Origin of the sequence: Streptomyces longisporoflavus (genome assembly GCF_014649775.1) — a bacterium.
Classification (GTDB): Bacteria; Actinomycetota; Actinomycetes; order Streptomycetales; family Streptomycetaceae; genus Streptomyces; species Streptomyces longisporoflavus.
This window is the reverse complement of the sequence record NZ_BMTR01000017.1, coordinates 115343-171863: the sequence shown is the minus strand read 5'-3', so window position 1 is coordinate 171863 and position 56521 is coordinate 115343. Positions and strand designations below refer to the sequence as shown.

The following is a 56521-nucleotide window of genomic DNA, read 5'->3' as shown; positions in this document are numbered from 1 at the left end:
GAGAAACGCGTCCGTGAACTCCTCGCCCTGGTCGGACTCCGGGACAGCGACGCCCACCGCTACCCGGGCGAGTTCTCCGGCGGACAGCGCCAGCGCATCGGCATCGCCCGCGCGCTGGCCCTGGACCCCGACCTCATCGTGTGCGACGAACCCGTCTCGGCACTCGACCTGTCCGTACAGGCGCAGGTCCTCAACGTCCTGTCGGAACTCCGCGAACGCCTCGGTGTCGCGTACGTCTTCATCTCCCACGACCTGTCCGTGGTGCGCTACATCGCCGACCGGGTGACGGTGATGTACCTCGGCAAGGTCATCGAGCACGGGGACACCGAGGAGGTCTTCGACCGCCCCCAGCACCCCTACACCTCGGCGCTGATGTCGGCGGCCCCGGTCCTTGACGCCTCCCGCACCACCGCCGACCGGGAGATCCAGCTCCAGGGCGAAATCCCTTCCCCCTTCGACATCCCGTCGGGCTGCCGCTTCCGCACCCGCTGCCCGCACGCCGAGAACCTCTGCACCACCGAGCCCCCGCCCCTGGCCACCCGCGGAACGACGGCCGCGTCCGGCACCCACACGGCGCTGTGCCACTTTCCGCTGGGGGTGGCGGGCGAGTCCGCGGGGATGTGAGCTGCCTGGCGTGCGTGAGTGTGGCGCTCAGCCCTTGGCGTACGTGCCCGGCGTATGCCCGAGCGTGCGGCGGAAGGTGTCGATGAACGCGCTGGCCGATGACCAGCCGCACAGGTGCGCCACCGCGGTGACGGGGGTGTCGTCGGCCAGCAGGATCAGAGCGTGGTGGAGGCGTAACTGCGTGCGCCACTGCGGGAAAGTCATGCCGAGGTCGCCGCGGAACAGCCGGGACAGGGTGCGGTCGCTCGCACCCACCTCGCGGCCCAGTTCGGCGAGGGTGCGGCTGTCCGCCGGGTCGGCGCGCAGGATGTCGCACAGCGTTCGCAGCAGGGGTGACTTCGGGGTGGGCAGGTGCAGCGGCTGCCGGGGCGAGGCCCGGAGCTGGTCGAGCAACACCGCGCGCAGGCGCGCCCGTTCGGGGCTCTCGCCCGCGGTCGGGTGGGTGTAGGCGACGATCAGTTCGCGTAGCAGCGGGCCCACGGCCAATACGGTCGGTGACTGAAGGGCGAGCGGGTTCTCCGTCGCCGGCAGGCCCACCAGATGCAGTCGGAGTCGGCCGTGGGCCTGATGGGCGTGCACGGTGCCGGCCGGGATCCAGAGGGCGCGGGTGCCTGGGGCGACCCAGGAGCCGGCGCTGGTGGTGACGGCGACGACGCCGCGGCCGGCGTAGACGATCTGGTGGTCGTCGTGGCGGTGGGTGTCGATCGCGGCGCCGGGTGCCAGTAACTGGGTGCGCGTCGGGGCGACCGGAAGGTGGCGGACCATCGTCATTGGTCGGCAGATTATCGGAAGTGCGACACCCTCACCGGCGCCGACCATGACGGGGTGCGAAGGAATACGTCCATCACCCTGTTGTCCGCCGGGCACGCCTGCGTCGACCTGTACCAGGGCGCCGTCGCGTCCCTGGTGCCGTTCTTCGTCGCCGAGCGCGCCTACAGTTACGCCGCCGTCTCGGGCATCGTGCTCGCCGCCTCCCTGTTGTCGTCGGTCGCCCAACCGGTCTTCGGCGTCCTGACCGACCGCTGGGCGATGCCGTGGTTGCTCCCGGTCAGCACGCTGCTCGGCGGTCTGGGCATCGCGTTGAGCGGGCTGAGCGGTTCGTACGCGCTGACCCTGGTGTTCGTTGCGGTGTCCGGGCTCGGCGTGGCCGCCTATCACCCCGAGTCGGCGCGGGTCGCCCGGCTTGCGAGTCGGGGCAGCCACAGCGGCATGGGGTGGTTCTCGCTCGGCGGCAACCTCGGCTTCGCGGCGGCCCCGCTCGTGGTCACCGCCGTCGTGGCCGCGGGGGGCCTGCGCCTCACACCGTTGCTGGTGCTTCCGGCGCTCGTCGGGGCCGTGTTGTGCCTGCCCGTACTGCGCGCGCTGGAGCGGCAGAAGGCCGCCGGGGCCCGTACCGAAGTGGCGGTCGGCGCGGATGACCGGGCGTCGTTCGTGAAACTGTCGCTGGCCGTGGTGTGCCGGTCGATCGTCTTCGTCGGCCTGAGTACCTTCCTCTCGCTGTTCGCGACGGAGCGCATGGGCGGCGGTACGGCGGCGGGGACCGCGGCGCTCTTCGTGCTTTACCTGGGCGGCGCGGTGGGTTCCGTGCTCGGCGGCACGCTCGCGCACCGGTGGGACCGGGTCACCGTCGCGCGCCGGGCGTATCTGATCGCGGCCGGATCGGTCGCGGGCGTGGTCTTCGTGCCCGGCCCCGCGATGTATCTGTTCGTGGCGCTGACCTCGGCCGGTCTGTACGTCCCGTTCTCACTCCAAGTGACGCTCGGACAGGACTACTTGCCCTCCCGCATCGGCACCGCCAGCGGGATCACGCTCGGTCTGACCGTCAGCATCGGCGGCCTGGCGAGCCCCTTGATCGGGAGCATCGCCGACGCGACATCCCTGCGGACCGCGCTGGCGCCCCTGGTCCTGATGCCCGTACTGAGCTGGCTGCTGTTCCGCACCCTGCCCGAACCGGCCGTACCGGTCCCGCCCGAACCGCCCGTACCCGCCCGGCCCGATCAGCGCTGACCGGCGGCGGCCCGGATCACTCGTCGGCGACCTTGTGCACGGCGGTGTCCTCGGGGTCCAGCCGTCGGCCGTCCGCGGACAGCACTTCGAGTGTGCGCAGCTGCCGGCCATGCCGGCGGTCGACCAGCTGTGAGTGCGGCTCGCCGGGCGCGAAGAAGTTCTGCTCGCCCCACTGACGCAGTGCCACGATGACGGGGAAGAGCGCCTCGCCCTTCGGGGTCAGCACGTACTCGCGGTAGGCGCTGCCGTCCGACGCGGGAACGGATTCGAGGACGCCGCCGGCGACGAGGCTGCGCAGTCGCGCGGTGAGGATGTTCTTCGCCACGCCCAGGCTGCGCTGGAACTCCCCGAAGCGGCGGCTTCCGTCGAAGGCGTCCCGCACGATCAGCAGGGACCACCAGTCGCCGATCGCGTCCACCGAGCGGGCGACGGGACATTCGCTGTCGTCGAAGCGCGTTCTGGTCACCATGGGTCCGGGCCCTTCGCTCTCACGTTGGTTGCAACATGCTACCAAGCGGGCTAGCGTCACCCTCGCTTGTTGGTAGCAAGATGAAACCAGATCGGGGAGGGGTGGGGACGGGTGCTGATGCCCGGGAACAGCGGAGACTGCGGCGGCAGCGGGGAGGGTGGCCCGTTCGTCCTGACCCGCGGCGTCCTCGCGCTCTTCGCCCTCGCCTGCGGGGCCGCGGTCGCCAACGTCTACTTCTCCCAACCGCTCCTGGTGACCATGGGGCACGACCTCGGCATGAGCCCGGCACTCGTCGGCAGCGTGGTCACCCTCACGCAGGTCGGTTACGGCCTCGGCCTCTTCTTCCTCGTACCGCTCGGCGACGTGGCCGACCGCAGGCGGCTCATCGTGGCCCAACTGCTGCTACTGGTGGTGACGTTGGCCGTGGTAGCCACTGCGCACACGGCGGTGATGCTGCTCGCGGGCATGGCCGCGACGGGACTTCTCGCCGTCGTCACGCAGACATTGGTGGCCTTCGCGGCGTCACTGGCCCGGCCCGCCGAACGCGGACGCGTCGTCGGTCTGGTGACCAGCGGCGTGGTCATCGGCATCCTGCTCGCCCGCACCGCGTCCGGCCTCATGGCCGACCTCGCGGGCTGGCGCTCCGTCTACCTCGCATCGGCGTCGCTCACCGCGCTGCTCGCCTTGGTCCTGTACCGCGTACTCCCGCGTCCCAGTGGCACTTCGTCGGCCACCCTGAACTACGGACAGCTCCTGCGCTCCACGATCACCCTGTTCGCGCGCGAACGCCTGCTGCGCCACCGCGCGTTGACCGGGCTACTGATCTTCGCCGCTTTCAGCACCCTGTGGAGCAGCGTCGCGCTGCCGCTCAGCGAGGCCCCGTACTCCCTCTCCCACAGCGCGATCGGGGCGCTGGGCCTCATCGGCGTCGTCGGAGCCATGGCCGCCACCGTGGCGGGCCGTCTGAACGATCGCGGACTCTCGCGGCGGACCACCGGCATCGCGTTGGCGCTGCTCGTAGCCTCATGGCTGCCATTGGCCTTCACCCGCAGCTCGCTCTGGGCCCTGGCCGCCGGGGTGATCCTCCTTGACCTCGCCGTGCAGGCGGTCCATGTCACCAACCAGACCTTGATCTACGAGCTTCACCCGGACGCGGGCAGCCGGTTGATCGGCGGATACATGGTCTTCTACTCGATCGGCAGTGCCACCGGCGCCATCGCCGCGACCACCCTCTATGAGCTGGCGGGCTGGGGCGCCGTGTGCGCACTGGGTGCCGTATTCAGCTGCACGGGGCTATTGCTGTGGGTGTTCTCCGGTCATAACTATTCAGGCGTCGACGCTTATTACGGAAAGGGTTCGCTTTGCCGGAATGCGTAACGGATTCAGCGATCGGGTAACGAACCACGTTTTCGTGCGAGATCCATCAACGGAGTGGCAGTGCACTGGTACCGACGGGCCGCACGGACCGTCGTCACCCGGGCGCCGAAGCAGCGCCCCCAGTGCAAGGGATGATTTTCCATGTCAGAGCTGTCAGGGCTGTCAGGGCTGTCAGAGCCCACGACGCGAGCACGCCGGAGTCGGAGCCGGAACGTCGCTCGTGCAGCATGCGTGGCCGCGGTGCTTTTCCTGGTCATGCTCGGTGGCGCCGCTGTTTCGCAAGCCGCCGACACGCATGTCGCCGACCCTCCCGAACATCGCACCGTAATGGCTCAGGAGGCCCCGTCGGACGAGACGGTCGAAGAAATCAAGCAATTCATAGCCGATATCGTTCACGATTTCGCAGAAACCATCAAGCCCAGTGTCACTGTGCACTTCGCCGTAACTGTGGCCTTTACAGCGGTCGGTGGATACGGTCTTTTCAAGATCGTGTTCAGGCCCCGCCGTCGCAGCGTCCATGACCACCGCGACGGTTACCAGCCCCACTGCCACGCGTGCCACGACCTTCACTACGGCTCGCACCGGACCCGGCGGTGAGGCGTGGCCTCACCAGCCCGTGAACAGCAGGTGGTTCAGCAGCAGTGCGAGTACGGCCTGTGCGGTGAGCCAGTGGCGTCGCGCCGCCCCGGGCAGGAGTGCCGTCGCCGCCGAAAGGAAAGTGGTGAACGGCAGCCAGATGCGTTCGGTCTCCGCCTTGCTCATGCCGGAGAGATCGGCGGCCAGCAAGGCGAGGAGCGCGGCCAGGACGAGTGCGGTCAGACGGTCGGCAGGTGTGGTCCGGCCGGTGTACAGGCGGCCGAACGTGGCGGGGGCGGACGCCGCCGTCCTGCGCAGGGCGGCCACCGTCGCCGGACCGACGACCAGCACCGTGCAGGCGAGATTGGCCCAGACGAAATAGCCGTACGGTCTGATGCCGCCCGCACCCTGGTGGTAGCGCTCGACCAGCAGGTGGTACGCCTCCCACCAGTTGAAGCCAGCGAGGGTGAAGATCAGCGGGACGACGGCCGCTCCCGCCAGGAGGAGAGGAAGCGGGCGAAGGCTGCGGGTGATCAGCAGGACGGCGGCGACGACAAGGGCGAACAGCGTCAGGCCGTACGAGAGGTAGCAGACGAGTCCGAACAGCAGGCCCGAGCCGAGGGCCGCTGCCGCCGGGGAGCGGACCGTACGCGTCGCCGCCAGCGCGAGCAGCGCGATCGTCCACGCCGTGACGGCGGCGAAGTAGCCGTCCGCGGAGGCGCCGACCCAGATCGCGGCCGGGGTCAGGACGAGGAAGGGCGCCGCCCGGCGAGCGGTCGCCTCGTCGGCCAGAGCGCGCAGGGTGATCAATACGGCCGCCACGGCGGTGCTGCCCGCGGTGACGCAGAAGGCCCCGGCCCAGGCGCCGCCGCCGAGGCCGACGCGGTCGAGGAGGACGAACGTGAGGGCGGCGCCGGGCGGATGACCCGCCGTGTGGGCGGGCCAGGGGTCGGGGGAGTCGATCAGGATGTGCCGGGTGAAGTCCCGCAGCGTCGCGGGGATGTCCTCGAAGCGGTCGACGACCTGGAGATACTCGTACTTGGTGGTGAGCCGCTGTGCCACGCCCCGGTACATGCCGTCGACGAGGGCGAGCGACCAGATCCAGGCCATGGAGGCGGTCCACGCGGCGAGGAGAAGGGGCCGCCAGGAGAGCCGGGCGGCGAGGGCGGGACCGTACGCGATCACGGCGACGGCGACCGCGAGCGCGGCGGGTGTGCCGGGGCCGACGTGCGGGTCCCACCGGGCGTAAAGCGGCGGCCAGTTGAGGTGCAGGGTGCCGTCCGTGTGCTCGATGAAGGTGCCGACGGCTACGGCCGCGGTGACGAGTAGCGCCGCGATACCGGCCGCGGCGAGGTCACGGCGGTGGCCGGTGCGCTCTGTGGTGCTCACGTCTGCACGTTAGGCGCGGTGGGAACCAGTGATCGGATTCCGAGGGCCGACGTCAGAGTTTCGTCATGAGTTGCGGGCCCGTCGGAAGGCAGGGCCCGGCATACGGTCGATCCATGCCCCGCACACCACATGTGACCTCCCCTGTCGATCCCGGGTTCTGGCGCAGTCCGCTGCGCGGGCCGTGGCTCACCTCGGTTCTCGGTGCCGTCCTGCTGGTCGGCATCACGGTCCTGTTCGTGACGGGCCTGCTGTCCTACGCGGCGTACAACCCGAACCTCTCGCCCGTCAACGACAAGACCCCGGACAAGGGCCTCCTCGGCTTCTATCTGTTCGACTGGCCGACCGACCCGCACTGGCTCTACCGCCTCAACCAGGGACTGCACGTCACGGTCGGCATCACGCTGATTCCGGTGCTGCTCGCGAAGTTGTGGTCGGTGCTCCCGAAGCTCTTCACGCTGCCCCCGGCCCGGTCGGCGGGGCACGCCCTGGAGCGGCTGTCGCTTCTCCTGCTCGTCGGCGGCGCCCTGTTCGAGTTCGTCACCGGTGTCCTCAACGTCCAGCTGGAGTATCTCTTCCCCGGGTCGTTCTACCCGCTGCACTTCTACGGTGCCTGGGTGTTCTTCGGCGCGTTCGCGGCCCACGTCGTGCTGCGCCTGCCCCAAGCCGTACGGGTGCTGCGGCAGCGGGGGTGGCGCGAACAGCTGCGGGGCCCGGGCCCCGAGCCGGCCGACGAGGCGGGCCTGGTGGCTGCCGCACCCGCCGCACCCGCCGCTCCCGCAGCACCCGTACGAGTTGGGGCACCCGCCGCGCCGACCGTGTCGCGGCGGGGCGCGCTCGGCATGGTCGGCGCGGGCTCCGCCCTGCTGTTCGTGACGGCGGCGGGGCAGACCGTGGACGGCCCGTTGCGCCGCACCGCGCTGTTCGCCCCGCACGGCGGCGGTGACCCCGGAAGCGGGCCCAACGGCTTCCAGATCAACAAGACGGCGGCGAAGGTGGGCATCGAGCCACGGGAAACGGGCGAACTCTGGCGTCTCGTCGTCGGCGGCGGGCCACGCGGCGAGGTCAAGCTCTCGCGGACCGAGCTGCTCCAACTCCGGCAGCACAGTGCGGCGTTGCCCATCGCCTGCGTGGAAGGCTGGTCGACGTCGGACCAGTGGTGGCGTGGCGTGCGCCTGCGCGACCTGGCGGCCCTCGCCGGGTTCGACGAGGACCCGCCGGGGGTGCTCGTGGAGTCCTTGCAACGGCACGGGGCCTTCCGCAAGGCCGCGTTGCGCGACAACCAGGTGCGCGACCCGCGCTCTCTCCTCGTCCTGCACGTCAACGGGGAGGAGCTGTCGCCGGACCACGGCTATCCGGCCCGGATCATCGTTCCGGCCGCGCCCGGCGTGCTCAACACCAAGTGGGTGTCCCGTCTGACCTTCGGGGAGCTGTGATGAGCGGTCGCACGCAAGCAATCCGGCCCATGGGCCGACTGCGGCGGTGGTACGGAGAAGGGCCCCTGCAACTCCTCGTGCTGCTGGCCTCGTTCGCGCTCGCCGGGTATGCGGGGGTGCGCCTCCTGGACGGTGACGGGCTGCTGATCGCCGTCTGGTTCGCCGGCGCGGCGCTCGTGCACGACCTGCTGTTCGTGCCCGCGTACGCACTCGTGGACCGCGCCCTGCGCACCGCCGCGGGGCGGCTGGAGCGCAAGGAGTGGATCAACTTCGTACGTGTTCCGGCCTTCTTGTCCGGGCTGCTGTTGCTGGTGTGGTTTCCGCTGGTCACCGGGCAGGTGGAGCGCTATGAGGCTGCCACGGCGCTTCCCGCCGGTGTCTTCCTCGTCCGCTGGCTGACCGTCACGGGCGCGCTGTTCGCGGGAGCCGCCGTGTGCGGGGTGACTCTGCTTCAGGTGCGGCGCGTGCGGCGCAGCGCCAGGAAGCAGCGGCCTCCGGTGGTCCACTGATCGACCCGGTTCCAGCCGAGCGGACGGGCGTGGCGCAGCAGGGCGGGGGCGCCGAGACGGGCCCAGGGGAACGGCTCGCCCGGTGCGCCGTGCCCGTCGTCGACGTGCACTTCCACCCGCTCGTCGACGTCCAGCGGGGCGGCCTCCGCGACCAACAGGCCGCCTGGAGCGACGAGTTGGGCGACACGCTCCAGCAGCGCGGGTGGGTCTCCGCCGATTCCCACATTGCCGTCGATGAGCAGGGCCGTGTCCCAGCGGCCTTCACCGGGGAGCGCGTCGAAGACGGACCGGAGCAGCGCGGCGCCACCGAGCCGGACCGTGTGGTCGACCGCCGCCTGGCTGACGTCGATTCCCAGGACGCGATGGCCGCGGGCGGCTGCCCCCGCCACCAGGCGGCCGGGGCCGCAGCCGATGTCGAGGACGCTGCCCTCGCAGCGGCGCAACGCGGAGAGGTCCGCGGCGTCGGCACTCGCGCACCAGCGCTCGACGTCGAGAGGCAGCAGCCAGCCGTCGCTGCGACGCAGGAACAACGGGCCGTGGCCGTTGCGCAGGGCGTTGGTGTACGGATCGGCGTGCCAGGGTGCGGCGGACGCGGGGGCTGTCCCGCGGAGCCCGGTGTCGGGGGGTGCCGTGCTCATCGGCCGCCGCCCTGTGCGGTGTGCCCGGCCGCCGCCGCGAGGCGCGTGAGCGTGGCGGCGAACCGGGTGTCCGGCGCCGCCGCGGCGACCTCACCGGCGTCGTCGGCGGTGTCCACGTCGCGCAGCGGGGGAAGGTCGCGCACTCTCAGTCCGGCGCCCGTGAGCCGGGCCCGCTGCAAGGCGCCGGTGTCGGGCCTCGACATGGGGACGCCGCGCAGCAGCCGCGGATCGGGCTCGGCCAGGCCGAGCGCCCAGAATCCGCCGTCGACGGCAGGGCCGAACCAGGCGTCGCAGTCCTGCCAGGCGCCGGGGGCGAGCGCGGGGGCGAGCAAGTCGGGGGTGATCTGCGGGGTGTCCATGCCGACCAGAAGGGCCGGCCCCGTACATGCGCCGAACGCCGCAGCGAGCCGTTCGTCGAGGCCGCCCGCGCACTGCGGAACCACCTCGATGCCGGCAGGCAACCAGGGCCCCGGCCGCCCGTCGAGCACCAGGACCCGGCGGCGGGCGGGAGCCGCGAGCACCGTGCCGAGGGTGTCGCCAAGCGAGGCCGCGGCCAACTCGGCGGCTTCTTCGGGGGTGTAGGGCGGGGAGAGGCGTGTCTTTACGCGCCCGGGCAGGGGTTCCTTGGCGATGACGAGGAGGGTGGTTGTTGCGTGTGGGGTCATGGGGTGCCGCCTGGGGTGTGGGGTGCGGGGTGGGGTGTGGTCGTGGCGGCGTGGGTGTTTTGTTCGGGGGCGCGGCATGGGGTGGGGCGGTGTTTTGTGCGGCCCGGCGGGGGTTCTTTGGCGGTGGCGAGGTGGGTGGTTGTTGCGTGTGGGGTCATGGGGTGCCGCCTGGGGTGTGTGGGGTGGGGTGGTTCTTCGTGCGGCCCGGCGGGGGTTCCTCGGCGATGGTGAGGCGCGGGTTCCCGTACGTGGTCATGCGGCGCCGCCCGGTGCCTGGCGTGCGCGGCCGACGGGGGACGGGTCCGGCGGGGACGGGGTCGGCGGTTCCGCCAGGACCGCCCGCATGTCGCGCACCGCGTGCCACGTCCCGCGCCACGTCCCCGTGACCTTGGACTTGCCCTCGCGCGGCAGATACGGCACGTCCCGCTCCTCGATCCGCCAGCCGGCGTCGGCCGCCCGCACGACCATCTGGAGCGGATATCCGCTGCGCCGGTCGGTGAGGGCGAGCCCGGCCAGGGCCTCGCGCCGCATCGCCCGCATCGGGCCGAGGTCGTGCAGGCGTACGCCCGTACGGCGCCGCAGCATCCGCGCGAGTGCCACGTTGCCCGCGCGCGCGTGCGGTGGCCAACTGCCGCGTCCCTGTGGGCGCCGCCGCCCGAGGACCAGATCGGCCTCTCCGTCCGCCACTCTGCGTACGAAGGCTCGCAGCAGCCCCGGATCGAGCGAGGCGTCACAGTCGCAGAAACACACGATGTCCGCGTCGGATGCCGTGAGGCCCGCGTGACAGGCGGCCCCGAAGCCGCGCCGGGGCTCATGCACCACGGTGGCGCCCAGGGCGCGGGCGATGTCCGCCGAACCATCGGTGGAGCCGTTGTCCACGACGACGGCCCGCCAGTCCTCGGGAACGCGTTCAAGGACCCAGGGCAGGGCCCCGGCCTCGTCGAGGCAGGGCAGAACGACATCGACCAGGAGGCCACGAGCGCCGGAAGCCCCGGGTACATCGGGTACGTGGGGTACGTCAGGGTCGGGTTCTGGGGAGGGGGTCATACGACTCACCCTATGAATCCGAACCGGACATATCGGACTTGAGGTTCTTACGAAACAGGGACATCGGCAACGGGGAGCAGTCCTGACCGGCCGGGCTTCGCGCCGCAGGTGCGAGGCTTGCCGTATGCAGCCATCACCGCAGGAACGCCCGGCCGCCGGGCCCGCCGCCCCCGGCCCGCTCCGGGTGCTCGTCGTCGACGACGATCCGACCGTCGCCGAGGTCGTCGCGGGCTACCTCGAACGCGGCGGCTATGTCGTCGGCCGCGCCGAGGACGGCCCCGGGGCGCTGGAGCGCGCCGCGGCTTTCCGGCCCGACCTCGTCGTCCTCGACCTGATGCTGCCCGGCATGGACGGCCTGGAGGTGTGCCGCCGTCTGCGCGCCAGGGGCCCCGTGCCCGTCATCATGCTCACCGCCCGCGGCGACGAGGACGACCGGATCCTGGGCCTTGAGGTGGGGGCCGACGACTACGTCACCAAGCCGTTCAGTCCGCGAGAACTGGTCCTGCGGGTGGAGTCGGTGCTGCGCCGCAGCCGCGCCGCACACGCCCCCGGGGCCGTCGCCACGCTGAGTGCCGCGGGTCTGCGGGTGGACCCCGCGGCGCGGCGCGCGACGAAGGGCGGAGCCGAACTTGCGCTGACGCTGCGGGAGTTCGATCTCCTGGCCTTCCTGTTGCGGCATCCGGGGCAGGCGTTCGGGCGGGAGGAGTTGATGCGGGAAGTGTGGGGCTGGGAGTTCGGTGACCTGTCCACGGTCACGGTCCACATCCGCAGGCTCCGCGGCAAGGTCGAGGACGATCCGGCCAAGCCGCTGCTCATCCAGACGGTGTGGGGACTGGGATACCGCCTCGACGTACCGGAGGGGGACGGGGGTGGCGCCGGAAACGGCACTGGGGGAGCCTCGGCCGACCGCGACTCCGGCGCCCCGCGGAGCGACGCGCCGAGTGACGCGCGGAGTGACCTCGTACCGCCCCGAGCCGAAGGCTGATCCTCATGCTGAAGGACATCCTCGTCATCGCCGCCTTCGCCTTCCTGGGCGCGGCGGCCGCCGGGCTGCTCGGCGTCCTGGCGCTGCGCCTTCTGCGGCATCGGTCCCTCACGGTTTCGATGACCGTCGTGGCGGCTGTCGCGGTGTTCGCGATGCTGGCCGGGACGCTCGCCGTGGCCTGGGAGATGTTCCTGTCGCTGCACGACCTGACCGTGGTCACCATCGTGGTGGCGATGGCAGCCGCGGCCTCCCTGGGCACCGCGCTGCTGCTCGGCCGCTGGGTGGTAGCCCGCAGCAAGGCCCTGACCCTGGCGGCCCGTTCCTTCGGCGAGGGCGGCAGTTTCGCGGCCCCGACCGAGCCTGCCAGTGCCGAACTAACCGCACTAGCAAGGGAGTTGGAGTCAACCAGCGCCAAGCTCGCCGAGTCCAGGGAGCGTGAGCGGGCCCTGGAACGCTCCCGGCGCGAACTGGTCGCCTGGATCTCGCACGACCTGCGCACCCCGCTGGCCGGGCTGCGGGCCATGTCCGAGGCGCTGGAGGACGGCGTGGCCGCCGAGCCGGACCGCTATCTGCGGCAGATCCGCACGGAGGTCGAACGCCTCAACTCCATGGTCGGAGACCTCTTCGAGCTCTCCCGCATCCACGCGGGCGCGCTGGCCCTTTCGACCGCCCGCATCTCCGTCTACGACCTCGTGGGAGACGCCATCGCGGGCGCCGATCCGCTCGCCCGCGAACACCGGGTGCGTCTCGTCGGCGACAGCGTAGAGGCCGTCCCGGTGGAGGTGGACAGCAAGGAGATGAGCCGCGTACTCGGCAATCTCCTGATCAACGCGATCCGCCGCACACCGGCCGACGGGACCGTGGCAGTGGCCGCGGAGCGCTCCCCGGACGGCGTGGTCCTGTCCGTGACCGACGGCTGCGGCGGCATTCCCGAGGAGGATCTGTCCCGCGTCTTCGACACCGGCTGGCGCGGCAGCCAGTCCCGCACGCCCCCGGCGGGAGCGGGCCTCGGCCTGGCGATCGTGCGGGGCATCGTCGAGGCCCACCAGGGCAAGGCGGCCGTACGCAACGTAGCGGGAGGCTGCCGTTTCGAGGTGACGCTGCCGACGACGGGGGCATAAGCCGCCAGAGGCATGCCTATCCCCGCAGCGGTGACTTCGCGAACGTCGTCATTCCCTCGGTGAAGCCCACCTCGGCCCGCCACCCCAGCTCTGCCCTCAGTCGTCCCGAGTCCGCCGTGATGTGCCGTACGTCGCCGAGTCGGTACTCGCCCGTCACCGTCGGGGCCGGGCCGCCGAACGCGCGCGACAGTTCGCGGGCCATCTCCCCGACGGTGTGGGGCTCGCCGCTGCCGGTGTTGTACGCGGTGAACGCCCCCGCCTCCCGCTCGCGCACCGCCTCGAGCATCACCGCGTTGGCCGCCGCCACATCCCGTACGTGCACGAAGTCCCGCCGCTGGCAGCCGTCCTCGAACACGCGTGGCGCCTCGCCGCGCTCCAGGGACGAGCGGAAGAACGAGGCCACACCGGCATACGGGGTGTCGCGGGGCATGCCGGGGCCGTACACGTTGTGGTAGCGCAGCGACACCGCACGGCCGCCGCTCGCCCGAGCCCACGCCGCGGCCAGATGCTCCTGAGCCAGCTTGGTCGAGGCGTACACGTTGCGCGGGTCGGCAGGCGCGTCCTCACCCACCCTGCCAGGCGTCAACTCGGCGCCGCAGTCGGGGCAGAGGGGCTCGAAGCGCCCCGCGTCCAGATCGGCCGCCGCGCGCGGACCGGGCCGTACGACCCCGTGCCGGGCGCACTCGTACCGCCCCTCCCCGTACACCACCATCGACCCCGCGAGCACCAGATCCCGCACCCCGCTCCCGGCCATCTCGGCGAGCAGGACCGCTGTGCCCAGGTCGTTGCAGCCGACGTACTCGGGCGCGTCCGCGAAGTCCTTGCCGAGCCCCACCATCGCCGCCTGATGACACACCGCGTCCACCCCGCGAAGGGCCTCGCGCACGGCGGCCCGGTCCCGCACGTCGGCGACGATCCACCGCTGTCCGGCGGGCGGCCGGGGTGGCCGGGACGTCTCCGGGTGGGCGGACGGCAGCAGGGCGTCGAACACCACCGTTTCGTGCCCGCGCTCGGCGAGGGCTTCGACCACGTGCGATCCGATGAATCCGGCGCCGCCGGTGACAAGTACGCGCATGCCACCCACGCTAGGAGCGCCGGGCCGCGATGACGATCACCGGCGGCGCTTCGTCACCGGTCGGTAAGAACTGACCGGGGAGGCCCCGGGAACACGACGCCCCGGGAACGCGAGGCCCCGTGCCACACCGAGTTCGACCAGATCCTGCGGGCGCAGGCGAAGCTGCTCCGTCGTCGACCGGATCTCCTCCCGCCCCCGCTTGAGGATCGCGGCGGCCAGCTCGGGGGAGATCACCGAGAAGTAACTGTCCGGCGTCGCCCAGAGATTGTCCGGCGCCGCGAGGGCCAGTGCCCCGCCGGACCCGCCCTCGCCGATGACCAGCGAGGTGACCGGCACCGGCGATGAGGCGACGGCGGCGAAGAGATCGGCGATCGCCGCGCCGGCCCCCGCCCGTTCGGCCTCGGCCCCGTTCGCCGCCCCCGGCGTGTCGATGAGCGTGAGTACGGGAATGCCGAGCCGCCCCGCGAGCCGGACGAGCCGCGCGGCGGTGCGGTATCCGGCGGGCGTCGTCGCCGTCCCGCACTGCGCCGCGTAGGCGACCGCCCGTCCCTCGTGCCACCCGATCCCGCAGAGCATCCCCGGGTCCGTGCCCCCGCACCGGTCGCCGCGAATTGGCGCCCGGTCGCTGAAGTAGGCGGCCAAGTAGGCCTCGGCGCGCGGCCGTTCGGGGTCGCGGGTGCGTCTTACGGCTTCCCAGCCGGTGGCGGGCAGGTCGGTACGGCCGAGCGCGGCCGGGGGTTCGGCGGGCGCCGGGCGAGGGGCAGCCGCCGCGCCCGCGGACTCGGGGCCTGCGGACTCGGTGCCTGCGGACTCCGTGCCCGTGGACTCTGTGCGGGCGAACTCTGTGTCTGCGGCCGCCGTGGCGCCCCCGGCCCTGCCCGCAGTGGACAGCAGCCCGAGTCGCAGGGCCAGGGCCTCGCGCAGTTCCCCGGGGCGTACGATCTCGTCGATCGCCCCGGCCGCCAGCTGCGCCTCGGCGGTGTACGCCGCGGGGTCCGCGTCCGCGGGGCGCACCCGCGATCCGGCGAAACCGACCTGGCTGCCGGGCAGTGCCAGGGTCAGGTCGGCGCCGGCCCCCAGAGTGGCCCAACCGCCCCCCGTGGCCGGGTCGCGAAGGACCGCGATCCGCGCCAGGCCCGCCGCACCGGTGAGCTCCGACTGCCGTGCCACGCGCTGGAGTTGGACCAGCGCGCGCATGCCCTCCTGCATACGGCTGCCGCCCGTCGCGATCAGCGAGACGACGGGCAGCCTGTGCTCCCTGGCGTGCCGGTGGGCGGCTTCGAGGCGGTCCCCGGTGCGCTCGCCGAGGGAGCCGCCCAGGAAGCCGAACTCGAAGGAGACGATCACTGCCCGGGTGCCGCCCACGGCCGCGGTGCCGCAGACCACGGACTCCTGTTCGCCGGTGCGTTCCTGGGCGCGGGCGCGGGAGTCCCCGTACCCCTGCCAGGCGAGCGGTCCGTCCCGCTCCTCGTCGCTGAACTCCCCGTCAGGCACAGCAAGTTCGGTGAAGCTGCCCGGGTCGGCCACGGCGGCGACGGCCGCCCGCGCGGTCAGGCGCGCGGCAGGACCGTCAGGGTCGTCGGGAACGGCAGGGCCGTCAGTACCGGCAAGGCCGTCCGGCGTGGACTCAGCCATGGAGGGACCGCTTCATGATCTTGCCCATGTCGTTGCGGGGGAGCTGCGAAAGATAGTGCACGACCCGCGGGCGCTTGTGCGGGGCCAGCTGGGCGGCCACGTGGTCCGCCAAGTCTTGCTCCGACGGAGCCTGTTCGGGGTCCGCCGGCACGATCCAGGCCACGATGCGCTCGCCCAGGTCGTCGTCCGGTTCGCCCGTCACGGCGGCCTCGCGCACGCCCGGGTACTCCAGGAGGGCGTTCTCGATCTCACCAGCGCCGATCTTGTAACCGCCGCTCTTGATCAGATCGGTGGCCTTGCGGCCGACGATGCGCACATAACCGTCGTCGTCGCGCACCGCCATGTCGCCGGTGCGGAACCAGCCGTCGGCGGTGAAGGCCGCCGCCGTCGCGTCGGGCCGGTTCAGGTACTCGGTGAACAGGTTCGGGCCGCGCACCTCGATCTCGCCGACCTCCCGCGGGTCCGCCGTCTCGGCGCCCGCCTCGTCGACGAGGCGCAGCTCGACGCCGCCGAGCGGCACCCCGACGGTTCCGGCGCGCGGTTCGCCGTCCGCCCGCACGCTCGTGTTCATCAGGGTCTCCGTCATGCCGTACCGCTCGATCACCCGGCGTCCCGTGGCCGACGCGATCCGCTCGTGGTCGTGCACGGGCAGCGCCGCCGATCCCGACACCAGCAGCCGGGCGCCCGACAGGGCCTTGGCGAGGCCGGGATCGGTGGGCAGCGCCTCCGCGATGCGGTGATACATGGTGGGTACGCCGAACAACATCGTGGCCCCGTCCGCCAGTTCGCGCCGTACCCCTTCGACGGAGAACCGGCCCAGATGCCGTACCGAACCGCCGCGGCGCAACGGGCCGAGGATGCCGAGGATCAGCCCGTGCACGTGGAACAGGGGGAGCCCGTGCACCAGCACGTCGTCGGCCGTCCACTGCCAGGCGTCCTCAAGGGCGTCAAGTGTGGCGGAGAGGGCCCGGCGCGGAAGCACCGCTCCCTTGGGCGGGCCGGTGGTGCCCGAGGTGTAGACGACCAGGGCGGGGGACTCGGGCGCGGGTTCGGCAGGCAGCCGGACGGGACCGGTCGCGGTGCCGGTCGGCGTGATGTCCGTACGCTCCAACGACCCCAGTTCGTCGGGGAGTTCGTCGCCCGGTGCCGCAAGGATCACCGACGGGGCGCTGTCCGCCACGATGTGCCCGAGCTCCCGCTCGCCGATCTTCGGGTTCAGCGGTACGACGGGCACTCCGGCGAGCAGCGCCGCCACCACGCCGACGGCGGTTTCGAGCGTCGGCGTGGCCCACAGTGCCACCCGGCGCGCCGAGCCGATGGAGGCGGCCAGGGAACCGGCCGCCGCGGCGAGTTCGGCGTACGTCAGGGAGCGCTCGCCGAAGCGCAGAGCCGGGAGGTCGGAGCCCGCGACGAGGGACGGGAAGAGGGGCGGGTGAGGCAGACTCACGCTGTGTATCTCCTTGGTCGGTGCGTCGGTGCGTCGGTGCGTCGGTGCGTCGGTGCGTCGGTGCGTCGGTGCGTCGGCGCGGCCGTGTTGGCCGTGATCGTGCGGCGGAGCCCGGCAGGCCGGGCCCGTGATTCGTCCTACCCGAATCCTGGCACCACGAGGACGAGCCACACCGCCGCGGGTACCACGGCCACCACGATCCCGCCGTACACCATCAGCTGGCGGAAGAAGCGCTCCCGGTCGACGTCGGGTGCGGCGGCCAGCACCAGCGCGCCGTTGGTCGAGAAGGGGCTGACGTCCACGACGGTGGCGGAGACGGCGAGCGCCGCGATCATGCCGACCGCGCCGATCTCCCCCTGGGCCAGGAACGGCACGGCGAGCGGAATCAGCGCGCCCATGATCCCGACGGAGGAGGCGAACGCGGAGATGATCGCGCCGATGTAGCAGAGCAGCAGGGCGGCGAGGAGCGGGACGCCGATGTCGGAGACGCCCTCACCGGCCCACTTGATGGTGCCCATCTCTTCGAGGACGCCGACGTAGGTCAGCACACCGCAGATCAGGAGCACGGTCGGCCAGGCGATCTCGCCGACGGCCCGGCGGCTGGACTCCGGCCAGAACGCGCTCAGGATCACGGCCAGCGTGATGGAGCTCAGGCCTGCGTCGAGGTCGAAGCCGAGCACGGCGACGACGAGGGCGACCAGCGCGGCCAGCGTGGCGATCTTGGCCGGATCGAGCCGGGAATCGTCCTCCTCCGCAGCCGACTTCGACTCCTCGTCCATGTCGCGACCGCTCAGCTTCAACCCGCCGAAGAGGACGAACACGATCCCGGCGATGATGACATTGGCGATCAGCGAGGCGAGGAAGAGGGCGACCTCGTTCCCCGGCAGGTCCTCGCGCTCCACGATGCCGTTGACGATGGAGCCGTAGATGCTGATCGGCGAGAAGCCGCCGCCCTGCGCCCCGTGCACCACCATGGCGCCCATCAGGAGCGGACTGATCGCGTACCGGGCGGCGAAGCTCAGGGCTATCGGCGCGACGATCGCCACGGCGGCCGGGCTGACCGCGCCGATCGCGGTGAGCGCCCCGGTGATCACGAACATCACCCAGGGGATCAGCGCGATCCGCCCGCGCACCAGGCGGATGGAGGCGTGCACGAGCCAGTCCGTGGTGCCGTTGGCGCGGGCGATCGCGAACAGATAGGTCACGCCGACCAGGACGACGAAGAGGTCGCCGGGGAAGCCGGCGAAGATGCCGTCCGCGTCGAGGTCGGCGGCGAGCTCACCGACCGCGAAGGCGGCGGCGAAGGCGAGCGCGCCCATGTTGATGGAGCGGGTGGTGGCGATCACGAAGACCACCACGAGTACGAGGATGGAGATGAGTTCGGCGGACATCGTGGGTTCCCGTCCCTGGGGCCGTCCTTTATTGGCCAAGTGGCTGAACCAATTTGGCTGTGGGCGGAACTCAGCGTCGGGGTATCGGTTTCGGCCGTCAAGAGATCGCGCACGAATTGGCTGGGCCAATTGGCCACTCGTCCACCGCGGCGGCCGCTGTTAGGCTGCGGAACCGTCGGCACGGGGACCGAAATACGGCGACGGGGGCCGAAATGGGGGGTTGGGATGTCTGACGCGCTGCGCCCCATGGGCAGGACGAGGCTGTACGAGCAGGTGCTCGACCGGCTGCGTGCCTACGTCGGGGAGGGCGGCCTGCGCTCCGGCGACCGGCTGCCCCCCGAGCGCGAACTGGCCCAGCGCCTCGGCGTGTCCCGCGCCTCCGTCAAGCAGGCCATCGTCGTACTCGAAGTGCAGGGCCTGGTCGAGGTGCGGCACGGCGGCGGCACCTATCTGGTCAAGGACAGCCTGGACGTCGAGCCGGTGGAGCGGCTCGTGGAGCGCAGGCGGCGGCTGCCCGACGTCCTGGAGGCGCGCGAGGCACTGGAGACCAAGCTCGCCGAACTGGCCGCCGAGCGCCGCACGGACGATGACCTGCGGGCGATGCGGGACGCCCTCGACACGATGGCGCGGGAGATCGAGGAGGGCCGGCACGGCACCGAGGGCGACCGGCTCTTCCACGCCGCCGTGACCGCCGCCGCGCACAGCGTGCTGCTCGCCGAGTTCATGCGCTCCATCGCCGAGCAGATCACCGAGAGCCGCAACGAGTCACTGCGCCAGGTGCGGCGCCCCGCCCGTTCCCTCGCCCAGCATCACGAGATCCTCGACGCGATCGAGGCGGGGCGCGGCCGTTCGGCGGCGGCCGCGATGCGCCGGCACGTGCGGACGGTCGCGAAGGTGCGGCTCCTGGACTGGAACCCGGAGGACGAGGAGAGCACCCCGGACCCCTCCGAGGTGTAGCACTCCGTCCGCCGCACAGGGCCCCCGGGCACCACCGAGCCCCCGGGCACCACCGGGCCCCCGGCGCCGAGGGCGGACTAGCGCCGCAGGCGGACGCGGGTCAGGAGGTCCTCTCCCGCGGGGCCGGAGCCCGACTTGTCCGCCACGTACGCGTGACCCTCGGCCACATGGACGTGATTGGGGTTGGCGCCGGTGGCCACGGACTTCACGACGGCTCCCTTGTACGGGTCGACGATCGTGACGGTCGCGCTCGTACGGTTGACCGCGAGGACGTGGCCCGAGCGCCGGTCGACGGCCACGGACTTGGTGCCCCCGCCGGTGGCCACGGACCGGGTGACCGCACCCTTGCGCAGGTCGACGACCGTGACGGTGCCGGAGGTCTGGTCGGCGGTGTAGGCGGTGCGGCCGTTGGCGGAGAGGGCGACCGAGAGCGATCCCTGCCCGGCCGGAATGAGCCGCGGGCTCTCGGCGCCGGGGGAGACCTCGATGATCCGGGCGCCGTGGTAGTCGGCGGCGTACACCGTGCCGGTCCGCTCGTTCAGGGCGAGGCCCGTCGGGCCGGCGCCGGGAACGGTGACGCGCTCCTTCTCCTTGAAGGTGCCGGAGTCGAACGCGACGAGGGTGCCGTCGCCGAAGGCGCTCGCCCACACCGTGTCGCGCCGCTCGTCGACGACTATCTCCCGGGCGTGGTTCACGCCCGGCAGCGACGCGAGGCGCTTGCCGGTGCGCTGGCTGTACACGGCGACGGAGTGGTCGCGGGTGTTCGTCGTCCAGACGGTGTTGTGCTCGTCGTCGACGGCGATTCCGTAGACCGACTCGACGGCGCCGGTGGCCGCGTCGGTGACCGGGGCCGCGTAGGACTTCTCCACCTTCAGCGTGTCCGGGTCGACTCTCAGCAGTCTGGAGTCCGTGACGGTGGCGGGCGGCATGCCCACGGAGGAGGTCATCCAGAGTGCGTCGTTCCGCTCGGAGTACGCGGACTGGTAGAGGCCTTGCCTGATCGGCACCGATACCGCGGACGAGCCGGTCCGCGCGGCATCGGGGTCGGTGCCGGCGGCTGCGGCGGTGGCGGCCGGGACCAGGGCGCCGCCCACGGCGAGCGACACGGTGATCGCGGTGGAACGGCGGGCCCGGCGGATGGTTGAGCTCATGCTGCGTCGATCTCCTTGGCAGAGGTGCCTCCGGAGGGAGGCACTCGCCGATCAACTTAGCCGAGCCTTACCTAATTAGTCATTGCCGCCGGGTCATCCCTGTCTCAGGTCAGGCAACCCGCGTGCGCGAGAGCCTGCTTGAGGAGAACACCGTGACCGCCCGGCATCTCGTTCTGGACGGTCACGGACGAGGCCTCCTGCGGACTGAACCAGGCCAGGTCGAGGGCGTCCTGGCGGGGACGGCAGTCGCCGGCCACCGGAACGATGTAGGCGAGGGACACCGCGTGCTGACGGGGGTCGTGGAACGGCGTGATGCCCTGCGTCGGGAAGTACTCGGCGATGGTGAAGGGCTGGAGCGCGGCCGGGACGCGGGGGAGCGCGGCGGGGCCGAGGTCCTTCTCCAGGTGGCGCAGCAGCGCGTCCCGGACCCGCTCGTGGTGCAGGACCCGGCCGGAGACGAGGGAGCGGCTGACCGCCCCGTCCCGCCCCATGCCCAAAAGCAGTCCGATGCTGGTGACTTCGCCGTTGTCGTCGACGCGCACCGGCACCGCCTCGACGTACAGGATCGGCATGCGTGCACGGGCCTGCTCGAGCTCGTCGGAGGTCAGCCAGCCGGGCGTGGTTTCGGTCGTGTCAGACATCGGCTGATCATACGTTCACTGGCTCCCGGCGTGCTGCTTCATCTTCACCCTGGAGCTTGGGTCAGGACGCGGGAGCGGGGGTCCTGGCCGAAGGCGAAGAGTGTGCGAGCGGGAGTGTATCCGGGAGAGCCGGGCATCAGTCCGCGTCCTTCACGGTCGGGGTGTCGGCTCCGGCCCGGTGCGCGGCGGGCTCGTCGCTCGCGCTACGGGTGCCGGACCACGCCTTCCAGAGCGCGGCGTAGGGCCCGGAGCCCTCGCGCAGTTCGTCGTGGGTGCCGCTCTCCACGATCCGGCCGCCCTCCATGACGACGATCCGGTCGGCGGTCGCGGCCTGGGTGAGGCGGTGCGCGACGACCAGCGCGGTGCGCCCCTCGATCGCCCGGCCCGCGGCCTTCTCCAGCAGCCGCGCGCCGGTGCTCCCGGCCTCCGCCGTCGCCTCGTCGAGCACGGCCACCGGGGGATCGGCCAGTATGAGGCGGGCCAGTGCCAGTTGCTGGACCCGGGCGGAGGTGAGCCGGTGGCCCCCGTCGCCCACCACGGTGTCCAGGCCATCGGGCAGCGCTTCGACCCAGTCGAGGGCTTCGACCTCGGTCAGTGCCGTGCGCAGCTCGTCGTCGGTGGCATCGGGGCGGGCCAGGCGCAGATCGTCCGCGAGGGACCCGGCGAAGACGTGCGTCTCCTGGGTGACCAGGGCGACCGGCAGGCCGTTGCCCCGCGTCGGGCTCCCGCTCAGATGCACGGAGCCGGAGGTCGGCCGGTGCACGCCCGCGATGAGCTTGGCCAGGGTGGTCTTGCCCGCGCCGCTCGGGCCGACCAGGGCGACCCGCTCGCCGGGACGCAGCGTGAGATCCACGTCGTGCAGGACGGGGCGGCCGGGCAGGTACGCGTGGTCGATGCCGATCACGGTGACCGTGCCGTCCGGCGCCGGACCGGCCGCCGCCGGGGCCTCCTGTACCGCAGCGGGTTCCGGGGTCTTCTCGTCGGCGACTCCGACGAGACGGGCGAGGGACGCTGTCGCCGACTGCGCGTCGTCGAGCAGGACGAGCGCGTTGTTGACCGGACCGAACAGGCTGTGGAAGTACAGCGCGGCGGCGGTCGCGGTGCCGATGGACACGGAGTCCGCGCGGACGAGGAGGAAGCCGGCGACGAGCACCGCGGCGAGGCCGGTGTACTCGGCGACGTGCAGGCGGTTGTAGAAGTCGAGGACCAGGCGTATGCCGCGCATCTTCAGCGTGACCGCGGTCGACGAACGCCGCGTCACCCGCTCGGTGTGCTCCTCCTCGATGCGAAAGCCCCGCACCGTGCCGGCGCCCGCGATGGTGTCGAGCAACTGCTGCTGCTGTGCCCCGGTGGCGATGCGCTGCTGGGCGTAGAGCGGAACGGCGTGGCGTACGTACCAGCGGGCGGTGGACGCCTGGACGGGCACCGCGAGGAGGGCCGCGACCAGGAAGCGCCAGTCGAGCGCCGCCATCGCGGCCAGCGTCAGGACGATGGTGAGAAGGGACCGGGCCAGCTCGGGCAGGGCGCTGCGCACCGCCTCGCCGACCACGGAGACATCCCGGGTCACCCGCGCGGTGAGGTCTCCCGCACCGGCCTTCTCCACCTGCTCCAGCGGCATCCGCAGCGCCTTCTCCACGAACCGCTCGCGCAGTTGCGCGAGAACGGTCTCGCCGAGCCGGGACACGAGGGACAGGCCGAGCGAGGTGGTTCCGCCGTGCACGAGGGCCACCAGGACGAGCAGGACGACCGGCAGCGTGAGGTCGCCGGGCTGACGCTGCTCGGCCACCAGGTCCACGATGCGGCCGAGGATCGGCTGGACGAGCAGCCCCACGCCGGTCGCCGCGATCATCACCGCGAAGCCGCCGACGGCGAGGCCGCGGTGCGGACGCACCAGTTCGCGGACCGCGGCCCGGGTGCGGGGCGCGGTGGCGGTGGGGAGCAGCTCGCGGGTGTCCGTCTGCTGCTCTGCCGAGGGCTCGTTCATGACAACACCGCCGTGCGATAGGCCTCGTGACGCTGGATCAGGTTTGCGTGCGGGGCCGTGTCGGTGACCCGGCCCTCGTCAAGGAGCGCCACCCGGTCGGTGACCGCGAGCAGTGCGGGACTCGTCGTCACCAGGACCGTGGTGCGTCCCTTGCGGATCTCGCGGAGTCCGGCGGCGATGCGGGCCTCGGTCACGGCGTCGACCGCGGTGGTCGGATCGTGCACCACGAGGACCGGCCGCTCGGCGGCCAGGGCGCGTGCCAGGGCGACGCGTTGCCGCTGGCCGCCCGAGAGCGAGTGGCCGCGTTCGCCGACCGGCGTGTGCTCGCCGTCGGCCAGGGTCTGGGCGACCTGGGTCACTCCGGCCGCCGCCATGGCCTGTTCCGGGTCGCCGCCGTCGGGCGCGGCGGCGGCGACGTTCTCGCGGACGGTGCCTTCGAAGAGGTCCGCGTCGTGTGCGGCGACCAGCATCGCCGTACGCAGCTCGGCCGGGTCGAAGTCCCGCAGGGCGATGCCGTCCAGCTCCAGGGTGCCGGCGTCGGGGTCGGTGTGCCGGGCGAGGCAGCGCATCAGGTCGTTCGCGTGCGCGGGGTCGGTCGCGACCACGCCGAGCAGCTCGCCGGGCGCGATGTCCAGGTCCACTCCGCGCAGTCCGCCGTGCCGTACGCCCGTGAGGCGGACCGCGCCGCGTACCGGCTGGGGCAGGCCGCGGCCGCCGGCGGCGATGGCGGGCGGCGTGGCGATGACCTCCGCGACGCGGCCGGCCGACGCCCGGCCCTGGGCGAGCTCGGCGTTGACCCAGGAGAGCGTCTCCAAGGGGCCGACGAGGAAGAGCGCGAGCCCGACCGCCGAGACCAGCTCGCCGAGGCTGATGCTGCCCCCGGCGGCCAGCCTGCCGCCCACCAGGGCGACGACGGCGATCAGGCATCCGGTGAGCGCGAGGACGACACCGCTCTGGAAGGCCTGTGCGCGTGCCGCCTTCAGGGTGGCCCCGAGGGAGTCGCGGCTTGTGGTGCGGTAGCGGGCGATGGCCGCGGACTCGCCGCCGATGCCCTTGAGTATCCGCAGGCCCGACACCAGGTCGGCGGCGATGGCCGACGCGTGGGCGGCACGTTCCTGCTCGGCCTCGCTGCGGCTTTCCAGGGGCTTGCTCAGAAGGTGGCCGAGCCAGAGCAGGACCGGCGTGCCGAGCAGGACGACGAGGCCGAGCGTCGGTGACATGCGCAGCAGGACGACGGCGCAGGTGAGGATGCCGGTCAGGGCGGAGATGCCGGACATCACGGCCATGTTGACGGCGCCGACCCGCTTGGCGTCCTCGGTCGCGATGTTGGCGAGGACTCCGGGCAGCCGGCCGTCCTCGGCGCCGCCGCCGGGGTCGAGCACGCGTCGTACGAGCGAGATGCGCAGGGTGTGCTCGGCGCGGGCCGCGGCACGTTCACCGGCCATGGCGCCGAAGCGGAAGCTCAGGGCGAGTGCCACATAGCCCACGGCGAGGACGCCTAGGCAGATCAGCAGGGCGCCGGTGTCGGAGTCGGTGACGGCCTGGTCGATCGCGACGCCGATCAGGACGGGGACGAGCGCCTCGCCTATCTGGTGGCCGGAACCGAGCAGGGCGCCGACGGCGACGTCGCGCCGCTGCCCCCGTATCGACTCTCTCAGGACGTCCCGCCCCGACGGACTTGATGTACTCACCCGCCACCCTCTCCAGGCCGGACAACGAAAATACAAGTGAGGGTACCCTAACTTTTCGGCCGTCGCCGGTGAGAACTCCCGCCACTGCCGCCGCCTCCCGGATCGGGCTCCCGCGCCCTCTGGGCTTCCTCCCGGATCAGGCCCTCGCGCCCCCTAGGCTTCCTCCCGGCAACGGCACCGGCACCTACCCCCTGGAGCGCACACCGTGTTCGACCCCGCACCCGAGTACCCGTATCCCGACGGTCACCGTCCGGACGAGGCGCCGGAGCCGCACCCGCTGCTCGCGCCCGTGCTCGGTCTCCTGGGCAGCTGGCACGGCCGGGGCCAGGGCGAATACCCCACCATCGAGGCGGACTTCACTTACGCCCAGGAGGTCACCTTCAGCCATGACGGCCGCCCCTTCCTCCGTTACGAGGCGCGGGCCTGGCTCCTCGACGCCGACGACGCGCCGCTGCGGCCCTCCGCACGGGAGAGCGGCTGGTGGCGGCTCCAGCCCGATGGCCGGGTGGAGGCACTGATCACCCAGCCGACCGGCATCGCCGAGATCACGGTGGGCCGCGCGGCCGACGGCGCGATCGACCTCTCCACCCACGAGGTGGCCCGCACCCCCACGGCCAAGGAAGTGGAGGCCACCCGCCGCCGCTACGAACTGACGGACGCCGACACCCTCACGTTCGTCCACGATCTCGCGGCGGTCGGTCAGCCGTTGCAGCACCACCTCTCGGCGCGGCTCCACCGCCGGGGGTAGAGGCGCCGCGTAGACGCACCGCACAGACGCACCGCGCAGACCGCATGCACGTGGCCCGAAAGCGGCCTTGACCGGGTCTCGCCAAAGTCTATGGTCTGGACTAATCGGCCATCGCGAACATCTGGCCCCGGCACTTCACGCACACCCCCACCACAGCGCCGTGAAGGAGTACGCATGCACAGGAAGCGGAAGTTGGCCGCCATGATCGGTGCGGGCCTCGCACCGGTCCTCGCCCTCACCCTGCCGACCGGCTCGGCCAGCGCGCACGGATACGTCAACGCACCGGCCAGCCGGCAGGCGCAGTGCGCCTCGGGCGTGGTCTCGTGCGGCGAGATCAAATGGGAACCGCAGAGCGTCGAGGGCCCCAAGGGCCTGCGCAGTTGCAGCGGCGGCAACGCCAGGTTCGCCGAGCTCAACGACGACAACAAGGGATGGAAGGTCAGCAACGTCAGCAGGACGCAGACCTTCACCTGGACGTTCACCGCCCGGCACCGCACCGCGAACTACGAGTACTTCGTCGACGGCACGAAGGTCGCGACCATAGACGGCGGCAACCAGCAGCCCCCGGCCACCGTCTCGCACCAGGTCAACCTCGGCAGCGCCACCGGCAGGCACAAGGTGCTCGCCGTCTGGAACATCGGCGACACGTCGAACGCCTTCTACGCGTGCATCGACGTGAACATCCGCTAGAACCCGCACACGGCGACCGAACCCGCACAGGGCATGCAGAACCGCGCAGGGCATGCAGCGGTGACGGAAATCTCTCCGGTCATGGCCCTATGAACTGATACGCCCTCTGGCTACCCTCCGCCGCATGATTTCCACGGTTGTCTGGGGTACCGGAAATGTCGGCCGAGCGGCGATCCGCGCCGTCGAGGCTCACCCGGCGCTGAAGCTCACGGCCGTGCTCGTCCACAGTCCGGGGAAGGTCGGCCGCGACGCGGCCGACCTCGCCGGTCTCGAGGGGCGACTGGGCGTCACGGCCACCGACGACATCGACGCGGTCCTGGCCGCCTCGCCCGGGGCCGTGGTGTACGCGGCCTCCGGCGATCTGCGTCCCGACGAGGCACTCGACGACATCGGCAGGGCGATCCGGGCCGGAGCCGTCGTCGTCACCCCCGCCCTGTACGCGCTCTACGACCAGCGCAACGCCCCGCCCGAGCTGCGCGACCCGCTCGTCGCCGCGGTCGCCGAAGGCGGCGGCTCCCTCTTCGTGTCCGGCGTCGACCCCGGCTGGGGCAACGACGTACTGCCGCTGCTGGTCAGCGGACTCGGCAGCACCGTCGACGCGATCCGCTGCCAGGAGATCTTCGACTACTCCACGTACGACCAGGAGGATTCCGTACGCCACCTGATCGGCATGGGGCACCCGATGGACTACGAGCCCCTGATGCTCGCCGAGACCGTCCCGACCATGGTGTGGGGCGGGCAGATCCGGCTGATGGCAAGGGCGCTCGGCGTCGAACTCGACGACATGCGCGAGACGTTGGAGCGCCGCGCGCTCGACGCCCCGGTGAGCACACGGACGATGGGCGACTTCGAGGCGGGCACCCAGGGCGCGGTGCGGTTCGAGGTGCAGGGCATCGTCGGGGGCGTACCCCGCATCGTCATCGAGCACGTCACCCGCATCCACCCCTCCTGCGCACCGGACTGGCCGACGCCGCCCGACGGCGGCGCGGGCGCGCACCGGGTGATCATCGAGGGCCGGCCGCGCATCGAGGTCACGGTCGAGGCCACCGACGAGGGCGAGAACCGGTCAGCGGGCGGCAACGCCACCGCGGTCGGCCGTCTGGTCGGCGCCATCGACTGGCTCGTGGCGGCGGAACCCGGACTCTACGACGCGCTCGACATCCCCCTGCGCCCCGCGACCGGCAAGCTCGGAAGGAGCAAGCAATGAGCGCAATGCACATCGACATCCCCGAGGGGCAGGAGCCGATCGGGTACGTGTGGGGCGACATGGTCCCCGGCATCGGCATGGCCGCGGCGAACTTCTCCCTTTCGGTGTACGAGCACACGACCCTGGGGCTGCGGGAGTTCGAGGCCGCCCGGCTGCGCGTCGCGCAGATCAACGGGTGTCTGTTCTGCCTCGACTGGCGGACCGAACGCGAGGGGCGGAAGGTCGAGGAGGAGTTCGCGGAGGCGGTGACCCAGTGGCGCACCACCGACGCCTTCGACGACCGGACACGCCTGGCCGCCGAGTACGCCGAGCGGTACGCCCTGGATCACCATGGCCTCGACGAGGAGTTCTGGACGCGGATGACCGCGCACTACAGCCAGCGCGAGATCGTGGAACTGAGCATGAGCATCGGTTCCTGGCTGGCGTTCGGCCGGCTCAACCACGTGCTCGGCCTCGACGCGGTCTGCGTCCTGCCGGGGCACTGAGGGGAACTGTGCCGAGCGGCACTGTGGGGCACTGAGCGGCACTGTGGGGCACTGCGAGGCGCGGCTACAGATCGGTCGCGATGATCTTCTCGATGTTCCGCTCGGCGAGCGCCGTGATGGTGACGAACGGGTTGACGCTCGTGTTGCCGGGGATGAGCGAGCCGTCGATGACGTAGAGCCCCGAATAGCCGTGCAGGCGACCGTAGTTGTCGGTCGCCTTGTTCAGGACCGCGCCGCCCAGCGGGTGGTACGTGAGGTGGTCGCCCCAGATCTTGTACGTGCCGAACAGATCGGTGCGGTAGATCGTCCCTTCCTTCGAGTTGATTTTGTCGAAGATGGTCTTGGCGGCGTCGATCGACGGCTGCTTCCAGGCCGTCTGCCAGTTCAGCTCGACCTTGCCCGCCGCGGCATGCCAGGAGAACGCGGCGCGGTTCGGGTTCTTGGTGATCGAGAGGTAGAACGAGGCGTACGTCTCGATGCCGGTGGGCAGCGGTGCGACCTCGGCGAAGGCGCCGCCCGCCGCCCAGTTGTCGATGCCGCCCGTGGGGATGGCCGACTGGACCTTGCCGGTGGCGTCCCACATGTGGTTGGCGCGGCCGCACATGACGTTGCCGTTGTCGCCCCAGCCCTTGCCGATCTCGCCGTTGAGGTTCGGCAGCGCGCCGGTGGCTTTCAGTTTGACGAGGAGTTTGCTGGTACCGACGCTGCCGGCGGCGAAGAACACCTTGTCCGCGGTCACGGACTTGGTGGCGGTGGTGGTGCCGCCGGTGTCGAGCTGCTCGATGACGACGGTGTAGCCGCCGCCGGACGCGGGGCGGACCGAAGTCACCTTGTGCAGCGGGGAGATGGTGACCTTGCCGGTCGCGGTGGCCTTGGCGATGTAGGTCTTCTGGAGTGACTTCTTGCCGTAGTTGTTGCCGTAGAGGATCTCGCCGCTGACAGCCGACTTGGGGACCGTTCCTGCCGCCTCCTGCTTCATGTAGTCCCAGTCATAGACGCCGGGCACGAAGATGAACGGGAAGCCGGAACGCTGGGCGTGCTTACGGCCGACCCGCGAGTACTGGTAGCAGTCGACGCCGTCGAACCAGGCCGGGTCGATGGCGCTGACGCCGAGACCGGCGTTGGCGCGCGGATAGTAGGTGGAGTACATCTCGTCGGCGCTGACCGACGGGAGGATGGCGCCGAAGTTCTCGCGCTTGGGCGTGACCGCCATGCCGCCGTTGACCAGGGAGCCGCCGCCGACGCCACGGCCCTGGTAGACGATGATCCCGCCCATCTCCTCGGCGTCGAGGATGCCGGTGTAGCGGGGGATGGTCTTGTCGATCGGGAAGCCGAGGAAGTTGCTCAAGGGCTGTTTGGTCTTGGTGCGCAGCCAGTAGGAGCGGCCGTCGGGCGAGGTCGTGTGGGCGAAGATCTTGCCGTCCGAGCCGGGGGTGTCCCAGGCCATGCCCATCTCGATCATGTGGACGTCGACGCCGCCCTGGGCCAGGCGCAGGGCGGCGACGGAGCCGCCGTACCCGGTGCCGATGATCAGTACGGGGACGCGGGCCCCGTCGCCGATGGGTCCGGCCGCGGCCGTGGACTGTTCGCGGGCGGTTGCGGGGAGTGCCTGAGCGGAGAGCGTGACGGCGCCAAGAATAGAACCAGTTCCAGCAATGAATCTTCGACGCGTCACACCCTCTGAGCCATCAATACGCATGGTGGTGCCACTCATGTGATGTTCCTCACTCTCGTAGGAATGGGAACGAGTTCTACTGCTACTGGCGCATTAAGTCACTGCATACCTAGAGGTAACTTCTGTCCGATCTTGTACCAATGCGCGAATGCTTGTAAAGGAGTCTTTCTAAAGATAGCTTTACATCATGCCCGAGACCCCCGAGACCCCCGAGCCGGCCGATGCGGCCGATGCGGCCGGGAGCGGCGCCCCGCCCCGCAGCATCCGCCTCACCGACCCCCGCGCCCTGCGCGCCTACGCCCACCCCACCCGCATGACCCTGGTCGGCCTGCTGCGGCGCAGCGGCCCCTTCACGGCCACCCGCGCCGCCGAGCTGACCGGCGAGTCCGTCGCCAGCTGCTCGTACCACCTCCGGATCCTCGCGAAGTACGGACTCGTCGAGGTGGCGCCCGGCGGCCGGGGGCGCGAGAAGCCCTGGCGGGCGACCGCCCGGTTCACCGACTGGCCCGGCTACAGCGAGGACGCGACCGTGGCCGAGGCCTCGGACGCGCTGAGCGCGGCGGTCGCCCGGCGGTACTTCGACCGTGCCGTCGGGGCCATGGAGCAGCGGCACCGGCTGCCGCGCGCCTGGCGCGAGGCCGAGCAGTTCACCGACTCGCTCCTCCATCTCACCCCCGAGGAGTTGACGGAGATCGGCGAGCGCATCGAGGCACTGCTGCAGCCCTACGAGGACCGGGCGGCGGACGAGCGCCCCGGGAACACGCGGCCCGTCAGCGTGCTGCGGCTCGCCTTCGTGGACCGGGAGATCCCCGGGGAGGTTCCGGACGGGGCGGACGCACCGGACGAGGCAGCCCCGGACGGGGGCGCCGCGAACAGGGACGCCCCGGACGGGGGAGTCGCGGACGGCGGCGGGTCGGGGAACGGCCGGTGAAGATACGGGAGCGCTTACCCGTCCTGCTGCGCGAACAGAGCTTCAGGCGCTACTGGACCGGACAGACGATCTCGCTCATCGGCGACGAGATCTCGCTGATCGCCATCCCGCTCGCCGCCGTCCTCGTCCTCGGCGCCGACGCCGCCGATATGGGCTGGCTGAAGGTCGCGGGCCTGCTGCCCACGCTGCTCCTCAGCCTGCCGCTCGGCGCGTGGGCCGACCGGCAGGCCCGGCGCAGACGCGCCATGATCGCCGCCGACCTGGCCCGCGCGGCGCTGGTCCTGACCCTGCCTCTGGCCCATCTGCTCGACGCCCTCACGCTCGGGCAGCTCTACGTGATCGCCTTCGGGGTCGGCGCGCTGACCGTGCTCTTCGACGTCTGCAACGCCACCCTGTTCGTGTCCCTCGTGCCGCCCGAGCGCTATGTGCAGGCCAACTCCCTGCTCAGCGGCAGCCGTTCGATGTCCTGGCTGGCGGGGCCCGGAGCGGGCGGCCTACTGGTGCAGTTCCTCACCGCTCCCTTCGCCCTGGTCGCCGACGCCCTCACCTATCTGGTCTCGGCCCGCCGGCTCTCCGCCATCAAGCCCGTCGAGCCCGAACCCGAGCCGGTCACCAAAGGGCACTTCACGGCGGGGCTGCGCTGGGTCGTCAAGGAGCCGACGATGCGTGCGCTGTTCGCGTGGTCAGGGACCATCCAGTTCTTCAACTTCATGTTCCATACGCTCTTCGTGCTCTACGCGACGGTCGAACTCGGCCTGGGCGCGGGCGTTCTCGGCGCGATACTCGGCGCGGGAGCCGTCGGCGGACTGATCGGCGCGGCGTGCAGCGGCCGGCTCGTGCGCCGCTTCGGCATCGGGGCGTCCGTCATCGGCGGCTCCCTGGGATTCACGGTGCCCCTGCTGCTCATACCGCTCGCGGACGGCCCGCTGCCGCTGGTCGTCGGCACGCTCTTCGTCGCCGAATTCCTCTCCTGCGTCGGCGTGATGGTCGTCGACATCCCGGCCGCATCGCTCCAGACGGCCCTGATCCCGCGCGCCATCCGGTCACGGGTCATGGGCGCCTACCGCACCTTGAACCACGGCTTCCGCCCGCTCGGCGCGCTGGCGGGCGGCGTGCTCGGCACGGCGATCGGATTGCGCCCGACGCTCTGGATCGGCACGGCGGGCGCTGTCATGGCGGTGCTGTGGCTGCTGCCGTCACCGGTGCCGGCCACCCGCGAGCTGCCGGAGCCCGCCGACCGGGACACCGTGCCCGCCTAGCTGCCCCAACTGCCTTACGCCAAAGGCCTGTTGCGCGAACCATTGACATCCCCCCGGGCCACGCGGAGACGCTCACGGTGCCCGCCGCGGCGCGGGTGCGAGCCCCGGTGAGAGCCGTCCCGGACATCGCCGTGCGCGTGCGGGAGAGCGAGAGTCGGGCGGCCCTGGTGCTTGACGAGGCCCGGGCCGCTCTCGGTACTGTCCTGGCCCCGCGCGTACGTGACTTCGGCCCTGCCCCGGGCATCGGCCCCGGTGATGCCCTGGTGAGACCGTGCCGGGGCGCGCCGGGCGCGAACGCGGTGTTTGTCGGGGCGGCTGAGCATGCCGGTGTTGCGGGCGTCGAGGGTGGCCCGGGAGGCCCGGCAGAGAGGACGACACGTGACGATGCCCGAACCGCGTTCCCCCGCGGACAGCCCGCCCACCCTGCGGGACGTCGCGCAGCGGGCGGGCGTCAGTGCCATGACCGCGTCCAGGGCCCTGCGCGACGATCCCGGCGTCCTCGCGGCCACCAGGGAACGCGTCCGCGCCGGAGCGGACGAGCTCGGCTACCGGCCCGACGAAGCGGCCCGCGACCTCCGCCCGGGAAGTGGCACCGGCCTGGTCGGGGTCGTCGTCACGAACCTCGCCAACCCCTTCTACTCGCGCCTGGCCCTCGGCGTGGACTCCGTCATGGCGGGCGAGGGGTTCAAGACCGTCATCGGGAACACCGGCCAGGACCTGGACAGCGAGCGCGAACTCGTCGCCGGCCTGGTGGCCCGGCGCGTCGACGGCATCATCGCCGTCCCCGCCGCGGCCGATCAGCGCCATCTCGCCGCCGCGGCGGCCGACGGCGTGCCCGTGGTGCTCGCCAGCCGGCCGCCCGAAGGGTTCGAGGCCGACTGCGTCCTGGTCGACGACTTCGGCGGGGCCCGCGCCGCCACCGCCCGGCTGATCACCCGCGGCCACCGCCGGATCGGCTTCATCGGCTCGCCGCCCGCCGTCTACACCGGCACCGAGCGCCTGCGCGGATACGCCGCCGCCCTTGCCGCCCACGGCATCCCCTTCGACGACAGCCGCGTACGGCAGGGGCAGACCGAGCCGCGCGAGGCCCGGCGCGCCGCGGCCGAACTGCTCGCGCTGCCCGAGCCGCCCACCGCGCTGTTCTGCTCCAACAACCGCAACACGATCGGGGCGTTCCGCGCCATTCGCGCGTCCGGTACCGACACCGCGCTCGCGGGCTTCGACGACTTCGAACTCGCCGACTCGCTCGGCCTGCCGCTCACGCTCGTCGCGTACGACAGCGACGAAGTGGGCCGGGCGGCGGGCCGGCTCCTCGCCCACCGGCTGCGACGGACGGACCCCGAGAACGAAAAGAAGTCGGCGCTCGGCTCGATACAGCGCATCGTGACTCCCACCAGCCTGGTGGAGTACGGCAGTTGAGGCTCGCGCGGGCGCGAGGGCCTCAGGCCTGGCCGCCCGTCGCCGGTTCCGCCTCGGCGCCCGCCCTGCGGCGCTGCCGCGAGGCCCGCAGGTTCGCGGCGTTTCCGCAGTCGCGGGTGGAGTGCCAGACGCCGCTGTTGTTGCGCGAGCGGTCGTAGAACGCCGTGGCGCAGCGTTCGTTGCGGCAGATCTTCAGGCGCCGCCACTCGCCGGTCGTCTGGGCGAGCAGCGCCTCGCACAGCACGGCCGAGGTCAGCCAGCGCCAGCCCTCGCCCTCGGGCTCGGTGGTCAGGGCGGCGTCGCCGTGCAGGCTGACCTGGAGGGCGCACGAGGTGAAGCGCGCGGTGCCGTTGTCGCCGCCGTCACCATCGCCGTCGTCGCCGTCACTGGCGCCGCCGGTGCTGCCGCACCGCGAGTGCAGGGCCCTGCGCAGCTGTTCGCGCAGCTGCCGCAGCTTGGGCAGGTCCTCCTCGGTGAGCGTGAGCCGCACCGCCGTGCGCCCCGTCCGCTCGGCCCAGGTGGGAAGCGCCGCGGAGATCCAGGCCTGCGCGGCCGCCACGTCCCCGAGGAGATCGGCGTCGGGTGCGCCGCCGGAAGGCGCGGTGTTCAGGATGTCCTGCACGAGACCCAGGCCGCCGGGAACGGCGGTGGGGAAGTAGCGCTCGGTGGCAGGCCAGGTCATGGACACAGCTTACGCGACCCCCGGCGACAGCAGCGTATGGACTTGGCTGCTGTCGCCGGAACGGTCGTCGCCCAGGCCCGCTCAGGCCCGCTCAGGCTCGGTCAGACAAGGGTCTTCAGGAGCGACTTGTCGAAGGGCAGCGCGTCGCCGAGCCGGCTCTCCAGGGCCTTGGCCGCCCACTCCGGGTCGGCGATGAGAGCGCGGCCCACCGCCACCAGGTCGAACTCGTCCCGCTCCAGGCGGTCGAGCAGCGGGTCGATGCCGGTGGAGGCGGAGGGCGCCGCCCAGCCGTTCGGACCGATGAACTCCTGGTCGAGACCGACCGAGCCCACGGTGACCACCGGGACGCCGGTCAGCTTCTTGACCCAGCCCGCGAGGTTGAGGTCACTGCCCTCGAACTCGGACAGCCAGAAGCGGCGGGTGGAGGCGTGCAGCACGTCGACGCCCGCGTTCACCAGCGGCGTGAGCAGGCGCTCCAGCTCTTCGGGGGACTCGGCGAGCCGCGCGTCGTAGACGCCGCCCTTCCACTGCGAGAGCCGGAAGAAGACGGGGAAGTCGGGCGAGACGGCGGCCCGAACGGCCGCGACGATCTCCGCGGCGAAGCGGGTGCGGGACTCGATGCCGCCGCCGTAGCCGTCGGTGCGCCGGTTGGTGCGCTCCCAGAAGAACTGGTCGATCAAGTAGCCGTGCGCTCCGTGCAGTTCGACTCCGTCGAAGCCGATGCGCTCGGCGGCGGCAGCGGCGTCGGCGAACGCCCGGATCACGTCGGCGAGGTCGTCGGCCGTCAGCGCGCTGCCCTTGGGCTGCCCGTCGAGGCCGATCGCGGAGGGGCCTGCCGGGGGAGCGGAGGGCACCGGGCCCGTGCCCTCGTCGCGGGTGATGCCGACGTGCCACAGCTGCGGAATGATCTTCCCGCCCGCTCCGTGCACGGCGTCGACCACCTTGCGCCAGCCCTCCAGGGCGTCGTCACCGTAGAAGCGCGGGACCCGGTCGCTCGTACCGGCGGAGGCGTGGTCGACGTACGTCCCCTCGGTGATGATCAGGCCGACGCCGCCTGCGGCCCGGCGGGCGTAGTACTCCGCCACGTCCGCGCCCGGTACGCCGCCCGGCGAGAACTCACGGGTCATGGGTGCCATCACGATGCGGTTGGGCAGGGTGAGGCTGCCGACGCTGAAGGGGCGGTCGAGGGACTGGGGGGTGCGCGCGGTCTGCGACGGCGAGGTCATGCGTCCTCCTGGCAGGGGGTGAGGTGCGATCATCCTGTGATCTATGACGTAAGCGTACGCGCTTTACTCATGTCGTCTTCGTCGAGGGCGGCACGCGGGCGCCGCCGGGCGGCACCGGCCCTCGGCCGCAGCGGGCGGGCAGGCCCGGGCGCGCCGCGAAGGTGATACGCGTCACCGGACCCGCCGCCATGGGACGGCGCCGACCGAACCCCGTCGCGGGCCGCGGGAATACGCCGCCGCGTGGGAGAATTCCGGCGTGGACGGGGGGATCCTCGAGCGGGATCGTGAACTGGTTCGGCTGACCGCCGCCGTACGGGACGCGGCCGGCGGCGCGGGTTCGGTGGCGCTCGTCTTCGGCGAGGCCGGAATCGGCAAATCGAGCCTCGTGAACGCGCTGCCGGGTGTGCTGTCCGCGCAGGCCAGGGTGCTTGTCGGGCAGTGCGACGACCTGGCCACGCGACGTCCGCTCGGCCCCTTCCGCGACCTTGTCGGCAGCGTGCGCGCCGAGCTGGCGCGGGCGGTGACCGAGGGCGGCGACCGGCACCGGGTGTACGACGCGCTGCGGGCCGAGCTGGGTCAGCCGCCGCATCCGACGGTCCTGGTCGTAGAGGACGTGCACTGGGCGGACGAGGCCTCTCTCGACGCGCTGCGATTCCTGGTACGCCGCATGGACCGGCTGCCCGCCGTCCTCGTGCTGACCTACCGCGACGACGAGTTGAGCCGCGAACATCCCCTGCGCCACCTCCTGGGCCAGGTGTCACAGGCCGCCCGCGTACACCGGGTCCCGCTCTCCCGCCTGTCCCGCGACGCGGTGCGCACCCTGAGCGCGGCCAGCCGCCTCGACCCCGCGCAGGTGTACGCCGTGACGTCGGGCAATCCCTTCTACGTCGCCGAGGTCGTCGCCGCGGGCGGCACCGGCGACGTCCCGCCGACCGTGGTCGACGCCGTCCTGGCCCGCCTCCGCGGCCTCGACGACGCGGCACGCGACGCGCTCGAACAGCTCGCCGTGGTCCCGTCGGCCGCCGAACGCCCACTGGCCGACGCACTGCTGCCGGACGGCGTGGGCCGGCTGACCGCCGCCGAGCGGCGCGGCCTGCTCGTCGTGGCCCCCGAGCGGGTCACGTTCCGGCACGAGATCATCCGGCGGGCCATCGCCGACTCGCTGCCCGCGGCGCGGCGCATCGAGCTCAACCGCAAGGTGCTCGCGGTCCTGGTCGCGCAGCCCGGCGCCGACTCCTCGCGCATCGTCCATCACGCCGCCCAGGCGGGCGACCAGGACGCCATCGCGCGCTACGGCCCCGACGCGGCCAGGGACGCCGCACGCACCGGCGCCCACCGGGAGGCCGCCGCCCAACTGCGCCTCGTCCTGCGCCGGCGGGGGCGCTACGGCCCGGCCGAACTCGCCGACCTCCTGGAGCGGTTCGCGGTGGAGAGCTACACCATCGCCGACTCCCCGGCCGCCGTCGGAGCCCAGCGCGAAGCCGTCGCCCTGCGCCGCTCCCTCGGCGACCTGCGGGCGCTCGGCGCCGACCTGCGCTGGCTCTCGCGGATCCAGTGGTGGGCGGGCGACGCGGACGCGGCACAGGAAGCCGCACGGGAAGCCATCGACGTACTCGAACAGGCCGGTGACGAGAAGCTGCTCGCGCTCGCGCTCAGCAACACCTCACAGCTGCGCATGCTCTCCGACCGGTACGCCGAGGCCGTCGGTTTCGGCGAGCGCGCCATCACCCTGGCCCGGCGCACGGGCGACGCGGCGATCCTCTCGCACGCGCTGAACAACGTGGGCACCGCCCGCTGGCGCGGCGGCGACCCGCTGGGGCGCCCGCAGCTGGAGGAGAGCCTGGCGGTCGCGCTGAAGGCGGACGAGGCCGAGCACGCCTGCCGCGCCTACGCCAACGTCATCTGGACGCTCCTGGAGAACCTGCGCTTCGCGGAGGCGGACCACTTCCTGGTGCCCGCCATGGAGTTCGCCGACCGCACGGAGCACCTGGGGTTCCTGCGCTACCTCCAGGTGGAGCTGGCGCTGCGGCAGTTCGCCGCGGGGAAGTGGGACGAGGCCGAGAAGCACGCCGAGTCAGGCGACGAGCAGGAGTTCCCGCCCGCGCGCTGCCCCGCCCTGACCGTCCTCGCGCGCGTGCGCGTGCGGCGCGGCGCGCGGGGCAGCGAGGAACTCCTCGGACGGGCCTGGGAGGTCGCCGCGCGGACGAGGGAGCTCCAGCGCACGGCCCCGGTCGCGGCGGCGCGGGCGGAGGCGGCCTGGCTGCGCGGTGACCTCGCGGCCGTGACCGACACCGTCGGCCCCCTGTACGCACAGGCGCGCTCCCTGGCCGCGACGCCCTACCGCGCGGAGCTCGGCCACTGGCTCGCCAAGGCGGGACAGCCCGTCGCGGCGGACGGCTCGGACCACCCCTACGACCTCCAGGCCTCCGGACAGTGGCGTCTTGCCGCCGAGGCCTGGCGGGCGGCGGGCTGCCCCTACGAGCACGCCGCCGCCCTCGCGGACAGCCCCGACCCGGCGGACAAGCTCACCGCGCTGGCCGCACTCGACGCCCTGGGCGCCGAACCCCTGGCCCGGATCGTCCGCGCCGACCTGCGCGCCCTGGGCGTCGCCCGCATCCCGCGCGGCCCGCACGCGGCGACGCGCCGCAACCCGGCCGGCCTCACCGGGCGGCAGCTGCAGGTCGGGCAGCTCCTGGCGGAGGGCCTGACCAACATCGAGATCGCCGCCCGGCTCTTCCTCTCGGTCCGCACGGTCGACAACCACGTCCGTGCCGTCCTGGAGAAGCTCGGCGCCCGCACCCGGCGCGAGGTCGCCGCCCGCGCCGCGCAGCTGGGAATCGAGTTCGGCCGCGAAAAGTAGGCACCGGCCGGACGCGACCCGGGTGGTGGGCACGGCTGTCGGAGGCCCCGGGGCGGCACTAGAACGGGCACATCGGATGCTCCGAACCGACGGGGGAAACATGTCCATGACGCCCGCACAAGAGGCACGCCGGGAACTGGCCGGATTCAAAGGGGAGTTGAAGGGCCCGGACGACACCGGGTACGACGAGGCGCGCGCCGTCTACAACGCGATGGCCGACAAGCGCCCCGCGCTGATCGCCCGCTGTACCGACGCCGACGACGTGTCCCGCGTCATCGGCTTCGCCCGCGCGCACGGCCTGCCGCTCGCGGTCCGCGGCGGCGGCCACCACGGAGCGGGCCTCGGCACGGTCGAAGGCGGCGTGGTAGCCGACCTGTCGCCGCTCAAGGCCATCGCGGTCGATCCGGCGGCCCGCACGGCGCGGGTCGGCGGCGGCTGCGTCTGGGGCGAGGTGGACCGCGCCACGCACGAGCACGGACTTGCCGCACCGAGCGGCATCATCTCCACGACCGGCGTCGGCGGCCTCACCCTCGGCGGCGGCCTCGGCCACCTCACCCGCGGGTTCGGGCTGAGCATCGACAACCTCCTGGAGGCCGACCTCGTCCTGGCCGACGGCCGCCAGGTGAAGGCGAGCGCGGAGGAGAACAGCGACCTCTTCTGGGCGATCCGCGGCGGCGGAGGCAACTTCGGCGTCGTCACCTCCTTCCTCTTCCGGCTGCACGAAGTGAGCACGGTCATCGCGGGCCCCACCTTCTGGGCCGCCGAGCAGGGCGCCGAAGTCCTCGCCGCCTACCGCGACTTCCTGCCCGGCCTGCCGCGCGAGGCGACCGGCTTCTTCATGTACGGCACCGTGCCCCCGGCCCCGCCCTTCCCCGAGAGCCTCCATCTGCGCAAGGTCTGCGGCGTCGTGTGGTGCCACACCGCCGGGGACGCGGACGCCGCGGACCGCGCCATGGCACCCCTGCTCCAAGCACTGCCCGATCCGCTCCTGCACGCCGTGGGGGAGATGCCGCACCCGGTGCTCCAGTCCATGTTCGACGGGCTCTACCCGCCCGGCGACCAGTGGTACTGGCGGGCGGACTTCGTCGACGAGATCCCGGACGACGCCGTCGCCCTGCACGCCAAGTTCGGCGCCGAGGCGCCCACCATGAAGTCGACGATGCACCTGTATCCCGTCGACGGCGCCGCCCACGACCCCAATGCCACCGACACCGCCTGGAGCTACCGCGGCGCCCGCTGGGCCTGCGTGTACGCGGGAGTGGACCCCGACCCGTCCAACGCCGACCTCATCAAGCGCTGGACCGTCGACTACTTCGACGCGCTGCACCCGTACTCGGCGGGCGGCGCCTACGTGAACATGATGATGGACGAGGGGCAGGAACGCGTACGGGCCAGCTACCGGGACAATTACGAGCGCCTGGCCCGCATCAAGGCCGCGTACGACCCCGACAACGTCTTCCGCCTCAACCAGAACATCGAGCCCGACCCGCGCGGTCCCGCGTAACCCCGGTGGCCCGCCCCGCCGGGCACCCATGAGGCGCGGGTCATAGCGTGAGGCCCATGTGCTGGAGCGAGACGGCCGATCTCGTGGCGGGCGCGGGTGTCGCGGCCGTCGGGGTCGCCTGCGTGACCCGGGCGGCCCGCGGCGGAAGCCCGCGTGACCTGCCGCTGGCCGCCCTCCCGCTCCTTCTCGGCGCCCACCAGATCATCGAGTCCCGGGTGTGGCGGGGCGACGGCGGGGCCGGGCCCGCCACTCTCGCCTGGGCCGTGATCGCCCTGCCGCTGCTCCCGCTGTGGCTGCCCCTCGCGGTGCTGTGCGCGGCACCGCCCAGAGCGCGCCGCCGCCTCCTGATCCCTCTTGCGGCGGGGATCGCGACGGCGGCGGCGCTGTCCTACTGCCTGGCGACCCGCACCGTGACGGCCGAGATCCGCGGCCACACGGTCGGGTACGTGTTCGGGCTGCCGCAGCCCGGACTGATCGTCGCCGGATACCTCCTCGCCACCGTCGGCTCCCTGCTCCTCTCCGGCGACCGGGGCCTGGTCCTGTTCGGCGTCCTGGTCGCCGTCGGGGCGGCGGTGTGCGTCCTGCTGTGGCGGCGGGAGTACATCTCCACCTGGTGCGCGTTCGCGGCGGTGTGCTCGGTGGTCCTGTACCTCTGGGTCAGAAGGCGTTCTCGTCCAGTTCAAGGGCGGTCCGGTCCAGGCTTTCGAGAAGCGTGAACTGAGCCTCGGTCTTGGGCAGTTCATGGCGGAAGAAGTAGCGGCAGGCCGCGAGCTTGCCCGCGTGGAAGTCCTCGGTGCCCGCTTCGGCGGCCAGCATCTGCTCCAGCCACATCCACGCGACGACCACATGCCCGACCGCTTCGAGGTAGACGCTCGCGTTGGCCAGCGCCGTCTGCGGGTCGCCCGTCGACCAGAGCCGCTGGGTCACCTCCACCACACGTGCCACACAGGCGTCGAGCGCACGCCCGTACCCGGCGGCGGAACCGCCCGCCGCCGCGGCACGGGCGGTCGTCCGCGTGATCCGCTCGCCGAGCAGCCGCAGGCCCGCGCCGCCGCCCATGACGACCTTGCGGCCGAGCAGGTCGAGGCCGTGGATGCCGTGCGTGCCCTCGTGGATGGGGTTGAGGCGGTTGTCGCGGTAGAACTGCTCGACGTTGTACTCACGCGTGTAGCCGTAACCGCCGTGCACCTGGATCGCCAGGTTGTTGGCCTCCAGGCACCACTGCGACGGCCAGCTCTTGGCGATGGGCGTGAGCACGTCGAGCAGCAGCCCGGCCTCTTCGCGGTCCTGCGGCGTGGCGCCGGTGTTCTGCTCGTCGAGCAGCCGCCCGCAGTACAGATTCAGCGCGAGGGCGCCCTCCACGTACGTTTTCTGCGCAAGGAGCATCCTGCGTACGTCGGCGTGCTCGATGATCGGGACCTGCGGCGCCGCCGGGTCCTTGGCGGTGACCGGGCGGCCCTGCGGGCGGGCGCGCGCGTAGTCCAGGGCGTGCAGATAGCCGGTGTAGCCGAGCGCGGTGGCGCCCAGGCCCACGCCGATCCGGGCCTCGTTCATCATGTGGAACATGTACGCCAGGCCGTGATGGGCCTCCCCGACGAGGTGGCCGACCGCGCCGGGTTCGCCGCCGGGCCGGTGGGCGCCCTCGCCGAAGTTGAGGAGGGTGTTCGTGGTCCCGCGATAGCCCATCTTGTGGTTGAGGCCCGCGAGCACGACGTCGTTGCGCTCACCGAGCGCCCCGTCGTCGCCCACCAGGACCTTGGGCACGATGAACAGCGAGAGCCCCTTCACGCCGGGCGGGCCGCCGGGGATGCGCGCGAGCACCAGATGCACGATGTTCTCCGACAGATCGTGCTCGCCTCCGGAGATCCACATCTTGTTGCCGAAGAGGCGGTACGTGCCGTCCTCGCGCGCCTCGGCCCGCGTCGCCACATCGGCGAGCGACGAACCGGCCTGCGGCTCCGAGAGGCACATCGTCCCCAGGAAGCGGCCCTCCACCATGGGGCGTACGTAGGTGTCGATCTGCTCCTTGGAGGCGTGCGCGAGGAGCAGATTGGCGTTGCCCATGGTCAGGAAGGGGTAGGCGGCCGTGCCGACGTTGGCCGCCTGGAACCACGCGAAGCAGGCCTGCGCCACCACGGCCGGCAGCTGCCCGCCGCCGATCTCGTGGTCCATGGCGCTCGCCAGGAGCCCCGACTCCCCGAAGACGCGCAGCGCCTCTTTGACCTCGGGGATGATGTGCACCCGCTCCCCGTCGAACGTCGGCTCCTGCGCGTCGGCCTTCTTGTTGTGCGGGGCGAAGTGCCGCGCGGCGATCTGCTCGCTCAGTTCGAGGGCGGCGTCGAAGGTCTCGCGGGAGTGGTCCGCGTAGCGCTCCCGGCCGGTGAGCGCGGGCACGTCCAGCCACTCGTACAGCAGGAACTCGAGATCGCGACGGGACAGGAGCAGGGATGCCATGCGGATTCTCCATGCGGTGGCGGCGGTACCGATGCCGGGGCAGGAGCCCCGCATCCCCGATACTAAGCGGTTGCTTATGGGGTTTGTCGAGCGCGGCCCGGTGGCGGGTCCCGGCGGCGGGCCGCGGGCGGCAGCCTCAGGGCTGCGGGTCCGCCCGGAACATCGCCGCGTGCACGGCCTCGAACAGCGCCGTGACCTCTTGCCCGGAGTACCCCTCGTCCCGCGCCTGCCGCATCCACTGCGCGAGGGAGCTCCGCAGCGGGGAGTCGGAGCCGGCCTCGGGCCGGGCCAGGGAGCGGGTGATGAACGTCCCCGCTCCCTGGCGGACCTCGGCGAGGCCCGCACGTTCGAGCTCGCGGTAGGCCTTGAGCGTCGTGTTCGGGTTGACCTTCGTGGCCGCGGCGACCTGCGCGGCCGTGGGCAGCCGGTCACCCTCCACCAACGCGCCCATGCGCAGGGCCTGTTCGACCTGGCGCACGATCTGGAGGTACGTGGCCACACCGCTGCGCCGATCGATGCGGAATTCGACCACTGTCCCCACTCTCTGCTTGTCTGCGGACACTTTACGTACCAACCGTCACGGCTGCCCCTAGAGGGGGCGCCGCGACGTCCACCACAGGACGAAGACGGCCACGGCGGCGGTCGCGCCGAGCAGCAGCGCGGCACCGGTCCACTGCATGCCCGGCATCTGGGGGTAGCCGAAGTACTCGACCACGTTGTCGACGATGCCGTGCTCCTTCACGCAGGCGTCGGAGGCCTTCTCGGTCTGCTCGACGCATGTGCTCCACGGGTAGAGCTGCCCGTCCGCGCTGCCGACCCAGCGGTCCGTCTCCACGATGTCGCTGCTGTTGACCATGGCCGGCGTGTCGGCGTTCAGCGGCCACTTGATGATGTGCGGCGAGCCGAGGAGGTGCCGGAACTGGCCCCAGGCCACCTGGACGACCAGGGCGAAGAAGAAGGTGCCCAGCATCGCGGGCAGCACCCGGCGAAGCAGCATGCCGATCGCGATGCCGCTCATGGTGAGGAAGAGGGAGAGCGCCGCCAGCATGGGGCCCGTGTTGTCGAAGACCGAGCCCGACAGCCACTCCGAGAGCAGGAGATCGCGGTAGGGCTCCCACCACCACGAGAAGAGCGTGGAGAGCACGACGGTGGCCACGAGGACGAGCGAGAGGCACCAGGCCAGCTTGGCAGCGAGCCAGCGGCGGCGCGGCACGGACTGCGTGGTGACCAGGTGCGCGGTGCCGTGCTCCTGGTCGCTCGCGATCAGCGGGGCGCCGATGAAGACGGCGAGGACGACGGGCAGGGCGCCCAGTGCCTCGGCGATGTACTCGTAGCTCTGCGGGGCGTTCTGCAGGCTGACGTCCTTGTCGGGCCAGCCCATCCCGGCGAGCATGTCGGCCATCGCGCCGCGCTCGTAGATGATCGCGGCCGCGCCGAGCACCGTCAGGGCGACGACGATCCACGACGTGGTGCGGTGCTGGCGCAGGACGAGCCAGGTGAGCCCGTGCAGCAGGCCCGGCTTCTTGGCCGGCTGCCCGGTGCGCGGCTGCTCGGTCAGGGTGGTGGTGCTCATGCGGCGGCGATCCCTTCGGCCTGGACGCGTGCTTCGTGCGTGTACAGCGGCTCCGCGCCCGGGGTGCGCAGATGGGCGAGCAGGATTTCCTCCAGGCTCGGTTCGGAGATCTCCCAGTCCGGGGCCAGCGGGCCGTTCGGGCGCAGGAGGGCACGGAACTGCCGTCCCTGGAGCCGGAATTCGACGACCGTGTGGGGGGTGAGGTCGGCGGGCTGCGTGCCGTCGGGCGCGAGCCCGGTCACCAGGGTGTGGGCCGGGACCAGCTCCTCGGTGTCGCCCGCCATCCTGATCCGGCCGTCCGCGACGACCAGGAGGTAGTCGCACATGTCCTCGAGCTCGGAGAGCATGTGGGAGGACATCACCACCGTCGTGCCGCGCTCGACGGCCTCCGACATCAGCAGGGAGCCCATCTCGTCCCTGGCCAGCGGGTCGAGGTCGGCCATCGGCTCGTCGAGCAGCAGCAGATCGGGCCGCTTGCCGAAGGCGAGAGCGAAGGCGACGCGGGTGCGCTGGCCGCCGGAGAGCGTGCCGACCTTGGCGTGCAGCGGGACGTTGCCGGAGCGCACGATCCGCTCGGCGGCGGCCGTGTCCCAGCCGGGGTTGAGTTCGCTGCCCATGCGCAGCGTCTCGGCCACCGTGAACCGCTTGAACAGCGGCTTGTCCTGCGAGAGGAAGGCGAAGCGGGGCATCGCGGCCGGATCGTCCACCGGCACACCGAAGATGCGCAGTTCGCCCTCGGTCGGGGTCACCAGGCGGGTGGCGAGCCCCAACAGGGTGCTCTTCCCCGCGCCGTTGGGGCCGACGAGACCGCAGATCCGCCCTGCGGGCAGCCGGAAGGAGCAGTCACGCAGCGCCCAGCCGCGGCGGTAACGCTTGCCCAGGCCGCGGGCTTCGAGCGCGGTCGCGCCCGGGGTTCCCGCGGCGTCGGCGGGGTCAGCAAAGGTCATGTCCACGCGCGCCTCTCTCGATTCCATTAAACAATTAATGGAATCATGATCTGCCCGCGCCGAACATGTCAAACCGCCCCCTGGCGGAACGCCAAGGGGCGGGGGAGGCCCGTAGGGGGCGCGGGCGGATGCCGTTACGGCGCCGACTTCGCCGGCACGATGACCTCGCGCTGGTGCGGGATCAGGCCCGGCGGCAGCTCGCCCTGCTGCACGTTCACCGTCCTGACCGGGGCGGGCACCCGGATGCCCTCGGCACGGTAGCGCTGGTGCAGCTGCTTGATGAACTCGTGCTTGACGCGGTACTGGTCGCTGAACTCGCCGACGCCCAGGATCACCGTGAAGCTGATCCTGGAATCGCCGAACGTGTGGAAGCGCACGGCCGGTTCGTGCTCGGGAAGGGCGCCGTCGACGTCCTTCATGACGCTCTCCACGACCTCGGTCGTGACGCGCTCGACCTGCTCCAGGTCACTGTCGTAGCTGACGCCGACCTGCACCATGATCGACAGATCCTGCTCGGGGCGGCTGAAGTTGGTCATGTTCGTGCCCGCGAGCTGGGCGTTGGGGATGATGACGAGGTTGTTCGACAGCTGACGCACCACCGTGTTGCGCCAGTTGATGTCGACGACGTAGCCTTCCTCGCCGCTGCTGAGCTTGATGTAGTCGCCCGGCTGCACCGTCTTCGCGGCGAGGATGTGGACGCCCGCGAAGAGGTTGGCCAGGGTGTCCTGAAGGGCGAGGGCCACCGCGAGGCCGCCGACGCCGAGGGCCGTGAGCATCGGGGCGATGGAGACGCCGAGCGTCTGCAGGACGACGAGGAAGCCCATCGCGAGCACGACGACACGGGTGATGTTGACGAAGATCGTCGCTGAGCCGGCGACGCCCGAGCGGGACTGCGCGAGGGACTTCACCAGGCGCGTGACGACACGGGCCGCCGTCAGGGTCGCGGCGAGGACGAGCAGCGCGGTCAGCGTCATCGAGACGTTGCGGCCCGTCCGCGGGGTGAGCGGCAGAGCCGCGGCCGCGACGGCCGCGCCCGCGGTTATCGCCGCGCAGGGGACCAGGGTGCGTATGGCGTCGACGATGACGTCATCGCCGCTCCACCGGGTCCTGCTGGCGCGTTCACCGAGCCACCGCAGGACCATGCGCAGCAGCAGACCCGCCGCGATGCCAACGGCCACCGCGATACCGGCGGTGATCAGGTCGTGCCATGTGAGGGCTCGCTCCATCAGTTCCTTCTCCAGGTTGTGCGGGCGCGCCGGACGCATGTTCGCGGTCCGGCGCGAGCGTCATCCTGCCCCATGGGTGCGGCGCCGTCGCCGGGGGCTCGTGCCAAGGCTGCCGTCAACTCGACCGGCACAGGGCCATTTCAGACATCCCGCGCCGAACCACCTGACCCCGGGTCAGCCCCACGGGCCCGCACCGCACCCGCTGACCTGCTAGGACTTGCGCGCCACCCCCGCGTACATCGACACCGCGGTTCCGTTCCTGACCTCGTCGACGCCGAGCTCCGGATGCCAGTCCGGCAGCCAGCCGATGCCGGGGTCGAGCAGCTCCAGGCCCTCGAAGAACCGCTCCACCTCGCCCCGCGCCCGCGGCACCAGAGTGACGCCGCCCGCCTTGTACATCTCCACCGCCTGCCGCGTCCGCACCGGATCGAAGTCCGAGGAGATCTGGGAGAGGACCAGATGGCTGCCCGGCGCGAGCGCGGCCACGAGCTTCTCCACGACGTCGTACGCACCGTCTTCGTCGCTGATGAAGTGCAGCAGCGCGTTCAGCGAGACGGCGACCGGCCGGGAGAAGTCCAGTACGCCCTCGGCCTGTTCGAGGATTTTGTCCGGCTCCCGCGCGTCCGCCTGGAGGAACTCCGTCGCCCCCTCGGGCGTCCCCCGCAGCAGCGTCTCCGCGTGGGCGAGCACGGTCGGGTCGTTGTCCACGTACACGACGCGTGACTCGGGGGCGGCCGACTGGGCGATGCGGTGGAGGTTCGGCTCGGTGGGTATCCCCGCGCCGATGTCCAGAAACTGGCGTATCCCGGCCTCGCCCACCAGGTGGCGCGTGGCGCGCTGCATGAACCAGCGGTTGTGCTGCGCGTAGTACTTGGCCTGCGGTTCGAGCGACACGATCTGCTGCCCGAGCTCCACGTCCACCGGGTAGTTGTCCTTGCCGCCCAGGTACCAGTCGTAGACCCGGGCGGGGTGTGCCTTGCTGGTGTCGATCGGGTGGGTGGCGGGTGGCGGGATCACGGTCATGCGTCAACTCCCATATTCCGGGCGGGCGTTCAGACGAACTTCGCGTGCATCCGGCCATCGTGCCCGCTCGGCTCACCGGGCTCAAGAACCACGGTGGTGGCAGGCGGCCGGTTCGCCGGCGGCGATTCCGGGCCCGCGCAGAGGGTTCCCCGGACACGACGATTATGCAAGTCTCCTCCTTAATCTCCGGGAGAAGCGGTTGACCCACAGGTCAACAGAGCTGCCCTGACCTCGACATGGGGTGAAAGAGTGTTGCGGAACGGAACACGGGGGCACGACCTCGCCTCGCTGCGCCGCCTGAACACCACCGTCGTGCTGCGCGCCCTGCACCGCCGCAGCCCGCAGACCCTCGCCGAGCTCGCCGCGGGCACCGGACTCTCCCGGCCCACCGTCGAATCCGCCCTGGAGGAACTGACCGCGCACGGCTGGGCGGGCGAGGCCGAGCGCGACGAGGGCGAGCGCGCCCCCGGCCGCCCCGCCCGGCGATTTCGGTTCCGCGTCGAGGCGGGCCGCGTCGTCGGCGCCGACATCGGCCTGCACAAGATGGTGCTGCTCCTCGCCGATCTCGGCGGCACCGTGCTCGCCGCGCACCGCGAGGACATCGACCCGGACCTCGGCGGAGCCGAGCGGCTCGACCTCCTGCGCGCGGGACTCGCGACCTTCCTGGCCGCCCACGCCGTACGGCGCGACGACATCCTCGCCCGCTGCGTAGGCGTCCCCGGAGTCGTCGACGCGGGCGGCACCATCACCTCCCACGTCATCCCCGAATGGTCCGGCGTCGACCTCGCGCGGCTGCTCGCCGACGAGGGGCCGGGCCACACCCTCGTCGAGAACGACGTCAACCTCGCCGTGCTCGCCGAGCGCTGGCAGGGCGCGGCCACCCTCGCCGGAGACGTCGTCTGCGTCCTGACGGGACACCGCGTGGCGTGCAGCCTCACCATCGGCGGCCGGCTGCACCGGGGGCGGCGCGGCGGCGCGGGCGAGCTGGGCCTGCTCCCGCTGCTCGGCATGGACACCGCGCACGAAGCGCTTCGCTGGCAGGGCGCACGCGACCCCGGCGAGTCCGAGGTGGCCGCCCTCGCCCGCGCCGCGGACGACGCGGACCCGCGCGCACTCGCCGCCGTCGCCGACTTCGCCGACCGCATCTCACCGGGCATCGCCGCCCTCGCCCTCGCCGTCGACCCGGAGCTCGTGGTGCTCACCGGCGGCGCGACCCCGCTGGGCGGCCATCTCGTGCCGCTGATCGAGGACAGGCTGCGCCCGCTGACCCTGCACGTCCCCCGTATCGCGCTGAGCACGCTCGGCGGGAAAGGCGTCGCGATCGGCGCCGTACGCAAGGCACTCGACCAGGTCGAATCCGATCTCCTGACGGATTCGGCGCTCCAGGAGAGCTTCAGGACAGCTCCAGGACACCCGTAGCAGAACCCGGAAGCGGAGGCGGCCCATGCGCAGGAGAACTCTGCTGTACGGAGCGATGGCGGCGCCCCTGCTCGCCGCCTGCTCCGGCCAGAGCGACGACGGCGAGCAGAGCGGTGGGCGGACCACCCTCTCGTACGGGGTGTGGGACGTGGCCCAGGTGCCGGGCCTGCAGAAGGTGATCGACGCCTTCGAGAAGGAGAACCCCGGCATATCCGTGCGCATGGAGCTCACCCCCTGGTCGAGCTACTGGACCACCCTCAAGACCTCCATGCGCGGCGGCACCGCCCCCGACGTGTTCTGGATGAACGCGGTCAATCTCCAGCTGTACGCGGCCGGCGGCGTCCTGGAACCCCTGAGCGGACACATCAAGAGCGACGCGACCCCCGTGGACCGCCACCCCGAAGCACTGGTGCAGATCTACGCCTACCAGGGCACGCAGTACGGCATCCCCAAGGACTTCGACACCATCGGCCTCTGGTACAACAAGGCGCTCTTCGACAAGGCGGGCATCAAGTACCCGGACGCGACATGGACCTGGGACGACGTACGCGACGCCGCCGCCGAACTCACGAACCCCCGTCAGCGCGTGCACGGCATGGCCGCCGAGATGGACCGCCAGGGCCAGCTCTACCCGGCCATCTTCGGAGCCGGCGGCTACGTCCTCAGGGACGGGAAGTCCGGCTTCGGCGACGAGCGCTCCATCGAGGGCCTGCGCTACTGGACCGACATGATCGACCGCGGCTGGTCGCCGCCGCAGAGCGCGATGGTCGAGTCCAAGGGCCGCAACCGCTACTGGTCGGAGAAGACCGCCATGTACTACGACCTCTCCGCGATGGCCGGCCAGATGTACGCCGTCCCCGCCCTCAAGGACCACGGCGGCGTCGCCGTCCTGCCCGGGGGCCGCGAGCGCGCCACGGTCATCCACGGCCTCGCCAACGTCATCTCCGCCAAGAGCCGCAAGAAGGAGGCGGCCTGGAAGTTCGTCCACTTCATGGCGGGCCGCGAGGCCGCCGAGATCCAGGCGGCGGCGGGCGCCACCCTCTCCTCGTACGAGGGGACGCAGGACGCCTGGTTCAAGTCGATGCCCGAGTTCGAGCTGAAGCACTTCGTCGACATGCTGGAGTACGCCGTGCCATACCCCAGCTCGAAGAACACCGCGGTCTGGGAGAACCTCCAGTACCCCCTCCTCGGCGCCGCGTTCAGCGGCAAGGGCGGCATCGAGAGTGCCGCCCGCACGCTGGGCGAACAGATGGACCGGGCCCTGAAGGAGGAGCGCGCGTGATGAGCGTCTTTCCCTCCACGGCGGCCGCGAAGGCGGCAGGACGCCGCAAACCGGCGGCCGGCGCCCCTGCGCCCGGGTCCCGTGACCAGCGCGCCGCCTACCTCTTCGTCGCGCCGCTCGGCATCGGCTTCGCCGTCTTCTACTTCTGGCCGCTGCTCCAGACCTTCTTCTACAGCTTCACCGAGTTCGGGGCATTCGGCGGCAACACCTGGATCGGCACGGACAACTACGTGCGTGTCCTCAAGGACGTCACCGTCTGGCAGGCACTGGGCAACACGCTCATCTACTGCGTCATCGGGCTGCTCGCCCTGCCGATCGCGATCGGCGTCGCGGCGCTGCTCAACCGGCGCGGACTGCGCGGCGTGGCGGTCTACCGCGCCCTCTACTTCGTCCCGTTCGTGACGCTCCCCGTCGCCGTCGGCCTCGTCTGGAACTGGCTCTACAACGGCGACTACGGACTGATCAACGAAGTCTTCGAGTGGTTCGGCGCGGACCGCCGCTACTGGGTCTCCGACCCCTCGACCGCCGTGTACGCGATCGGCACCGTCATGGTCTGGTCGACCACCGGCTACTACTTGGTCATCTTCATGGCGGGCATCAAGGGAATCCCGCGGGACTACTACGAGGCCGCCGAACTGGACGGCGCGGGCCCGCTGCGCCGCTTCTTCACGATCACGCTGCCGCTGCTCAGTCCCACGATCTTCTTCGCGTCCGTCATCTGCATGATCAACTCACTGCAGACCTTCGACCTGATCTACATCATGATGGCCGAGAAGAACCCGGCGATCGGCGACACCCAGTCCGTGGTGAGCCTCTTCTACAAATGGGCCTTCGTCGAGAACGCCCAGGGCCCCGCCGCAGCCCTCGCCTTCCTGCTCATGCTGATCATCGCGGCGCTGACGCTCGTGCAGTTCAGGCTGCAGAAGAGGTGGGTGCACTATGCCTGAGTCCTCCGTACGGCCGGCGAGCCGCCGACGGTTCAACGCCGGCTCGGTCGCCACCCACGCGGTGCTCTCGCTGGGCGCCCTCGTGATGGTCTTCCCCTTCCTGTGGCAGCTGCTCACCGCGGCCAAGTCCCTCGCCGAGACGGCCAAGGTGCCGCCCACCTTCCTGCCCGACACCTGGAACTGGTCGAGCTTCGAAGAAGTCTTCACCGCGCTGCCGTTCAAGGAGATGCTCTTCAACAGCGTCTTCAACACGGTGGGGCGCACGGTCGGGCAGCTGGTGTTCTGCTCGCTGGCCGCCTACGCCTTCGCGCGCATGCGGTTTCGGGGCCGCAACGTCCTGTTCGCGCTCTTCCTGTCCGTGCTCATGGTGCCGAGCTCGCTGCTCGTCCTTCCGCAGTACGACATCATCCAGCGGCTCGGGCTGCTCAACTCGGCGCCCGCGCTGTTCCTTCCGGGCATGTTCAGCGCGTTCGGCACCTTCATGCTGCGGCAGTTCTTCCTCACGCTCCCCAAGGAACTGGAGGAGGCCGCGCGCATCGACGGGGCGGGCCCGTTCCGCATCTTCTGGTCGATCATGCTGCCGCTGGTGCGGCCCGCGCTCGCCGCGCTCGCCGTCATCACCGCGATGTGGTCGTGGAACGACCTCCTGTGGCCGCTGATCGTGAACACCGACCCGGAGAAGATGCCCATCAGCGCCGGACTGACCTCCCTGGAGGGGCAGTTCGAGACCAACTTCCCCGTGATGATGGCCGGTTCGCTCATCGCCAGCCTGCCGATGCTCGTCGTCTACGTCTTTCTGCAACGGCACTTCGTGCAGAGCGTCGCACTCTCCGGCTCCAAGAGCTGACCCCCGCACGACCTGCCCGCCCCCCCCTCACCCCGCCCGGAACCACGAAAGGTAGCCCTGCTCATGCGAATAGCTTTGATCGGCGCGGGCGGTATCGCCCGCGCCCATCTCCCCGGCTGGCTGGAGCTGGGTGCGCGCGTCGGCGTGTACACCGTCGACGGCTCGGCGGAGAAGCTCGCCGCCGAGTACGCGGGGCACGACGTCGTCGCGGCGGCGAGCCTCGGTGAACTGCTCGCCGACTGCACGGCCGTCGACATCTGCACCCCGACGCCCACCCACAAGGAGCTCGCCCTCGCGGCCGTCGCCGCGGGCCGGCACGTCATCTGCGAGAAGCCGCTCGCGCTCAACGCCTCGGACGCCGAGGAGATCGCGGCGGCCGCCGAGGCGGCGGGTGTCCGGCTGCACCCGGCGCACGTCGTGCGGTACTTCCCGGCGTACGCGGCCATGCGCCGGGCGGTCGGGAGCGGCGATCTCGGAGACCTCGCCGTACTGCGGTTCACGCGGGGCGGGGCGCGCCCGCAGTGGGCCCCGTGGTTCGCCGATCCCGCACAGTCCGGCGGCGTGATCATGGACCTGATGGTGCACGACATCGACATCGCCCGCTGGATCGCGGGCGACGTGGTCCGCGTGCACGCGCAGACGCGGGGCGTCGAGCACGCCACGGGCGGTACGCAGGCCGAGGTGGTATCGGCCACCGCCGTCCTCACCCACGCCTCCGGCGTCATCAGCCACATCACCGGTCTCTGGGGCCTGCCGGACCAGCAGTTCCGTACGACGTTCCGGATCGCGGGCAGCCACGGCCTCCTTCGGCACGACTCCACGTCCGTGCCCGGCTACCGCATCACCGCGCAGGGGGTGCGCGCGGCCAACGAGGGCATCCCTTCGAGCCCGATGACGGAAAGCCCCTACCTCTCCGAACTGCGCGAGTTCGCGGCCTCGTGGCAGGAGGGCGGCGGCGAACCGCGGGTGAGCGCGAGGGACGGGATCGAAGCGGTGCGGATCGCCGAGGCGGCGGTGGAGTCGAGTCGTACGGGCCGGGCGGTCGAGCTCCGCACGGGTATCGCGTCGGACATCAAGACGGGTATCGCGTCGGACATCAAGGAGGTCACGCGATGAAGGTCGCCGTGCTGTCGTTCGCCCATGTCCACGCGGCCGGATATCTGCGGCTCCTGTCCCGCATGCCCGGTGTCGAGGTGATCGGCAGCGACCCGGACACCGCGTCGGCCGCGCCCGGCGAGGTGCGGGGGCGTGCGTTCGCCGAGGAGAGGGGGGTCGCGTACGCGGCGACGTACGAGGAGGCCTTCGCATGGGGCCCGGACGCGGTGATCGTCTGCTCCGAGAATGCGCGGCACCGTCCGCTGGTGGAGCTCGCCGCGTCCCGCGGGGTCGATGTCCTGTGCGAGAAGCCGCTGGCCACGACGGTCGAGGACGGGGAGGCGATGCTCGCGGCGTGCCGGGAGGCCGGCGTGCGGCTCGCGGTCGCCTTCCCGGTGCGCTTCAGCCCCGCGTACGCGGCCGTCAAGGCGGCTGTCTCTTCCGGCGACGCGGGCCGGGTCCTGACGGTGTCCGGCGCGAACAACGGCTCCATGCCGTCCGTCCGGCGCTGGTTCGCCGACCCCGAACTCGCGGGCGGCGGTGCCCTGATGGACCACACGGTCCACATCGCCGACCTCCTGGACGACCTCTTCGGCGAGGCCCGCGCCGTCGACGTGTACGCCCAGACGAACAACCGCATGTACGCGGGCGAGGTCGACGCCGAGACCAGCGGGCTCGTCACCGTGACCTACGACAACGGCTCGGTGGCCACGATCGACTGCAGCTGGTCGCACCCCCGATCGCACCACTCCTGGGGCGGTCTCGAACTCACCGTGGTCGGCGAGCGGGCAACGCTGGAAATGGACGCCTTCGACCAGGCGGTCCACGGCTTCAGCGAACGCCGCGGGCAAGGCCTCGAACTGCCCTTCGGCGCCGACCTGGACGAGCTGATGCTACGGGCGTTCCTGTACGGACCGGCCGAGGGCGGAATGGACGTGGCCGACGGCGAGGGCGGACTGCGGACACTGAAGATCGTGACGGCGGGCTATGAGTCGGCTCGGAGGGGGGTGCCGGTGGCGGTGGGGTGAGAGGGGAGTTGGTCCGACGCCCGCCACGGCCCCCGCCCGCCGCTCTCACCCTCCGAACAGCTGCGTCCAGTACGTACCCGCGGAGCCGCCGCCCGCGAAGCCGACGCCGAGGTGGGTGAAGGAGGGCTTGAGGATGTTGGCCCGGTGGCCGGGGCTGTTCATCCAGCCGTCCACCACCTCGGCGGGCGTGCGCTGCCCGCAGGCGATGTTCTCGCCGATCGAGCGGTGCGTGCTGCCCGCCGCGGAGGCACGGTGCCAGGGTTCGCCGCCGTCGGGCGAGGTGTGGGCGTAGAAGGAGCGGGCGATCATGTCCGCGCTGTGGTTCTGCGCCGCCACCGTAAGGAGCGGGTCGGGGGAGAGGGGGCGGAGCCGGGCGGCGGTCCGCTCGGCGTTGGTGAGGCGGAGCACGGCGTTCGCCCACTCCGCGAGCCCCTGCGGGGTGAACGGGCTGGCCCACAGCGCCGTCCAGTAGATGTCGCCGGAGCGCGCGTCGACGGTGTGGGCCACCCCGACGTGCGTGTACGCGCGGCCGTGCACCGTACGCCGTGACTGTTCGCCGGAGAGGCAGTACTCCACGAAGTCGGCGGGGGTGCGCGGCCCGGAGACCAGATGCTCGCCGATGTCCAGGTACGTGTACCCGCCCGCGACGACCCGCTGGTAGAGGGACGTGCCGTCCGCGTGTTCCGAGCTGAGCGCGGACCGCGCCGCCATCCCGGCGGCGTGCGCGCTCGCGGCGGCGGTCAGCCGGGCGTCGAGGGCGACCGGAGGCGCGCCAACGGAGGCGCGAGCGCCATTGACCAGCGGGAGGAACCCGCCGGGAGCGGGCGGCGCGGAAGACGCGGCCGGCCCGGCGGGCGCGGGACGAGAGGACGGCACCGGGAACGCGGTCGGCGTCGCCCCGCCACCCCCCGCCGCCCCCTCCTCCGCCACGTCCACCCCGAAGTCCCGCGCCACCCCCGCGAGCCCGTCCGCGTACCCCTGGCCGAGTGCCCGTAGCTTCCAGCCCGTCCCCCTGCGGTAGATCTCCGCGAGCAGCAGCACCGTCTCGCGGTCGGGGCGCGGCGGTGTGAAACGGGCCACTGGCCGGCCGCCAGGGCCGTGCACCTGGAGCGCGATGCCGGGCAGGCGGCCCAGGGGAGTGCCCGGCTCGGCCGGGCTGACGGCCACGGTGACGCGGCTGGCACCGGCACGCAGGTGCCGTCCGTCGACCGTGACCGTGTCGCCCTGGATGCGGGCGCCGGGCGCGGCGGGCTGGTTGTACAGGACGAAATCGGCGTCGCCCGCGACCATTCCGCCGTCGCCCGTGACGATCACGGACAGGTCGAAGGGCCCCGGCACCCGGAGGGTGACGGCACCGTCCGGCAGCGGCACGTTCCCCCCGGCAACCAGCTCGTTCATGCAAGGACAACGCGAGAGCGGCACCGCGAGGTTCCCGGCAGACGGGGGCGCCGGGCGGGACGGAGGCCCGCTCAGACCGGAGCCGGATCCGCGCCGAAATCGGCGGGTATTAGCGTGGGACCCACGGGAAAGCACAATTCACCGACAGGATCCGAGGTGCCCGGCAGATGGCAAGCCGCAGCGAGAGCCGTACCCAGCTCGTCGAAGGACTCATGGAGCGGTTCCCGCAGGTGCCGCGAGAAGCGGTGATCAAGGAGGACCTGCTCAGGGGCGGTATGGCGTTCGACGAGTCCGCCCTCAGTGACAACGAGGGGGGCGAGGTCAAGCCGAAGTCGTACTTCATCTTCTCCTTCGACCACAGCACCCTGCCCGAACTCGGCGCCGCCGCCCTGCGCCGCCCGCCCGAGGAGATCGTCCTCACCGGCGGCCCCTACGACCTGCGCCGCACGGTCGTCTCGGTCCGCGTGAACCCCTCGTCGCCCTACCGCGTGGCCGCCGACGACAACGGCGTCCTCGGTCTCTACCTGGACGGCGTCCGCATCTCCGACGTCGGCCTGCCCCCGATGCCGGACTACTACCGGCACACGCTGGAGAACGGCAAGTCCGTCATGGAGGTGGCACCCACCATCCAGTGGGGCTACCTCATCTACCTGACGGTCTTCCGGGTCTGCCAGTACTTCGGCGCCAAGGAGGAGTGCCAGTACTGCGACATCAACCACAACTGGCGCCAGCAGAAGGCGGCGGGCCGCCCCTACACGGGCGTGAAGCCGATGGACGAGGTCCTCGAAGCCCTCGCCATCATCGACAAGTACGACACCGCGAAGTCCTCCACCGCGTACACCCTCACCGGCGGCGCCATCACCTCGCAGATCCAGGGCAAGGACGAGGCCGACTTCTACGGGCAGTACGCGAAGGCCATCGAGGAGCGCTTCCCCGGCCGCTGGATCGGCAAGGTCGTCGCGCAGGCGCTGCCCAAGGCTGACGTACAGCGCTTCCACGACTACGGCGTGCGGATCTACCACCCCAACTACGAGGTGTGGGACCCGTACCTCTTCGAGCGCTACTGCCCCGGCAAGGAGCGCTACGTCGGCCGCGAGGAGTGGCACCGCCGCATCCTGGACTCCGCCGAGGTCTTCGGGCCGCGCAACGTCATCCCGAACTTCGTTGCGGGCGTGGAGATGGCGGAGCCGTTCGGCTTCAAGACGGTCGGCGAGGCCATCGACTCCACCGTCGAGGGCCTGCAGTACTTCATGTCGCGCGGCATCACGCCCCGCTTCACCACCTGGTGCCCGGAGCCGACGACTCCGCTGGGCAAGGCCAACCCGCAGGGCGCGCCGCTGGAGTACCACGTACGTCTCCTGGAGGCGTACCGCGCGACGATGGAGGACAACGGCCTCTCCTCGCCGCCCGGATACGGCCCCGCGGGCCCCGGTCGTGCGGTGTTCTCCGTCTCGTCCTTCATGGACAGCCTGGCCCCCGAGGCAGCTGCCCCCGAGGACCAGGTGACGGAACCCGCGGCCCCCGGCAAGGCCTAGGCTGTCCTGACCTCGGCAATCCAATCCGTCGACCCCCGCGCGCGCAATGTTCTTTTCGAACCAGGAATGATGAATTCCGTCGGCGGAAAGTCCAATGGGAACCGGGTGAGCGATTAGCCGTGCAGAAGACGGTGGGGGAATGCGCGTCACGCGCATTCCCCCACCGGTGAAACCTCCCGACCCGCCCTGACTTCTCGCGGCCGGATCAACCGCCGATGTACCAGCTGAATCCACCGGAGGAGGCCGCGA

The 56521-nt window shown here is 71.6% G+C and carries 51 protein-coding genes (2 of these 51 cut by a window edge); 25 read left to right on the top strand and 26 right to left on the bottom strand.

All coding sequences use genetic code 11. The annotated features are described in order from the left end of the window. Positions 1-624, top strand: the 3' portion of a protein-coding gene (locus IE226_RS30670; protein ID WP_190084663.1) for an ABC transporter ATP-binding protein. Its footprint begins 456 nt before the window's first position; the window shows 624 of its 1080 coding nt (coding positions 457-1080); its start codon lies off the left edge, out of view; the stop codon is at positions 622-624. 27 nt (positions 625-651) lie between these two features. On the opposite strand, the gene IE226_RS30665 is transcribed toward IE226_RS30670, so the two are convergent. Continuing rightward, complete coding sequence (locus tag IE226_RS30665; protein WP_190084662.1) at positions 652-1395, bottom strand: AraC family transcriptional regulator; 744 nt, start codon at positions 1393-1395, stop codon at positions 652-654. Positions 1396-1449: 54 nt separating this feature from the next. On the opposite strand from IE226_RS30665, the gene IE226_RS30660 reads away from it, so the two are divergent. Continuing rightward, on the top strand, positions 1450-2631 hold the full coding sequence (locus tag IE226_RS30660) for an MFS transporter (RefSeq protein WP_190084661.1): 1182 nt from the start codon (positions 1450-1452) through the stop codon (positions 2629-2631). A gap of 16 nt (positions 2632-2647) precedes the next feature. On the opposite strand, the gene IE226_RS30655 is transcribed toward IE226_RS30660, so the two are convergent. Further along, complete coding sequence (locus IE226_RS30655; RefSeq protein ID WP_190084660.1) at positions 2648-3100, bottom strand: winged helix-turn-helix transcriptional regulator; 453 nt, start codon at positions 3098-3100, stop codon at positions 2648-2650. 117 nt (positions 3101-3217) lie between these two features. Here IE226_RS30655 and IE226_RS30650 point away from each other — a divergent pair, with 117 nt between their 5' ends. Next, a complete protein-coding gene (locus IE226_RS30650) occupies positions 3218-4477 on the top strand; it encodes an MFS transporter (RefSeq protein WP_190084659.1) in 1260 nt (419 codons plus the stop codon). A 171-nt stretch (positions 4478-4648) separates the two neighbouring features. On the opposite strand, the gene IE226_RS30645 is transcribed toward IE226_RS30650, so the two are convergent. Beyond that, on the bottom strand, positions 4649-5038 hold the full coding sequence (locus tag IE226_RS30645; RefSeq protein WP_229871638.1) for a hypothetical protein: 390 nt from the start codon (positions 5036-5038) through the stop codon (positions 4649-4651). A gap of 45 nt (positions 5039-5083) precedes the next feature. Next, the gene (locus IE226_RS30640) at positions 5084-6442 is read right to left on the bottom strand and encodes a hypothetical protein (RefSeq protein ID WP_190084657.1); all 1359 of its coding nucleotides are present in this window, start codon (positions 6440-6442) and stop codon (positions 5084-5086) included. A gap of 113 nt (positions 6443-6555) precedes the next feature. On the opposite strand from IE226_RS30640, the gene IE226_RS30635 reads away from it, so the two are divergent. Then, a complete protein-coding gene (locus IE226_RS30635; RefSeq protein ID WP_229871637.1) occupies positions 6556-7875 on the top strand; it encodes a molybdopterin-dependent oxidoreductase in 1320 nt (439 codons plus the stop codon). Then, entirely contained in the window at positions 7875-8384 is a 510-nt protein-coding gene (locus IE226_RS30630; RefSeq protein ID WP_229871636.1) for a hypothetical protein, read from the top strand. Before IE226_RS30635 ends, IE226_RS30630 begins: the two co-directional genes overlap by 1 nt. Here IE226_RS30630 and IE226_RS30625 read toward each other — a convergent pair. The 3 genes from IE226_RS30625 to IE226_RS30615 form a co-directional block, all read right to left on the bottom strand. Further along, on the bottom strand, positions 8327-9022 hold the full coding sequence (locus IE226_RS30625; protein WP_190084655.1) for a class I SAM-dependent methyltransferase: 696 nt from the start codon (positions 9020-9022) through the stop codon (positions 8327-8329). The genes IE226_RS30630 and IE226_RS30625 overlap by 58 nt on opposite strands. Then, the gene (locus IE226_RS30620; protein WP_190084654.1) at positions 9019-9687 is read right to left on the bottom strand and encodes a TIGR04282 family arsenosugar biosynthesis glycosyltransferase; all 669 of its coding nucleotides are present in this window, start codon (positions 9685-9687) and stop codon (positions 9019-9021) included. The genes IE226_RS30625 and IE226_RS30620 overlap by 4 nt, the downstream gene beginning before the upstream one ends. Before the next feature lie 252 nt (positions 9688-9939). Continuing rightward, positions 9940-10734 (bottom strand): glycosyltransferase family 2 protein, encoded by a 795-nt coding sequence (locus IE226_RS30615; RefSeq protein ID WP_190084653.1) that lies wholly within the window; start codon positions 10732-10734, stop codon positions 9940-9942. A gap of 124 nt (positions 10735-10858) precedes the next feature. Between IE226_RS30615 and IE226_RS30610 the strand changes: the two genes are divergently transcribed. Further along, the gene (locus IE226_RS30610; RefSeq protein WP_190084652.1) at positions 10859-11719 is read left to right on the top strand and encodes a response regulator; all 861 of its coding nucleotides are present in this window, start codon (positions 10859-10861) and stop codon (positions 11717-11719) included. Positions 11720-11727: 8 nt separating this feature from the next. After that, positions 11728-12840 (top strand): sensor histidine kinase, encoded by a 1113-nt coding sequence (locus IE226_RS30605; RefSeq protein WP_190084701.1) that lies wholly within the window; start codon positions 11728-11730, stop codon positions 12838-12840. Between the two features lie 16 nt (positions 12841-12856). Here the strand turns inward: IE226_RS30605 and IE226_RS30600 are convergent, their stop codons facing one another. The 4 genes from IE226_RS30600 to IE226_RS30585 all read right to left on the bottom strand — a co-directional run bounded on the left by IE226_RS30600 (position 12857) and on the right by IE226_RS30585 (position 18388). Beyond that, entirely contained in the window at positions 12857-13915 is a 1059-nt protein-coding gene (locus tag IE226_RS30600; RefSeq protein WP_190084651.1) for an NAD-dependent epimerase/dehydratase family protein, read from the bottom strand. A gap of 36 nt (positions 13916-13951) precedes the next feature. Then, entirely contained in the window at positions 13952-15550 is a 1599-nt protein-coding gene (locus IE226_RS30595; protein WP_190084650.1) for a carboxyl transferase domain-containing protein, read from the bottom strand. Continuing rightward, positions 15543-16997, bottom strand: a complete 1455-nt coding sequence (locus IE226_RS30590; protein ID WP_229871635.1) for an acyl-CoA synthetase — start codon at positions 16995-16997, stop codon at positions 15543-15545. The genes IE226_RS30595 and IE226_RS30590 overlap by 8 nt, the downstream gene beginning before the upstream one ends. A 137-nt stretch (positions 16998-17134) precedes the next feature. Continuing rightward, entirely contained in the window at positions 17135-18388 is a 1254-nt protein-coding gene (locus IE226_RS30585; protein ID WP_190084649.1) for an SLC13 family permease, read from the bottom strand. Between the two features lie 225 nt (positions 18389-18613). Between IE226_RS30585 and IE226_RS30580 the strand changes: the two genes are divergently transcribed. Then, positions 18614-19345, top strand: a complete 732-nt coding sequence (locus IE226_RS30580) for a FadR/GntR family transcriptional regulator (protein WP_190084648.1) — start codon at positions 18614-18616, stop codon at positions 19343-19345. A 77-nt stretch (positions 19346-19422) separates the two neighbouring features. Here the strand turns inward: IE226_RS30580 and IE226_RS30575 are convergent, their stop codons facing one another. From IE226_RS30575 to IE226_RS30560, 4 genes are all read right to left on the bottom strand, one after another. After that, positions 19423-20496, bottom strand: a complete 1074-nt coding sequence (locus IE226_RS30575; RefSeq protein WP_190084647.1) for a YncE family protein — start codon at positions 20494-20496, stop codon at positions 19423-19425. Between the two features lie 104 nt (positions 20497-20600). Then, positions 20601-21137: an NUDIX hydrolase family protein gene (locus tag IE226_RS30570; RefSeq protein ID WP_190084646.1), complete on the bottom strand. Its 537-nt coding sequence runs from the start codon at positions 21135-21137 to the stop codon at positions 20601-20603. A 136-nt stretch (positions 21138-21273) separates the two neighbouring features. Next, a complete protein-coding gene (locus IE226_RS30565; protein WP_190084645.1) occupies positions 21274-23121 on the bottom strand; it encodes an ABC transporter ATP-binding protein in 1848 nt (615 codons plus the stop codon). Further along, on the bottom strand, positions 23118-24812 hold the full coding sequence (locus IE226_RS30560; protein ID WP_190084644.1) for an ABC transporter ATP-binding protein: 1695 nt from the start codon (positions 24810-24812) through the stop codon (positions 23118-23120). Before IE226_RS30560 ends, IE226_RS30565 begins: the two co-directional genes overlap by 4 nt. 205 nt (positions 24813-25017) lie before the next feature. Here IE226_RS30560 and IE226_RS30555 point away from each other — a divergent pair, with 205 nt between their 5' ends. The 4 genes from IE226_RS30555 (at position 25018) to IE226_RS30540 (ending at position 27942) form a co-directional block, all read left to right on the top strand. Further along, positions 25018-25560 carry a nitrobindin family protein gene (locus IE226_RS30555; RefSeq protein WP_190084643.1) on the top strand — a complete coding sequence of 181 codons (543 nt, stop codon included), beginning with the start codon at positions 25018-25020 and terminating at the stop codon, positions 25558-25560. A gap of 174 nt (positions 25561-25734) precedes the next feature. After that, positions 25735-26250 carry a lytic polysaccharide monooxygenase auxiliary activity family 9 protein gene (locus IE226_RS30550; protein ID WP_190084642.1) on the top strand — a complete coding sequence of 172 codons (516 nt, stop codon included), beginning with the start codon at positions 25735-25737 and terminating at the stop codon, positions 26248-26250. A gap of 124 nt (positions 26251-26374) precedes the next feature. Beyond that, positions 26375-27457: an NAD(P)H-dependent amine dehydrogenase family protein gene (locus IE226_RS30545; protein ID WP_190084641.1), complete on the top strand. Its 1083-nt coding sequence runs from the start codon at positions 26375-26377 to the stop codon at positions 27455-27457. Positions 27458-27462: 5 nt separating this feature from the next. Next, complete coding sequence (locus IE226_RS30540; RefSeq protein WP_190084699.1) at positions 27463-27942, top strand: carboxymuconolactone decarboxylase family protein; 480 nt, start codon at positions 27463-27465, stop codon at positions 27940-27942. A gap of 64 nt (positions 27943-28006) precedes the next feature. Here IE226_RS30540 and IE226_RS30535 read toward each other — a convergent pair whose 3' ends face one another. Beyond that, the gene (locus tag IE226_RS30535) at positions 28007-29656 is read right to left on the bottom strand and encodes a GMC oxidoreductase (protein ID WP_190084640.1); all 1650 of its coding nucleotides are present in this window, start codon (positions 29654-29656) and stop codon (positions 28007-28009) included. 148 nt (positions 29657-29804) lie between these two features. On the opposite strand from IE226_RS30535, the gene IE226_RS30530 reads away from it, so the two are divergent. The 3 genes from IE226_RS30530 to IE226_RS30520 all read left to right on the top strand — a co-directional run bounded on the left by IE226_RS30530 (position 29805) and on the right by IE226_RS30520 (position 33226). After that, a complete protein-coding gene (locus IE226_RS30530; protein WP_190084639.1) occupies positions 29805-30548 on the top strand; it encodes a winged helix-turn-helix domain-containing protein in 744 nt (247 codons plus the stop codon). Further along, positions 30545-31807, top strand: a complete 1263-nt coding sequence (locus IE226_RS30525; RefSeq protein ID WP_190084638.1) for an MFS transporter — start codon at positions 30545-30547, stop codon at positions 31805-31807. Before IE226_RS30530 ends, IE226_RS30525 begins: the two co-directional genes overlap by 4 nt. A 384-nt stretch (positions 31808-32191) precedes the next feature. Then, positions 32192-33226, top strand: coding sequence for a LacI family DNA-binding transcriptional regulator (locus tag IE226_RS30520; RefSeq protein WP_190084698.1), 1035 nt, complete (start codon positions 32192-32194; stop codon positions 33224-33226). A gap of 22 nt (positions 33227-33248) precedes the next feature. Here the strand turns inward: IE226_RS30520 and IE226_RS30515 are convergent, their stop codons facing one another. Beyond that, on the bottom strand, positions 33249-33908 hold the full coding sequence (locus IE226_RS30515; RefSeq protein ID WP_190084637.1) for a CGNR zinc finger domain-containing protein: 660 nt from the start codon (positions 33906-33908) through the stop codon (positions 33249-33251). Between the two features lie 101 nt (positions 33909-34009). Further along, positions 34010-35134: an NADH:flavin oxidoreductase gene (locus IE226_RS30510; protein WP_190084636.1), complete on the bottom strand. Its 1125-nt coding sequence runs from the start codon at positions 35132-35134 to the stop codon at positions 34010-34012. Positions 35135-35390: 256 nt separating this feature from the next. Between IE226_RS30510 and IE226_RS30505 the strand changes: the two genes are divergently transcribed. The 3 genes from IE226_RS30505 to IE226_RS30495 all read left to right on the top strand — a co-directional run bounded on the left by IE226_RS30505 (position 35391) and on the right by IE226_RS30495 (position 40214). Further along, positions 35391-37994 (top strand): ATP-binding protein, encoded by a 2604-nt coding sequence (locus IE226_RS30505; RefSeq protein WP_190084635.1) that lies wholly within the window; start codon positions 35391-35393, stop codon positions 37992-37994. A gap of 100 nt (positions 37995-38094) precedes the next feature. Continuing rightward, positions 38095-39498 (top strand): FAD-binding oxidoreductase, encoded by a 1404-nt coding sequence (locus tag IE226_RS30500; protein ID WP_190084634.1) that lies wholly within the window; start codon positions 38095-38097, stop codon positions 39496-39498. Between the two features lie 56 nt (positions 39499-39554). After that, positions 39555-40214, top strand: coding sequence for a DUF6629 family protein (locus IE226_RS30495; RefSeq protein WP_190084633.1), 660 nt, complete (start codon positions 39555-39557; stop codon positions 40212-40214). Here the strand turns inward: IE226_RS30495 and IE226_RS30490 are convergent. The 6 genes from IE226_RS30490 to IE226_RS30465 form a co-directional block, all read right to left on the bottom strand. After that, complete coding sequence (locus IE226_RS30490; protein WP_190084632.1) at positions 40156-41952, bottom strand: acyl-CoA dehydrogenase; 1797 nt, start codon at positions 41950-41952, stop codon at positions 40156-40158. The genes IE226_RS30495 and IE226_RS30490 overlap by 59 nt on opposite strands. A 136-nt stretch (positions 41953-42088) precedes the next feature. Then, positions 42089-42493 carry a GntR family transcriptional regulator gene (locus IE226_RS30485; RefSeq protein WP_190084697.1) on the bottom strand — a complete coding sequence of 135 codons (405 nt, stop codon included), beginning with the start codon at positions 42491-42493 and terminating at the stop codon, positions 42089-42091. Between the two features lie 48 nt (positions 42494-42541). Next, positions 42542-43525 (bottom strand): ABC transporter permease, encoded by a 984-nt coding sequence (locus tag IE226_RS30480; protein ID WP_190084631.1) that lies wholly within the window; start codon positions 43523-43525, stop codon positions 42542-42544. After that, entirely contained in the window at positions 43522-44472 is a 951-nt protein-coding gene (locus IE226_RS30475) for an ABC transporter ATP-binding protein (RefSeq protein ID WP_190084630.1), read from the bottom strand. Before IE226_RS30475 ends, IE226_RS30480 begins: the two co-directional genes overlap by 4 nt. 134 nt (positions 44473-44606) lie before the next feature. Next, the gene (locus IE226_RS30470) at positions 44607-45698 is read right to left on the bottom strand and encodes a mechanosensitive ion channel family protein (RefSeq protein ID WP_190084629.1); all 1092 of its coding nucleotides are present in this window, start codon (positions 45696-45698) and stop codon (positions 44607-44609) included. A gap of 210 nt (positions 45699-45908) precedes the next feature. Then, complete coding sequence (locus IE226_RS30465) at positions 45909-46721, bottom strand: SAM-dependent methyltransferase (RefSeq protein WP_190084628.1); 813 nt, start codon at positions 46719-46721, stop codon at positions 45909-45911. Between the two features lie 249 nt (positions 46722-46970). On the opposite strand from IE226_RS30465, the gene IE226_RS30460 reads away from it, so the two are divergent. From IE226_RS30460 to IE226_RS30435, 6 genes are all read left to right on the top strand, one after another. Continuing rightward, on the top strand, positions 46971-48140 hold the full coding sequence (locus tag IE226_RS30460; protein WP_229871634.1) for an ROK family transcriptional regulator: 1170 nt from the start codon (positions 46971-46973) through the stop codon (positions 48138-48140). 25 nt (positions 48141-48165) lie between these two features. Further along, positions 48166-49422: an ABC transporter substrate-binding protein gene (locus tag IE226_RS30455; RefSeq protein ID WP_190084627.1), complete on the top strand. Its 1257-nt coding sequence runs from the start codon at positions 48166-48168 to the stop codon at positions 49420-49422. Next, positions 49422-50369 carry a carbohydrate ABC transporter permease gene (locus tag IE226_RS30450; RefSeq protein WP_190084626.1) on the top strand — a complete coding sequence of 316 codons (948 nt, stop codon included), beginning with the start codon at positions 49422-49424 and terminating at the stop codon, positions 50367-50369. The genes IE226_RS30455 and IE226_RS30450 overlap by 1 nt, the downstream gene beginning before the upstream one ends. Beyond that, positions 50362-51216, top strand: coding sequence for a carbohydrate ABC transporter permease (locus tag IE226_RS30445; protein WP_190084625.1), 855 nt, complete (start codon positions 50362-50364; stop codon positions 51214-51216). The genes IE226_RS30450 and IE226_RS30445 overlap by 8 nt, the downstream gene beginning before the upstream one ends. A 63-nt stretch (positions 51217-51279) precedes the next feature. Beyond that, positions 51280-52332 carry a Gfo/Idh/MocA family protein gene (locus tag IE226_RS30440; RefSeq protein WP_190084624.1) on the top strand — a complete coding sequence of 351 codons (1053 nt, stop codon included), beginning with the start codon at positions 51280-51282 and terminating at the stop codon, positions 52330-52332. Beyond that, positions 52329-53339: a Gfo/Idh/MocA family protein gene (locus tag IE226_RS30435; RefSeq protein WP_190084623.1), complete on the top strand. Its 1011-nt coding sequence runs from the start codon at positions 52329-52331 to the stop codon at positions 53337-53339. Before IE226_RS30440 ends, IE226_RS30435 begins: the two co-directional genes overlap by 4 nt. Before the next feature lie 45 nt (positions 53340-53384). Here IE226_RS30435 and IE226_RS30430 read toward each other — a convergent pair whose 3' ends face one another. After that, on the bottom strand, positions 53385-54737 hold the full coding sequence (locus IE226_RS30430) for a CAP domain-containing protein (protein ID WP_190084622.1): 1353 nt from the start codon (positions 54735-54737) through the stop codon (positions 53385-53387). Positions 54738-54904: 167 nt separating this feature from the next. Between IE226_RS30430 and IE226_RS30425 the strand changes: the two genes are divergently transcribed. Then, positions 54905-56272: a radical SAM protein gene (locus IE226_RS30425; protein WP_190084621.1), complete on the top strand. Its 1368-nt coding sequence runs from the start codon at positions 54905-54907 to the stop codon at positions 56270-56272. 205 nt (positions 56273-56477) lie between these two features. On the opposite strand, the gene IE226_RS30420 is transcribed toward IE226_RS30425, so the two are convergent. After that, a protein-coding gene (locus IE226_RS30420) for a DUF4190 domain-containing protein (RefSeq protein ID WP_190084620.1) crosses the window boundary here: on the bottom strand, positions 56478-56521 show its final stretch. It continues 244 nt past the right edge of the window; only the last 44 of its 288 coding nucleotides appear in the window; the start codon falls outside the window, past its right edge; its stop codon occupies positions 56478-56480.

Coding starts and splice junctions, on each gene's coding strand:
- IE226_RS30665 (WP_190084662.1), bottom strand. CDS start 1,395: ATGACGATGGTCCGCCACCTTCCGGTCGCCCCGACGCGCACCCAGTTA.
- IE226_RS30655 (WP_190084660.1), bottom strand. CDS start 3,100: ATGGTGACCAGAACGCGCTTCGACGACAGCGAATGTCCCGTCGCCCGC.
- IE226_RS30650 (WP_190084659.1), top strand. CDS start 3,218: ATGCCCGGGAACAGCGGAGACTGCGGCGGCAGCGGGGAGGGTGGCCCG.
- IE226_RS30635 (WP_229871637.1), top strand. CDS start 6,556: ATGCCCCGCACACCACATGTGACCTCCCCTGTCGATCCCGGGTTCTGG.
- IE226_RS30630 (WP_229871636.1), top strand. CDS start 7,875: ATGAGCGGTCGCACGCAAGCAATCCGGCCCATGGGCCGACTGCGGCGG.
- IE226_RS30625 (WP_190084655.1), bottom strand. CDS start 9,022: ATGAGCACGGCACCCCCCGACACCGGGCTCCGCGGGACAGCCCCCGCG.
- IE226_RS30620 (WP_190084654.1), bottom strand. CDS start 9,687: ATGACCCCACACGCAACAACCACCCTCCTCGTCATCGCCAAGGAACCC.
- IE226_RS30615 (WP_190084653.1), bottom strand. CDS start 10,734: ATGACCCCCTCCCCAGAACCCGACCCTGACGTACCCCACGTACCCGAT.
- IE226_RS30610 (WP_190084652.1), top strand. CDS start 10,859: ATGCAGCCATCACCGCAGGAACGCCCGGCCGCCGGGCCCGCCGCCCCC.
- IE226_RS30600 (WP_190084651.1), bottom strand. CDS start 13,915: ATGCGCGTACTTGTCACCGGCGGCGCCGGATTCATCGGATCGCACGTG.
- IE226_RS30595 (WP_190084650.1), bottom strand. CDS start 15,550: ATGGCTGAGTCCACGCCGGACGGCCTTGCCGGTACTGACGGCCCTGCC.
- IE226_RS30585 (WP_190084649.1), bottom strand. CDS start 18,388: ATGTCCGCCGAACTCATCTCCATCCTCGTACTCGTGGTGGTCTTCGTG.
- IE226_RS30580 (WP_190084648.1), top strand. CDS start 18,614: ATGTCTGACGCGCTGCGCCCCATGGGCAGGACGAGGCTGTACGAGCAG.
- IE226_RS30575 (WP_190084647.1), bottom strand. CDS start 20,496: ATGAGCTCAACCATCCGCCGGGCCCGCCGTTCCACCGCGATCACCGTG.
- IE226_RS30570 (WP_190084646.1), bottom strand. CDS start 21,137: ATGTCTGACACGACCGAAACCACGCCCGGCTGGCTGACCTCCGACGAG.
- IE226_RS30565 (WP_190084645.1), bottom strand. CDS start 23,121: ATGAACGAGCCCTCGGCAGAGCAGCAGACGGACACCCGCGAGCTGCTC.
- IE226_RS30550 (WP_190084642.1), top strand. CDS start 25,735: ATGCACAGGAAGCGGAAGTTGGCCGCCATGATCGGTGCGGGCCTCGCA.
- IE226_RS30545 (WP_190084641.1), top strand. CDS start 26,375: ATGATTTCCACGGTTGTCTGGGGTACCGGAAATGTCGGCCGAGCGGCG.
- IE226_RS30540 (WP_190084699.1), top strand. CDS start 27,463: ATGCACATCGACATCCCCGAGGGGCAGGAGCCGATCGGGTACGTGTGG.
- IE226_RS30535 (WP_190084640.1), bottom strand. CDS start 29,656: ATGAGTGGCACCACCATGCGTATTGATGGCTCAGAGGGTGTGACGCGT.
- IE226_RS30530 (WP_190084639.1), top strand. CDS start 29,805: ATGCCCGAGACCCCCGAGACCCCCGAGCCGGCCGATGCGGCCGATGCG.
- IE226_RS30520 (WP_190084698.1), top strand. CDS start 32,192: ATGCCCGAACCGCGTTCCCCCGCGGACAGCCCGCCCACCCTGCGGGAC.
- IE226_RS30515 (WP_190084637.1), bottom strand. CDS start 33,908: ATGACCTGGCCTGCCACCGAGCGCTACTTCCCCACCGCCGTTCCCGGC.
- IE226_RS30510 (WP_190084636.1), bottom strand. CDS start 35,134: ATGACCTCGCCGTCGCAGACCGCGCGCACCCCCCAGTCCCTCGACCGC.
- IE226_RS30500 (WP_190084634.1), top strand. CDS start 38,095: ATGTCCATGACGCCCGCACAAGAGGCACGCCGGGAACTGGCCGGATTC.
- IE226_RS30495 (WP_190084633.1), top strand. CDS start 39,555: ATGTGCTGGAGCGAGACGGCCGATCTCGTGGCGGGCGCGGGTGTCGCG.
- IE226_RS30490 (WP_190084632.1), bottom strand. CDS start 41,952: ATGGCATCCCTGCTCCTGTCCCGTCGCGATCTCGAGTTCCTGCTGTAC.
- IE226_RS30480 (WP_190084631.1), bottom strand. CDS start 43,525: ATGAGCACCACCACCCTGACCGAGCAGCCGCGCACCGGGCAGCCGGCC.
- IE226_RS30475 (WP_190084630.1), bottom strand. CDS start 44,472: ATGACCTTTGCTGACCCCGCCGACGCCGCGGGAACCCCGGGCGCGACC.
- IE226_RS30470 (WP_190084629.1), bottom strand. CDS start 45,698: ATGGAGCGAGCCCTCACATGGCACGACCTGATCACCGCCGGTATCGCG.
- IE226_RS30465 (WP_190084628.1), bottom strand. CDS start 46,721: ATGACCGTGATCCCGCCACCCGCCACCCACCCGATCGACACCAGCAAG.
- IE226_RS30455 (WP_190084627.1), top strand. CDS start 48,166: ATGCGCAGGAGAACTCTGCTGTACGGAGCGATGGCGGCGCCCCTGCTC.
- IE226_RS30450 (WP_190084626.1), top strand. CDS start 49,422: ATGAGCGTCTTTCCCTCCACGGCGGCCGCGAAGGCGGCAGGACGCCGC.
- IE226_RS30445 (WP_190084625.1), top strand. CDS start 50,362: ATGCCTGAGTCCTCCGTACGGCCGGCGAGCCGCCGACGGTTCAACGCC.
- IE226_RS30440 (WP_190084624.1), top strand. CDS start 51,280: ATGCGAATAGCTTTGATCGGCGCGGGCGGTATCGCCCGCGCCCATCTC.
- IE226_RS30435 (WP_190084623.1), top strand. CDS start 52,329: ATGAAGGTCGCCGTGCTGTCGTTCGCCCATGTCCACGCGGCCGGATAT.
- IE226_RS30430 (WP_190084622.1), bottom strand. CDS start 54,737: ATGAACGAGCTGGTTGCCGGGGGGAACGTGCCGCTGCCGGACGGTGCC.
- IE226_RS30425 (WP_190084621.1), top strand. CDS start 54,905: ATGGCAAGCCGCAGCGAGAGCCGTACCCAGCTCGTCGAAGGACTCATG.